Genomic DNA, 57,671 nt, shown 5'->3' on the forward strand with positions numbered 1-57,671 from the left:
GTAAAAAATGGACCATGCCCATTCGAAACTGGCGTACTGCGATGAGCCGATTTATTATTGAGTTCGAAGACAGAATTGTGAAGCATATTAACTAAATTGCAGTTACACAGAATCTGTTACACCCTCCCGCTGTCGCCAATAAGCCTTGGATAACTCATGCCCTCAACATCTAAAGAGCTAATATTTTTAGATTTTATATCAATAATAAAGCCATTACGACTTCCAGACTCTTCTGTGGCAAACACTAAACGCTGGCTATCATTGGTCCAACCTAAACCTCGTACATCTTCAATGCCATGGGTGAGCCGTTGTTCATTACCAGAAGAAAGCTCTCGAATAAAAATATCCTCTGAAATATTGCTATAACGGCGAACGATAGCAATCCAATATCCATCAGGACTATAGGCCAAATCTCTGTCTTCATAACTACAATTTATCTCGCATGATTGGCGAATCAGTTGGGCATTATCAAGTTCAAGGGACTGAACATAAATACCTCCCATTTTATTTTTTTCATGTGAAGATATATAAGCTAATGACTTACCATCTGGTGAAACATCGATGGCGGACATATCACTACTACAAGGAGCTAAAGATATGATTTCATTTGTTGAAAGCGTTAACTGCATGATACGGCACTCTGCAGTCATTACTGTGCGAGAGGTAAAATACAAACGCGTATCATCGATACTCCAAGCGGCACGCAATTCCGTTGAAGATGACGAGGTTAACTGCCGTACAGGAAAATCGTCATTGGTTAAGTCCTTAAGATATAGACTTGGAACAAAGCCTGGTCTATAAGCACCATAAACAAGCCAACGTCCATCATGAGAAACGACAGGATAACGCTCAGAACCCGGATCGCGTGTTAAGGCGGTAACCTGAGTTCCCAGCATTTTCTGTTTATCTTGGTAAAGATGTATCCCAGTAAAAAGTATGCCCAAAAAAATCAATAGGGCCATCGAAATCATAATAACGCGCATACGTTGCGTCATATGAAGTAATTTACCCGAGGTCAATTGGAGTAAGTCTTGCTCATCTGAAATAGCCTCGACATCGAACTCTGGCTCAATGAGTAAGCGATAGCCTGTTTTACGCACGGTTTCAATCACAGCACCCACTTCAGCTAAGAGCGATAATTGCTGTCTCAAATGCCAAATGGCATTCGTTAAAGCCTTAGCTCCCACATAGCTATTCCCGTCCCATACCTGAGCAATTAATTCATCCCGAGTAACGACCTCAGGATAGTTTCGTGCAAGAACATTAAGCACTTCAATAAATTTAGGTTGAAGAGATAGCTTCGTCTGATCGATAGCAGACTCATTCATATCTGTCTTGGATTGAAATACGACTGAGTTATCTGAGGGATCTACTCTACATAGACCTAAACGATAGCTTAACTTACGCTGGTCCTTCATCATTTTCCTAACACCGCAATTCTTAGCCTTATTATGGTTATGAGTACTAAGTAAATCTTTAATACTACCGAATAACCAGATCGAATAGCAACTGACCTTTTTTATTAATTATTTAAAATTCATAATATTACGCCATAATATTTATAAAATAGAGATTTAAACAATATAGAATCGAGCTATGAAAGATTGCAGAGGGCGGCCATATTACTTACAAAGGAGCTCACTATAAATGTAAAAAGCTCTACAGCTTAAAACGGTACTCCTTTGAGGGTTAACCTCAACAGAGAAACCCTGCAAGGAATGAAACATGCAGCGCTTAATATTCAATAATATCTGGATAATTCTATCAATCACTTTTAGCTACCACAGCTTCGCGCAGGAATATAAAACACCCGCACAAGCCCTACAACAAACGGTTGAAAACAACACAACTGTCGTGACGCGACTTTCAAATAATCATGAATGGATGGCTATACTTACCCCAATTTCAGCCCCTGCTATTTCCACTTTTGCAACTGCAGAGCAAAAACTCGCGGGGCTAAGAATATCGCCACAGCAACTTATACCCAGTAGATTGTCCACACGTTATAATCAGCTCAAGCTCATCAATATTAAGAACAATGAACAACGCACCATTGACTTGCCTAACGCTAATGACATTACTGAAGTAACCTTTTCACCCAATAACCGTTACCTAAGCTTTATCAGTCTGAACCAGAGCGGTGGCTATCTTTATGCTTATGACATTGAAAAAGACCTAAATAAACAACTCACGAACCAACGCCTAAATGGCAGTATCAACTTAAATTATCAATGGCTTGGAGAACGTGGCGTAGTGGCACGTTTTGCCAATAAACAGAACGGCGAATGGAGACAGTCACCAGCTTCGTATTCACCTATGGTAAAGGAAACTCTCTCAAGTAAGACTCAGCAACGAACCTATCAAGATTTGCTTAAAAACTCTGCAGATGAACAAAGATTTACCGACTTAACGATAAGTCAACTCGCCCTAGTTAAACTTGATGGCACTATCTCGACAATCGCTAAAGCAAAAATTTTTCTCGACTTTTCTATTTCACCAGATGAAAAATATATCCTCGCAACTCATCTCACCCCTCCATTTTCCTACAAAGTTAAGTTCCATGACTTCCCTAAGTTAACCGCAGTTTATCGCTTAAATGATGCGCACATTACAACCATTCATCAAAGCCTAAGCGGTGAGCAACGTCCCACAGGTAGTGATTCTGTTTTAAGTGGCCCTAGGATGATCCAGTGGGTACAAGGTCAAGCGGCAACATTAGCTTTTACCCAAGCATTAGATTTAAGCGATTCACGTCAAACAGCTGCAAAGCGCGACAGCCTCTGGACTCTTTCGGCGCCATTTACTGATAAAGCAAAGCTAATCAGTAATACACAGTGGCGAATTGTCGATATTGAGTGGGCTGAACATGATCTAGCATTGGTCACAGAGCGCAATACTAAATTGCAACGACTGAGGATGGGTCATGTAGATCTCAACCAAGAGAAAACCTCGTTACACACATTTAGCGAGCGAAACATTCGCGATAAATATCAAGATTTAGGACAGTTTTTTAAAGTAAATATTCCTAATAAAGGTAAACTTATTCACATCAGCCAACATGCTAACTCGCCAGAACTAATGCATTATGGGCAAGGTGCTTCAAATACAGGGAATAGGCCTTTTTTAAAACACACATTATTAGTCAACGGCACCTCAACTTTACTATGGCAGTCGGCCAATGATAAATTGGAATCGGTACGTTATATACTCGATGTGAATCCACTAAGGATGATCATCAACCGCGAAAGCCCAAATCAGGCACCTAGCCTAGTGTTAATCAATGTTAACGATGCATCTGAGACAGTGCTATATCAGCAACCGGAAGGGTTACAAGCCTACAAAGGGCTCCAAAAACAACTCATTACCTACCAAAGAGCCGATGGTGTACCACTCTCAGGGACATTGTACTTACCTGCTGGCTATCGCAAAGAGCAAGGCCCACTACCAGTGTTGATGTGGGCCTACCCAAGGGAATTTAATGATGCTGAAATCGCAGGGCAAGTCAGTTTCAGCCCCAATCAATTTTTAAAAATCAGCCCCAAAGGTCCTGTGCCTTTCGTGGCTGAAGGCTTTGCCGTATTCGATAAAGTTTCTATGCCTATTATTGGCCAGAATGATAAAGCACCTAATGATAACTTTAAACAGCAATTGACGGCCAATGCACAAGCCGCAGTAGATGTATTAGTCAATTTAGGGATTGCCGACCCCAAGCGAATTGCTATTGGTGGCCATTCTTATGGTGCATTTATGGTGGCAAATTTACTTGCGCATACGGATTTATTCTACGCGGGAATAGCCAGAAGTGGCGCTTATAATCGTAGTCTAACGCCATTTGGCTTTCAAAATGAAGAACGTAATTATTGGCAAGCCAATGATATATACCAACAAATGTCACCCTTTAATTATGCCAATCAAATCAAGTCGCCCTTGTTATTAATTCACGGAGAGATGGATCAAAACTCGGGCACTTTTCCAATGCAAGCAGAACGGATGTTTGACGCAATTAAGGGCTTAGGCGGTACTGCAAGACTCGTTATCCTGCCTTTTGAAAGTCATAGTTACAGTGCTAAAGAATCGTTAAATCATATGTTATGGGAACAAAGCCATTTTTTAAAAGCTCACATGTTAGCAACACATTAATACTCTCTATAAAATAAAAAACCGCATGCTAAAAGCATGCGGTTTATATAAAAATAAAAGCTACAATAATGGTTAGAACTTGATCTCTGCACCTAAGTAACCGTAACGTCCAACACCGCCACCATAAGCGCTACTATAATTACCCGTTCCTGACTCAACAAGATCCCCCGTATTGGCGACCCAAGGACCTTGATTGTCGAAAATATTACGCACCCCACCGTATAAGCGTAATTGCGCACTATTATTAATATCCATAGTATAAGACACTGATAAATCATGAGTCACATATGAGCCGTAGTATAAGAATGCCGGTGTCTCAGGATTCAGAATAGCGGTTGCATCACCCGCATCAATTTTTGCCTGATTTGCAGCGTTCAGATCCTGCCACTCATTGACTCTATCATGGCTATCAACCATATCGCTCTTGTATTTGGTGCTCCAGCGAATCCGCCAGTCATCATTGCTCCAGGTTAATGAAGCAGTGCCCCTATCTTCAAAAATACCACTAGCAAGTTCACCAACGTAATCATCTTCTACAAGCCCATCAGCGCCCATGTAGCTTGAGCTATATTCAAGCACATGGGTCCAGTTAGTCTTAAAGCTAAGATCACCGTATTCAGCAAGCTCCCACTGATAAGCAAGGGCAATATCCACACCACGAGTGCTTATATCATTCAAATTGAGCTCTTGCTGAATGATTTGCGTTAACTGACCTTCGGTATCACGACTAATCACACCACAGTATTGGTTGTCTGCACCATAAGCATTACTTGAGTTATAACACTCAGCAAGAATATCTTCATTGCTTAGCGAACCAATAGCATCGGCGACTTTAATATCATAATAATCCACCGCTAAGTTAAAGCCCTCAAGAAAATCAGGAGCCATAGTGAAGCCTAATGTATAGGTATCAGCAGTTTCTTCGGTAAGCTCTTCATTACCAGCATTGGGAGAATATTTAGAACCACCTGCATCTTCAAAAATACCGTCAGTCGCAATTGCAGCAGCAATGCCAGCATCAAGACGACAACTATCGTGACCCGCATTGGTAGAAGTCGCTGTAACACCATCACAAATATCAAGAACACTGTCATAATCTCCACGAGGTGGCGAAATTAACTCAGTAATATTAGGTGCACGTTGCGCACGTGAATAGTTGGCACGTAGCGCGTAATTTTCGATAGGCTCCCACAATAAACCAGTACGATAGCTAGACATTAAATCAATGTTTTTCTGGCTATAATCCGCAATACGCAACGAGACATCGAGATCAAGTTTATGAGCAAAACCAGCATTTCTTAATAGCGGCAAACTCGCCTCACCAAACGCTTCCCATACCGTTACCTCACCTTCAAATGGTGGTACATCGTTAAAGGTAATGGCATCAGCACGCATTACTTTATCTGTTTGCACTTCTTGCGTATCACGGCGATATTCAACTCCAAATGCAGACTGAACGCCCCCTGCTGGTAATTCGAATAACTCGCCAGAAATAAATCCTAAAGCGTTAAGTTGAGTGATATCTGTATTGATGTAGGGATTAGCACGAATATAATCAGCGCCTTCTTTGCTGATAGAACCTTCACCAAAAATATTGACCGGCACGCAGCCTTCAGCTCTAGCATCTTCACTCGCACATTGAATAGTGACACCATCATCAGCGTATTCAGCATCAAGCGCATTCCTTAAACGACGAATACTTACCTCGTTGCTACGACGTTGGCGCTGTTCAAATTTACCGTATCCAACAGAGGCATCCCAAGTCCAAGTATCAAATAAACTTCCTTGCAATCCAGCCCAAGATCGTAATGTTGTACGTTCGTTATTACTTTCAACAGGACCTACTTCTTGGAAGCGGCGATCCCACGTAACACTTTTACCTGCCATTGCGGCAATTTCAGATGGTACATAGGGATTATTAGGCGATATCGTTCCCGCATCAATCATACCTGGCAGCCCAGTGATAGGATCGATATAAAGCTCTGCATCATTATAATCTTGGCCTTCTGCATCGGTGCGACGAAATGCAGTATTACGACTAAATTGAACTTGAACATTGGCTCTTACATCATCAGAAATATCGTAGTTCATTTTTATTGCAGCAGACAAACTGTCTTCAGGAACTTTTAATAATTCCGTTTCATAAGTGTTATAACCATCACGTTCCTCTTTAAAATCTGGCTTTAAATTTGCTCCGTCATACCACCAGGCATTAGTTTCAAAACGACCACCATTGATGTCGTTACTGCGTTCACGCCACTCATCTGGTGTTATATCTCGCATGCATTGATCACCATCTACCGTGTTCATCGCATTACACATCGTTTTAGTATCATATTCAAAACTAGATTCGTATTTAGAACGGCTTCTATCACTAGCAAACAATCCATACTGCTTGTCGTAAGTAGCACTTGCGTAGATATAGCCTTTATCGCTGGCAAAGTCAGCGCCATAACCTACATCAACGGTACGCTCTTGACCGCCGCCATTGGTCGTTTCTCCGCCTCTAGCATTAATTTCAAAGCCAGTTTTATCGCTTTGAGTGATAATATTAACAACACCTGCAATAGCATCAGAGCCATACACCGCTGATGCGCCACCGGTGATAATCTCAACCTTTTCAACCATTGCCGTAGGTATCGTGCTTAAACTGACATAGTTACCACTATAGCTGTTTGATACAACACGACGTCCATCGATTAAAGTTAAGGTTCTATCGGTGCCAAGACTACGTAAATCAATCGTCGAAAGCCCCGTATTCTGGACGCTAGATTGACTGTTGGTACTACTAACGCCTTCTGAAAGTGCAGGCACTTGATCAACAAGAATATCTGCTAGCGAGCCAATACCACTATCAGCAATATCTTTAGCATCAAGACCTACCATTGGCGTGCTCAACGAAAAACTATCACGCTTAATACGTGATCCTGTCACTGCCACTTTCTCAATACTAGCTTCATCGGCATCTGCGACGGGAAAGTTTCTATCGGTATTCATGTCCTTTTGCGCGGTACTCACTTCTATCGGATCTGCAGCAAACACCATCGAGGGCACAACACTAAGCATCGTCGCTTGTATTGCTAAAGTTAATATTTTTATTTTCATCACTTTACCTTTATTAGTTCTGCACTGATGGCAGTTATTATGTTTATAGTTTTAGAGAACTAGGGAGTAACTAGGCAACCTGGCAGTATCATTTTTAACCACTCACCTTTACCAATACTGTTATTTTTCACACAACCAAAATAATTAACACTGATGATTAATTTGATTAACAAAATGCAATCACAAACTTGTACTTGGCTCCAGCAAATGCAGCAATGCTTAAGGGCTCGTTTATTTGCCTCTTTTATATCTATTCATTATCTATTCATTAAAAATCATATGCTTGAACTGGATTTGCAGTGGTGAACTTGAAGTGACAGATTTTAGGCGTTTTATAAAAATTGATATAATAAATTGAGACGAAATAAACGTTAGTTATTGCTTCTCTTCAGGCGAAGTAAAAAATAAGTGAGTTAAATTGAGGTTGTGGTTTATTTATATGCATAGGAGCCTACAGATTGTTCCCTATCAATAGGCTTGATTTAGTGCGATTTCTACTCAGTAAAATAAAGGGTCAATTTCAACACAACGACACACTTAGTGCTGTTGTTCTTTTTCTAATCCCTCGCTAATGTTACCATTTGCACAACTGGTGAATTTTGCTGTGCAACTAAAAAACACATCAAGCTCACCCTATTCAAGCAAAAGAGATATTTTTCATGAGCAAGACTGTTAAAACCCTCGCTGAGACAGCAGCAATGACACCTGAAGCCCGTTACGATTACCTTGTAGAACAAGTTAAAGAACACCAAATTATTTGGACGTTACAGGACCAAGACGGTTGCGTCATGCTGACCACAGAAGAAGAAGATTGTATTCCAATGTGGCCAACTGAAGAAGCGGCGGAATCTTGGGCTGTGGACGAATGGAGCGATTGCCAAACTTTGGCCATACCCTATGATGAATTTCACGATAGATGGGTACCAGGCATGGAAGATGATGACTTATTTGTTGCCGTATTCCCAGTATTAGATGATTTAGGCGTAGTGATCCCACCTTACGAACTCGATCAAAAATTAGCGCCTAAGCAAAGCCATTAATCTGCAGCGCTAAGCGAGAATATCTATGAGCGAGCAAGAACCCACGCTAATAACACCTCAAGCAAGCACAATGATGAGTCAACGTTTACCGAAACGACTCATTGCGCTGTTGATAGTGTATACCGCTGCGTCAATCAGTGGCTTAGTTGCCAAGCAAGGCGTGTTATTTTGTCTACTGACACTCTTTATGGTGATTGCCATTATCGGTCGGCAAAAGGCTGCGCTTATCATGCTGAGGGGTTACACCTTAGTACAGCTTGGATTGATTAGTATGCTGCCAGTGATTATGTACGATCCTGACAACTTAATTGTCGGCCCAACCACAGTGTATTTAGGTGAGTGGCAGAGCAAACTACCTGACTATGTCATTTTTATCGCTTTGATTATTTTGTCATTACTGCAAGTTTGGGTCGCCTTTGATAAAAAGGTGAAGGCGTGGTTTAAGCCTAAGCTTAACTTGAATATCATGAGTTAAGCCGTGATAGGGGACTAAATTACGCCCAACAAAAAGCCGTCATTACGACGGCTTTTTTGATCTAACACTGTGCTTTTAGGCACTGTATTAGTAATGCGTTAAACAGAAAAGCTGGCACCACAACCACAGGTCGAAGATGCATTAGGGTTTTTCACGAAGAAGCGAGAACCTTCAAGGCCAGAAGTATAATCGACTTCTCCACCCACTAAATATTGTAGGCTCATAGGATCAACAACTAAAAGAACGCCTTGTTTTTCTATCGTAAAATCGCCTTCATTGACCTTTTCATCAAAGGTAAAGCCGTACTGAAATCCAGAACAACCACCACCTGTCACATAGACTCGTAGCTTAAGTTCAGGATTTTGCTCTTCTTCCAGCAAACCTTTTACCTTAGCGGCGGCCGCATCGGTAAATTGGATTGGCATTGCTGCATCAGCTTGATCAGTCATTACTACCTCTTACATCAGTTTTCTGGGGCAAATTATCCTTTACCTGACTATTTTGTTCAAGTATTACCCGTGGTTCTTTTTCACCCTGTAATAACTCAGGGGCACTATAGACTTGTTCAGTCTGTGAATTCTTAGTCCAGCGGCTCGAAGGCACCAACACTTTAACTTTCACTTGCTGTAAATTAAAGCCTGCGGGAACAGTCACCTTGGTATCTATGACCTGAAAATAACGAAAATCAAATTCAAGCTTAGAGTCTGTGAGTTTATTCACACTCAAATTAACCGATTTACCATTTTGCACACCGATTAACGTCAATTCGGCTCGACCTTGAATCGACTGTTTACGCTTTTGCAACTGAGTTAACACCAGTTTGAGCTTATATTCATCGGTCAAAGCGCCCGGCGTTATCTCAAGTCCGTGAATTGCGACACCTTCTGCATTATCGTCTGGCGTCATAATACTACGGTAGAACGCTAGCTCGTGCTCTAATTCCTTTTGCTTTTTCAGTTGCTGACCAAACATATCTTGCATCTGTGCATTCGCTTCACGCTCGACGGAAAGTTCTAGATTTCGGGTCGCGAGTAATTGCGTTTGAGCTGCTAATTCAACGTTCAAACCTTGGGCTTTACTACTGTGTTTAACAATCGGATTATCACTGCTTAACAGCAGAAAACTAATCCAAGCCCCCAAAAGAAGAGCCACTAACACTAAGCACGATAAATATATTGAAGATGGACGATACTTGCGATCCATCACTTGTAACCGATTTAGCCAATGAGAATAATTTGGCATTAGGTAACAACCCCTTATATAAAATACAATCAACTCAAGAACGAGTTCGATACAATACAACTCAGGCCAACGCAGTGCAATTACCGATAAACAAAGTCGCGATTCAACGTGCCATCATAGTAGCTAAAAAGTATTTCGCTAATGAGCTACGTGATCATTTATCCCAAGCCCGTATCAGTGCACAACTGTGCGTACTCGCGCTGCTATTTGCCATTTTCGCATCTTGTGTCATTTTACTGTTTCGACTTTTACTGGTTTGGGCTAATCATTACACCCAAATACAGACGCTTGATTTTACGGGGAACGTCGCTGACTGGCGAGCTCTGTTACCGCTTTTAGGGGCTGTATTAATTTGGATTGTGGCAAAACTAGGCTCTAAACGCTACAAGCGGATGGGAATAGCCTATGTTTTACATAGAGTTAAATTGCACTATGGTAAAATTCCGCTTCAATCCGCCGCAGGACAATTTTTTCAAGCACTCTTTGCCCTTGGCACTAATTTCTCGGTCGGTCGTGAAGGTCCAGCTATCCATCTAGGTGCGGTCAGTGCCAGTTTTCTCGCTGAAAAATTTAATCTTCCAGACAATAGCGTGCGTATTATGTGCGTCAGCGGCATTGCTGCAGGCATAGCCGCTACTTTTAATGCCCCACTCGCTGCGGTCATTTTTGTACTCGAAGTGATTGTTCGCGAGTATAAAATCCACTACTTTTTTCCGATTATGCTCTCGGCAATTTGTGGCGCTGTATCAAGCCAACTGGTATTTGGTGATGTACACGAATTGGACCGTATTCAAGTGTTCCATATCCCCTTAGATCACTACCCCATACTTGCTATTGGCGGCGTAGTATTAGGTTTTGCCGCCGCCCTATTTAATTACTCACTATTAAAAGTTACCGCCACGGGGCAAAACTGGCCATTAATTTATCGGTTATTATTGGCCGGTAGCATAACGACATTGATTGGTTTAGTGTTGCCACAAGCCCTTGGAACTGGCGATTTCGCCATTAGTGAGGCGATTAGTCAACACCCGAGCTTATTACTTTTAATTGCGCTGTTGTTTGCCAAAATGATTGCCACTATTGCGGCAATTGGTTTAGGTATTCCCGGTGGCTTGATTGGTCCTCTCTACGGTATAGGTGCTTTACTCGGTGCTATCCTTGCCTTAGTCAGCGCCCTATTGTTCCCATCTATTGCGCCCTACGTTGGGCTTTATACGGTTATAGGTATGACCGCCATGATGGGAGTATGTCTTGCTGCGCCACTGGCAGCCTTAGTCGCCTTGTTAGAAATGACCAATGACGCCAGTATCATTTTACCTTCAATGTTTGTCACTATTCCGGCTTTTTTAATTGCTTATCAAGGGTTTAAAACAAAATCTATTTTCTTTGAACAGTTAGAGATCATGGGACTTAATTATAAAGTCGCGCCGGTTAATTTAGCGCTGCAGAAAAAAGGTGTCAGAACCTTGATGGATAGACGCTTTGTTATCGTTAATGACAACGATGAGTTATTGCTCGAAGTACTTAAGCGGGCTGAAGGTCGAAGCGTACTAGTGCGTAATACTGAGGCAATATTAGAAATGGTCAGTCTTGAGATGCCACCCGATAATCATAGCCCCGCGCTAACACGCCATCCTATAGAAGGCCTGAGTGATACAACAACACTCAATGAGGCTTATATCATCTTGTCACCCAAACGTAGTGGTGAGGTATTTATCTACCAAGATACGCTCGATAACATCGTTGGCGTGATCAGCTGGGCAGCACTCCAAAAAGAAATCAATTCAGGACAAATATAATCTATAGCCACTTATTCTTCCCACCAGCATAAACAATCAGTAACACCTAATGCTGAGTAAGCGCTAATTGAACATCACCAATAACATGGACCCACACAGTTGATATTAAGTTGGCGCAAATACTATTTCCCTTACTAAGTTAAAGGTCTTACTATTTGTCGGTTGAATGTCTGCCCTATTGAAGAAAGACTGAATGCTAGGATTATGTTTAAACGCATCCCCCATGAAGAAGAGGAAAATAATATCAAAGCCGTCATCACTAAGATTAAAAACTAAATCACGACACTAGGCAGCCACAGGGCTAAAACTAGAAATTGTCTGGCGTGAAACAGCAAAGCCCACCCCATTCACAATGGCGCAACTCATTTTACGAAAAATATAATAACAAGCTAAACGTAGGTGACCCATCATGAAATTTATTCCACCGCAGTTATTTTTAACCTATATCGCCGTGTGTGAAACCGGCAGTTTTACCCGCGCAGCAGAAAGAATACATAACTCTCAATCGGCCATTAGCCAACAAATTAACCGCCTTGAATCTATGCTCGGCAGCACGCTATTAATACGTACACCGCAAAAGGTAACATTAACGGAGCAAGGGGAATTTGTATTACGTTATGCCCATAAAATTATCGACTTGAATACCTCTATGGTCGATAACTTTCATGAGAAGTCAGAGCAAAGCATTATCAAGATAGGTGTGCCTGACGATCTGTCGGTCGATGTCACTAAAGCCATTGTGCAGTTTCAATATAACTACAATATCTTAATTGAATTTACCTCAGGCCTAAGCAACAGCCTGTATCAGGCCTATCAAGCTGGCCAGTATGACCTTATTTTGGTTAAGCAGCCCATACTCGGTAATGCTTACGCCTATCGCAGAGAGCCTCTCTTATGGCTCGACAGCGCGGCGCATCCCACCTTTAATAACAAGATGGTCCCATTAGTGCTGTTCCCCACTGGAGCTCTGTATCGGGAGCATATACTTAACTCTATGGATCAATTAGGTTACTGCAGCAAAATTAACTATTGCAGCAGTAACTTGTCGGCCATTATTACCGCTTCATCTATCGGTTTTGGGATCACCTTGTTACCGGAAACCTGTAAAACGGCAGAACATAGCATTATCAACGAGCTACAAACCTATGCCCCACCCAACGACTTTTATTTAGCCTTATATGTTAATAATACTCATGACATGATCGTGACAAAAATAGCCGATGAGATCATCAATACCTTTAACTTAAAGCACCATAAAACCTATTAAGCCTGATGATGACAAAGATAACCCTAGCTCAACCGATTTATGATCAACTCATGCACCACGGCTCAATAAGCACAACCGTGCATTCGGTATTTAACGCCGCCTGCAATCTACAAAGTCCCTTTGGTTTGATCTCGCTACTCACCCAACCAAAAAAGATGAACCCAAGCGCAATTTTATTACCGCAAGGGGTAAGCCTTAAGTCGCTCATTGTCGGTGCAAAGGTTGAGCTGTGCGTGATTAATAACACAGACTCTAACTTGTCACCGGCATCAGCGGCCTGCGCCCATATCGATAATCTGATCCTGCATATCAACTTAGGCACAGGCGCAACCATTGTGAGTGAGCAGATAGCACGTTTTAACCCCAGCTTGCCTGCGGCTTTGCCCATCGCGCTCAGCCAACAATCAAACCTTCAGCTGCATATCGCTTCTTTTTTACAGTGCAATCAAAAGTCGCTGGGGATTTATCCATTACTGTGTCAGCAACCGCGGCTCAATATCGCGACTCATCTGGTGTATCAACCAGAGATGATGATTAAATATATTACGCCGCATCTACAAAGATTTATCGCTGCTATAGCCCAGCAAGACCGTGCAATTGAGCTTAAATCTATTATCGGCTTTGGTGCTGGGCTAACCCCCTCAATGGACGACCTACTGGTCGGCTTGCTCTCCTGGCTAGACTTTAGTCAGCACCCTTATTTTTATCTGCTAGCACAAGCGGTGCAAGCTAGTGCGGCGCAAACTACAGATGTTAGTCAAGCCATGTTATTGCACGCCACACACCATCGTTATAACCAAGAGATTATTGAGCTGTATACCTTTTTAAATCAGCCCTTTAACCCCTGTGCGCTTGATGTAGCCCTTGATACTGTGATTGCCTATGGTCACTCTTCTGGCCACGACACCCTATGTGGCATCTACTTGGGATTAATCTTCTTCGGGGATGCACCAATAAGCTGAAAGCACAAAACAGGGGCTGATGTAGAGTGATGCTCTATCGTGCTTAATAGTGTCTATTTTGGTCAGCTCTAAACCGTAAGGCCCTAATGGGTGACAACTATCCGAATACAATGGGATGAACTGAAGTGGCAGGTTGTAGGCCAAAATAAAAAAGCCTCTATTTGAGGCTTATAAAACATAAACCAGCACTAAGATATCCTGAGCTAGGTATAAGCTCTGCGTCTATACAGGGTTAATTTTGTGAATAAGGTAATAAGATTAATCAGTTACCACAGCCACTATCCCGAGTTCAGGTTAAGATAACAAAGCGTGCAAGTTACTGGCGAGGTCGTTGATAAAATCAATAATACTCGACCGTTTCACCCAGTGTGATACGCGTACCAGAGTGTCCAGCAATAACCGCAGATAACTCATCTAAAGCACCAATAGCAGCATCGCCCAGCCCCTTAGAAACAAATTTACACACGGCATCAATTTTAGGCCCCATAGAACCCGCTGGGAAATGGTATTTGTCTAACTCTTCAGGCGTAATATTTTTAATCGCCTGCTGATTTTCTTTACCGTAATTAAGGTAAACCGCGCCGTCGGTTAGAATAATAAACAAATCCGCCTTAATTCGCTCGGCAAGTAACTCCGCCGTTAAGTCTTTATCGATCACACATTCAACACCAACGAGATTACCATTGTTAGCCTTAAATACCGGAATACCGCCACCACCACAGGCAATCACTGTATTACCATTTTCAAGTAGGTTACTGATCTGCTTAGATTCGACAATATCTTGTGGCATAGGTGAAGACACAACCCGGCGGTAATAGTCGCCATCTTTCTTAAAAATTGCCGAAGGATTAGCAATATTAATCTTATCTATCTCTTCTTCGCTATAAACGGGACCCACAAATTTAGTGGGGTCGTTAAACGCAGGATCGTCGATATCTACGCAGGTCTGGGTCAAAATAGTAGTAATACTTAACTTATTGTCACTGTTAAATAATTCCTGCTGCAACATATAACCAATCATGCCGCAAGTTTCGGCGCCCAATACATCCAATGGGTAGGCGGTGACCGCACTATTAATTTTTTGGTACTCGTAATTTTGCTCCATCAATAATCCCACTTGCGGACCATTACCATGAACAATTACCACATCATGCTCTCTAGCGATAGCCGCAATTGATGCCGCAGCCTTTTTAATATTATTACGAAGATTGGTCGCAGTGAGCGGTTGACCACGCTCTAATAACGCATTGCCTCCAAGGGCTAATACTATTTTCATGGGGAACCTCAATATATATTTATATCCACAATCATGTGGCAGAAAAAATAAACACACAGTTGCAATAAAGGTAATAAATAAAACGGATAAAACTAACAATAAAAGCCGACTCATTTCTTATCATAAATAACAGATTTAAATAGAGCCGACTTCTATGTGCACAAGAGTTAACCGTATTGATTAAAATTTATTAGCAAAGGCAATAATGGCTTTTTCAAAGCATTCCACAGGTGGATTCGTAATACCACAACCTATCATACCAACACCGGGTTCTTTATGAGCAATAGCGGTATTAATAATAGGTAAAATACCTGTTTCAATGACTTTACGAATATCAATACCCGATGAGATACCTTTAAAATTTAATAACGGAATAGTGACATTCGGATTTTTGGCAGTTGTAATTTCATCCATCTGGATAGAGTAATCAATCGCCTCATTTACCGTGCCGCCAACCAGTGCAACGATTGCTGGCGCCGTCGCCATCGCAAATCCACCAATTCCATAGGTTTCGGTAATAGCACTGTCACCTATGTCTAAGCCCGAATCTTCAGGCTTAAAGCCAGCAAATAGTGGGCCGATAACCTTTTGAGCAGGACCTGTAAACCAAGTAAAACCTTTCATACCGCTGACACGAATACCAAATTCAACGCCGTTACGCGCCATTGTGGTCACTACTGTACTGTGCTCGACCCCATGACCAGCATCGAGGGCACACTTACACATTGCCATCCAAGTTGGACCAGAAAAGTAATCGCTTGATGCAATAAAATCAAAAACCTCACGCTTTTCTTTGATGGTGAAATCAGTTTCTAAAATCAAAGGTGTTAATGCCTGTGATAATAAAGCGGTACCTGCGTTATTACGGTTATGACATTCATCTCCCATATGCAGGGCTTGAGCTAGCATTAAGCGTAAATCGATAGGCTCAGCTTTATCCATAGCAGCTTTTAGCATTGGGCCTAATACGTCGCGCATCCAGATTAAGCGCTCAACCACGCTTTCATCGTTGGCGCCCATACGTAAAATTTTCGCCATCTGCTCACTAAGGTTGGTATACGCGACGTTACCATAGGTCATGTTTTTGACCACGTGCATATACATAGAAGCCGACGTGACCCCCGCCATAGAGCCGACGCAATCGTGCTCATGACATGGCGAAAAAGTGATTTCACCCGATGCTGCTAATTTAAATGCCTCATCAAGATTAGCCGCCAAGCCTTCGAAAATCAGCGCGCCAGTCACCGCGCCGCGCATTGGGCCATTCATATCATCCCAGCATATTGGTGGGCCAGCATGTAAAATGGTGGTCTTAGTCATGCCAGGAACGACATCAATCGCTCTTTCGTAACCCACCAACACTGGGTGTGATTTAATAATGCGATTAACCGCTTCTTCGTTGGCCGCCTCAATTTTTTGCGCTATTTCTGGCTGCGCCAGTTTATCAAGCGCCGCAATCACCTTGGTATTACCGCCAGCAATGGGTTGCCAGTTCACATGGGTCACCGGCGCTTGCTGCTTGCTGATATCGTCTTTAAAGAACTCAAGGCCCACATTAATTACATTTAAGTTTGAAAATAGTGCTGTCATCTTGCTCATGATTATTCTCCCTTGCTCACAAAGCCGCTTGCCAATAGCCCGGTATTTTGACTGCTACTGGAAATGGTCACCCCTGCCGAAGCCAGTTTATCTAATTGCTCGCTCAACTTTGGCGTGTCCAGATCAGTACCCAGTACGTAACCTAGAATCTCTAAGTGCTGACCCCGCGCCGCCGCTTTTTGCTTCGCGTTGATAATAGCTGGCAAAGTCACGCCAACAGGATCTTCATGTGAGCCATAACCGATAACAAAATCGAGAATGATCACCCCAACTTCAGGGTCGTCAGCTTCTTTAAGCAGACGTTCAATACGCGATGAAGGGTCGATCATCGGATGTGGGCGCCCATTAGTAAAATCATCGTCACCAAAATCGATAAAGGTGTGCTGCTGGCTAACATTAATGTCCGCTAAACGCTGCTCTGGTTTTTTGGCGATATTGCTATACACCTGACTATGCGTATCACGCACCAGCATCATGGTTTCTTCACATAAGGTGCCACCGCAGAACAAGCCACGAATGTACTTTTGTTCAGGTGATAACTTGACTTTAATCTCTTCAATTAACGCTAAGTTCAAAGCGCGCTTATTAATACTACTTTCATCAACACCCGCTAAAACAACCGCTTGTAACGCGGCTTCTTTAGTAGTTTTAGCAAAGTGAGCCCCTGCTGCAATAACCGGTGCTTCTTCACCACCTAACAGACAAACTACCACAGGCTTGCTAAAGCTCTGAACCAGTGCGAGTACCTTAGCTTCAACGCTTTTCGCCGCAGGTTTAGAGACGATTAAGATCACCTCAGTGGCAGGATCGGCCTCTAATGCACGCAGTCCATCTAGCATCATGATACCACCGACTTCTGCGCTTAAGTCACGTCCACCAGTACCTAATAGTTGCGATATACCACCGCCAAAGTCATGAATACGTGCAGCAACTTCTTGGCTGCCCGTGCCTGATGCGCCGACAATACCAATATTACCTGGACGGACTTTGTTGGCGAAACACAGACCAACATGATTAATAATGGCGGTGCCGCAATCTGGCCCCATCATTAGCAAGCCTTTTTCGTGAGCAAAGGTTTTAAGCTCCACCTCGTCGGCCACCGAAACGTTGTCGCTAAACATCAATACGTGTAAACCGTTAGTCAGCGCGGTTAGCGCTTCACGCTTAGCAAACTCACCAGGCACAGAGATCACCGCCAGATTGGCATCGGGTGCGTCGTTTAAGGCACTCTTTAAGGTGACATATTTTTTCTTACTTGCGCCTAACCCTGTTGCCGCTTTGTCATCGCCTTTTAAGAGCACTTCTACTTTGGCAAGTACAGCATCACACACTTCCTCACTAACGGCTTTTACCACAATAAACAGATCGCCACTGTTGGCAGTTTGCACTTCAGGTAATAATAAACCTATGTTAGCTAACACTCCTTTATTCATCTCGGTTGCCATTGCAACAAAGGCCTGCTCAACATCATTAATTTCATTAACTTTGGTCGTTAATGCCATTAATGAAACCGAATCGAAATAGGTATTCTTTTTTAAAGTTAATTTTACGACCATATTAGCCTCTACTATATTTCAACAAAAAATGTGTAATTACTCATGTAATAGTTAATAAAATAACCACTACACCTATGTGTAAATATGTATTCCATTTAAATAAGAGAAAATAAAAATCATCAACCTTCAAGTAACTACTGACTTAAACCCACCAATTAATTAAAATGTTTAACAAGGATACTCAGTTAAATTTTATTTATTTAGCAAACTATTTTTAATATCAACCAATTCATCAACGTCATCGCAGACTTCAATGGCTTGATTAATGACGGCTATTGCTTGTTCAAGCAGGCCCATTATTTCTAATGACTTAGCTTTATGCTGATAATAAAGCCCATTGCGAGCATCATGCTTAATCGCATTTTCTATAGCGGCAATCGCCTCATCGTGTCGTCCTAATGAACGCAGGCTATTGGCCTGATGAAATGAGTAATCATAACGATGCGGCTGCTGCGCCAATAATAGGACCATTGCATCGACTGCATCCTCATGCATGCCAAGCTCTCGTAAATAATTAGACTTGTGGTAGCGCACAAACGGTGACTCAGGCTGAATTGCAATGCCGTAATCAAATTCAACGAGTGCCTGCTGCGTTTGTTTGGCAAGCCGATAACTATTGGCGATATAAAGATAAAACTGCGCTTTATTGTCACTCAGTGCCAAACCTTCATGGTAAGCGGTTATTGCCTCATCAAAACGCGCTAACTCAGTTAGCACATAACCACAGTAATAGAAGTAATCTACTGGATTGGTAAAGTCATCCCTATTGGTGGTTAACACTGCCAACGCCGCTTGATAGTCAAACTGACGAATATGCTGTTTAACTAAGCGTAATGCAGCACTATAGCCTTGCTTAACTTGCTCACCTTGCGTCATCAAGGCGACAATACTTTGTTGACCCAAAGCGTTGGCATGATCGAGCGCGCTTAATCCATCGCGATCTTGAAGGTGAATGTCAGCACCAGCGTCGAGTAACCCCTCAATAACGTCGGCATATAAATACCCACCATCACCTAAGATCACCGCTTCTAATAATGCCGACCACCCTAATTTATTCGCGTGATTGACTGGGATGCCAGCATCTAAACTGACCAGTACAGTACGTAAAAAGCCTTTTTCGCTTGAGGGCAACAATGGCGTCCCCCCAAAACGGTTAACACTGGTGACGTCGGCGCCATTGGTTAAAGTCAGTGATAAAAGTGCGTGAAATCCGTTAGCGCCAGCGCACAGGTAAGGCGTCAGTTGGTTTACATCACGAGCATTAACATCAGCACCATGCTCTATGAGCACCTTGGCTAGCGTCAGATTATTTTGCTGCACAGCAATCATCAACGCAGTACAGCCATTTTGATCTCGGCTATCGACTTCGACCTGCTCCGCTAAATAAGTCATAACATCGTCTACTCGATTATTGATGACCAACTTATGCAACGACATAGGGGCATTAGCATTCATATTCACTCCTCAAGCGGCTTCAGTGGCTTTGGTTGCTGGGGTAATAGGCAGTGGTGGGCTAACAGGCTCGCTTGCACTCTCTTTAAGGTTGTAAAAATGTTTCACACCAAACAGAGTCGCCATCATCAAATAGGAGTAAACAAACATCATAGATTCAGGTTGAGCAAAGCCAACGCCATTGGCATGGATGAACCCTACCAGTGCTAAACCTGCAGCAACTAAGGCAGCAACCACGGCGCGAAGGGGGGTATTATTAATAGCAAAAACCACCATACAGCCCCACAGCAAACTCGCAAGCGGTGCACCATTGCCTAAGCCCACCATGCCTTGGTAATAAATTCCTTTTGCCGCTAACGCTTCTATCCCCACCTCTTGGGCATTCGTACCGGCTGTTGCCAAAGTGTTTTTGAATAAAGATAGTGCCCAGTAACCAATCCATGGGAATAAACAAACGAAGATTGCAGGTACTTCCAATTTAGGCGTTTCACGTACGACTTGGTTAGCCGTCACAATACCGATGTAGACTAATATTGGTGCAATAGCAGCACCAGGGATAAGGCTCAGTAACAGTGCACCTAAACCAAACAGACACACGAAGAACATAATCACACCATTAAACAGGGTGTAACCTATACTCGCCCCCATCTCTTTATAAGCGGCATGACCCACATACACAGTCACAGGGAAAGGGTTCCCCATAAACGCACCGAGCATTGATGCACAGCCGTTAACCATCATGATTTTACGTGTCGGATAAGAGTCACCCGCGGCATCGGCACTTTCAATATTCTCAAGGTCAAATACATAATTGGCCAAACCTAGTGGCACAGCGGATGCCAAATAAGGTAAGGCGTGTGGCACACCTTGGATAAAGCTGTCGATATGAAATTGTGGAGGGTTGAACCCCGCATCTGATAGTGAGGAAATAATCGCATCGGGTGACTGCAAACCAAATAACCAAGCCAGCGCGGTACCAACAATAATCAGTAACAAGCCAGTGGGAATTTTTGGAAACAGCGGTTTTTTACCAAACCAGTTGATAAAGATAAGACCTAGCACCACAAACGATACAACAGGCGTTGAGAATGCTTGCAACATCGGGTTGAGCGCCAGCAGTGTAAGACCTAAGCCCGCCAAACAAGACAGCAACACTGTGCGAGGTACGATCCGACGGATGGTATCGCCGAAGAATGAGCCGACTAATAGGATCATCGCCTCAACAAAACACCAAACTAATGCGATTTGAATTGCAAACGCCGCATCTTGCGTCGAGTGATAAACAGGCATAATCACGAGGAAGGTAACGGTAAAAATAGAGGGGGCACTGGGACCAGATGGTAAAGCCGTCACATCATCGCGGCCGGTTTCCTTTTTCAATTTATAGGCAAACCAAGCATAAAAAATACTGGCACACATCACGGCTAAGCCAAACGCCGGGACGACCTGCCCCATAACAAATTCTTTTGGTAAACCGACGACAAAAAGTAACAAGCCCATCATCGTCAGTAAATTGGTTAAATTATTGGTAAACAGGCCAAAGAAGGCCGCCCAATCACCTTTACGCCAAACATCACTTATGTCCATATAGCTGTCCTATTGTGATTTAATTATTTAATTGGAGTTAATAGCGAACACCCAAAGGTTAACAAAATTAAGGCGAGTCAATAAATTAGAAAACTAAATAGGCAAGATTAGACTTAATGATACAGGCACAAAAATAAACATAAAAATAACCAAAAAATAACAATATAAAAACAATTAATTAACACTGACTGGGTTCAAGGTCATTTAACGTGATCAACCTCACTCTTAGGCTGACTGCTAACGCTTGCAAGTAACAAAATGAAGTGTGATGAGAGTCACGTCATACTATTAGCAAAGGGATTTTTTTGCTAAATCTCTCGAAGCATTTGCCGTTAGTGTGCTTAGATAGCTTGGATAAACCAGTAAGACCTTAACCGTGAAATCAAAATAAACAGCTGATAATATTAAACAAAAATCACTTACCTTGTGAGCTAAACACGCTAAGACCGCAAAACCGAATATCACACTGAAGCATGACTCTACAGCAGATGTTGCCATTGATTTAACAAGCCTAAAATTCTACGACGAAGATGATGAAAACATCTCAGCAAGATAAAAAAGTGCCAAACCTTGCCTATTCGATAGCGCGTCGTAGCACTTAGCCGATAGCATCTAGTCGATAACGGTATGCATAAATGCCTATCAACAGAAACCGTCATCATTAATCTTACTAATAATGAAAGGTGCGCTGAATGACTCAAGCTATTGATGTAAATCGCTCAGGAAGGTCTCTCTTTTTCAAATATTTGACCTTCAAAATGACGAGATAATGCAAACACTTGCGAACGCAAAAAATGGGCGTATAATCCTTCGGAATTTTTCGGAACAGGGTTTAACAATGAACTGGGCAGCTAAGTACAACTTGATTCATTATCGTCGAGAAGCTGCATTGGTATTATTCTTCTGTTTTTCGATTTCAAAAAAAGCCTCCTTATTTAAGGGGGCTTTTTTTTGTCTACTTTTTACGTCAGATAAAACCGTTTTAAAGCTTAATTTGTAAGATACATTCACAAGGTAACTTGGATGTCAGTGCGACCTAAAAAATTTAAAACCATTAATATCAGTTATCTATATATAGGGAAGAGAAGCCATGGCCAATTCGTTGTTTCAAAAACACATCATATCCATTCCGGAATTAACCCGAAGTGAACTTGAACTGATCGTTGAAACTGCTGGAAAACTAAAAGCAGAACCCAATCCACAATTATTAAAAAATAAAGTCGTGGCATGCTGTTTTTTTGAACCATCAACACGTACCCGCCTCTCTTTCGAAACCGCAATACAGCGCCTTGGTGGTACTGTGATTGGTTTTGATAATGGCAGTAACACCTCGTTAGCTAACAAAGGAGAAACGCTGGCTGACTCAGTCCAAGTTATATCTTCTTACGTCGATGCTTTTGTTATACGTCACCCGCAGGAGGGGTCAGCACGTTTAGCCTCTGAATTCTCCCACGGCGTCCCCGTAGTTAACGGTGGCGATGGAGCAAATCAACACCCAACACAAACCCTATTAGACCTATTTTCAATCTTTGAAACCCAAGGACGTCTAGATAACTTGAACATCGCATTCGTCGGCGATCTAAAGTATGGCCGTACTGTGCATTCTCTGGCCCAAGCATTATCGAAGTTTAACAACATTAATTTCTTCTTCATCGCACCCGAAATTTTGGCTATGCCTGATTACATTTGCGAAGAGTTAAACCAAGCAGGTATCAATTATAGTCTGCATGCCACTATGGAAGAGGTCATCCCTAAGCTAGACATACTGTACATGACTCGCGTTCAGAAAGAGCGTTTGGACGAATCAGAGTACGTGCACATTAAAGCCGCTTACGTCCTAACCGCTTCAATGCTAGCTGACGCGCCAGATAATCTAAAGGTATTGCACCCATTACCGCGTATAGATGAAATTACCGTCGACGTAGATAAAACCAAACACGCTTACTACTTTCAGCAAGCTGAAAACGGGGTTTACGCGCGTGAAGCGCTACTGGCACTTGTACTCAACGAACAACTATAAGCAGGAGATAATCGCTATGCCTAAGGAAACCCAACTAGTTGAAGCAATAAAAAATGGTTCTGTTATCGACCATATTCCCGCAAACGTGGGAATAAAGGTGCTGAAACTATTTAAAATGCATAAAACTAACCAACGTGTAACGATAGGGCTTAACCTTCCATCTTCAGCTTTAGGTGCCAAAGATCTGATTAAAATTGAAAACGTGTTTATCAATACCGATCAGGCTAACCAATTGGCTTTATATGCGCCGAATGCAACGGTAAACCAAATAGAAAATTATGAAGTCGTTAAAAAACTCACCTTGTCACTCCCAGAGAAAATCAATTCGATTTTCAAGTGCCCTAATAGTAACTGCATTACTCATAACGAGCCTGTCGACAGTAGTTTTACTATTATTGCCAAAAAAGAAGATGTATTCCTAAAGTGCAGATACTGTGAAAAAGTATTTTCGCGGGAAATCGTCACTGAACGTGTTTAACCTTAACAGAGGTTAAAAATTAGATTGACCGAGATGAATTAATCATACAAATGGTTAATTCATCTCAAACTTATCACTCGCTATACTCATAACTCATAAGCTGGATTTGTACATCAGCACCCCGCCTTCCCATTAGACGTTCACACCTAAAACAAGCCATTTTTCAATACATCACAAAAAAGTACCCAGTACAAAAATACCGTTAAGCTACCAATGGCAAGATGGCAATTGACACTGACCTCCTTTAAGCGTTGCTAATGCTTGATTATGTGATCGATGATCATTGCAAATGCTGAGTATAAGATCACAATAACGGAACGACTTGACGGAAATTTAGATCAGCCTGATATACTCTACCCTGCACAAATTCAAGAAGAGCCAGTCCCAATGAAAGGGAATGCGAATAAATATCATGGTATAAGAGCGCTTAAACCTAAATATTGATACAAAACATTGCCAATACTGTGGCCTAACATCCGCTATAAAGGCTATAGAACACAGGTCAATGAGTTAGATAGTCATCCTAATTTAGCCACCTTTAGACTGGCAAATAACGGATTTTTAATTCGCATGACACAGCTTGCACTGACATTGGGTGTTGATTCACAATTTGAACAATACAAATGTCCAGTTAATTGGTACTTACAAAACGCCGATTTAAAATCTGGCGATTGACTTTAAGGATATAGAATGACCCGTTCTGAAGCCCTATTTGAACAAGCTAAAAAAACCATCCCCGGCGGCGTTAACTCTCCGGTTCGTGCATTTAATGGTGTAGGCGGTTCGCCCCTGTTTATTGAAAAAGCCAATGGCGCTTATATTTACGATGCCGATGGCAAAGCTTATATCGACTATGTTGGTTCTTGGGGACCGATGATCCTCGGTCATAACCACCCTAAAATCCGTGCTGCGGTATTAGCTGCCGTTGAAAATGGTTTGTCTTTTGGCGCACCTACAGAACTTGAAGTGCAAATGGCCGAGAAAGTCATCTCTATGGTGCCGTCTATCGAGCAAGTGCGCATGGTGAGTTCAGGCACAGAAGCAACCATGAGTGCTATCCGTTTAGCACGCGGTTTTACCAATCGTGACAAGATCTTAAAATTCGAAGGCTGTTACCACGGCCATGCGGATTGCCTGTTAGTGAAAGCCGGTTCTGGCGCGTTAACCTTAGGCCAACCTAGTTCACCCGGTATTCCTGAAGATTTCGCCAAGCACACCTTAACCGCTGTGTATAACGACTTAGATTCAGTCAGAACCTTGTTCGAGCAGTATCCAACTGACATTTCTTGCATCATCATCGAGCCCGTTGCTGGCAACATGAACTGTATTCCACCTATCCCAGGTTTCCTGCAAGGTCTGCGTGATATTTGTGATGAGTTCGGCGCCTTAATGATCATCGACGAAGTGATGACAGGTTTTCGCGTATCACAAAGCGGCGCTCAAGGTTACTACGGTGTCACACCAGACTTGACCACGCTTGGTAAAGTGATTGGTGGCGGTATGCCAGTGGGTGCCTTCGGTGGCCGTAAAGATGTAATGCAGTTTATCGCACCTACGGGTCCGGTTTACCAAGCGGGTACGTTATCGGGTAACCCCATTGCGATGTCAGCGGGTCTGGCACAAATGGAAGCTCTGTGTGAAGAAGGTCTATACGAAGAGTTGAGCGCGAAAACTAAACGTATTGCAGAAGGTTTTAAAGCGGCAGCTGACAAGCACGGTATTCCAATGGCGATCAACTATGTTGGCGGCATGTTCGGTTTCTTCTTCACAGAACAACCGGAAATCACCCGTTTTGACCAAGTGACCCAATGCAATATCGAGCAGTTCCGTATTTTCTACCACGGTATGCTAGATGAAGGTGTTTACTTAGCGCCAAGTGCCTATGAAGCTGGCTTCCTTTCAATGGCCCATGGCGAAGAAGAGATGCGCTTAACCTTAGAAGCGGCAGATCGCGTATTGGCTAGCATGAAAGCGGCAAGCTAAGTCTACATATCTAAAATCATAAAGGGATGCCAGTGCGTAATCCCGAACAGTTAAGACAGATCGCTTGACGATCTCGCTGAAAAGATCAAAATCCGATGACCTCTTGTCATCGGATTTTTTATGCAACTCTCAGAAGCTCTCGCGCGCACTCATATTACCCGCCTAACTGAATTTACCTGCTTAGCTGATGTGTTAGAACCTGAGTTAATTCAATCCTGTTTAGACTCTCAGGGCGTTGCGACATTAAGACGGCGTAAATTACCCATAGATGCGATGATTTGGGCGGTTATCGGAATGGCCTTGTTCCGAGGGGAGTCTGTTCGGTCAATCATCAACAAACTCGACATTGTTTTGCCGCAAGAGATTGATTATGTTGTACACAGCGCCGTGACTCAGGCGCGTAAACAATTGGACAGTGAGGTTATTCGAGAGGTGTTTAGCCGCAGCGCCAATATCTGGCACGCCAGAGCTGAACACCCTCATTGGTGTGGTCTCAACTTGTATGGCGTCGACGGTGTAGTGTGGCGGACACCCGATAGTGTCCAAAATCAAGCTGCCTTTGCGCGCACCGCAAATGCTTCAGGCGAAGCGGCTTATCCGCAAATTCGTATGGTTTGCTTGATGGAGTTAAGCAGCCATTTGTTGGTCAACAGTGTCTTTGATTCGGTGCCGAAAATGAAATGAACTTAGCGTCGGGGCTCATTACTAGCATTCCCAATCACAGTCTAACCCTATTTGACCGAGGGTTTTACTCGCTCGGCCTTCTGCACGCTTGGCAGCAAGCACAACCTGATAGTCACTGGTTGTTGCCGCTGAAAAAAGGCACTCAATATGAGGTGGTGCGAACGCAGGGAAAACATGACCAGTGGGTGAAACTCACCACCACGCCTCAAGCCAGAAAGAAATGGCCGCAGCTCCCTGATACTCTTGAAGTCCGTTTACTCACTAAGACAGTGGAAGGTAAGTTAATCTCCATTTTAATCTCGTTGACTGACCCGATGCGTTACCCCAACGAAGACATCGTCGACTTATATGCCCATCGATGGGAAATCGAACTGGGCTACAGAGAGATGAAACAACATCTGTTGGGAGTCGTTTTACGCTCCGTAGTCAACTACCGGAGCGGGTGACTCAAGAGTTATGGGACGTGCTACTGGCATACAATCTCATCCGATATAAGATGTTACTGATGGCCAAAAGCTTGCCATCAGTCCCCCCCCAATCAACTGAGTTTTCGGGATGCGGCGAGTCATATCATCTTCAAGCTGACACAACTGCCATCACAAACGCCGGGGAATGTCCCGAGAGATGTATTGGATATAGAACGCAATACACGGCAATTTAAGTTGGATGGTAAATGGTAAAGGGCTTATCCAAGAGTGCTTAAAATGAGCAAAAATAAGTATCCGGTTAAAGCAAAGAAAATGCCGTTCACTCTTAAATGAACGGCATTAAGGCAGTTCGTCCCTTTTTTATGCTGAAAAATACATCATTTGCATATCGACATGCTCGCTTGGATTTTTACGACAATAGAGCTCACTTAAATAAATAGTCGCTAAGGTCAAAGGTCAAAGTGTGTAGCCTAAAAACAAACCTACATCGACGTGACTATTCAAGAATCTCTATCTGAACAAAAATTAATTGAAGGATCTGCAAACTGATTGCTTAGACTTTAATCGTAGAACTCACTTTTAACACTGCAATTAAACTTATAGATTTAGATTAAAAGACTAAGAAAGCGCAAAATTTCGAGATATAAAACCATAGAAACACCAATCAGCATGAGATCAATATCACAAAGTAAACATAAATTGGGTTATAGCTAACGGTTGCGTTATGTACCCCATTATGTTCTGATCCGCACGCGCTAACACGGCTAGCTTAATTCAGCCTTGATAAGCTCAATCTTTAGGTTGACTCAAGTCGTCCTACGACATTAAAACAGCAGTTGGAATTGCAGTTATGTTAAATACTTTTCTCATCATACTTGCCGTGCTTGCATTACTCAGTATTGTTTTCGAAGAAGTTACCCATCTTAATAAAGCAAAAACCACCTTATTCTTTGGCTGTATCTCTTGGGTAGCGCTGTTTATGGCTGCTGGAGATCCCGCTAATGAGAAAATAGTTGCCCATCAGCTCAATGAAAATTTGCTCGAGATTGCCACACTTTGGCTCTTTCTGATGTCGACCATGACCTTCGTCGCGTACTTGAACGCGAAGGGCATGATCCAAATTATGGTCCAAAAACTATTCCCGCAGAAAGTGTCGGTACGTATGCTGATGATCCAAGTGGCCTTATTTGCACTGGTGCTTTCGGCATTTTGTGATAACGTCACTGCGACTTTAGTCTCTTTAGGTTTACTAACTACCTTTAAACTTGATAAGCAAATGCGCCGTAGAATGGCGGTATTGATCATCTTTGCGGTGAACTCAGGCGGTGTGGCTTTGATTACGGGCGACGTTACCACGCTGATGATTTTCCTCGGTGGTCATGTGCACATGTCTGAACTGCTGATGCTGTTTATCCCATCGGCGATAAGCGTGATTTTACTCGCAACCCTGTTCTCTCTTAAAGTTGAAGGTGTAGTCAGCACCACGCCAATCAAACACACCTATCAAACCGTTGATGTCATGATTGCCCTCGTGTTCTTCTGTACGATTTTAATGACAATGTTACTGAACATATTGTTTGGTATCCCGCCAGTGCTGACCTTCTTAACCGGTCTGTCAATCATGTTCCTGATTGGCCATACCACGCGTAGCGATAAAGAAGAAATCAAAATTCTTGAGTACATTCGCCAAGTAGAATACGACACCCTGTTGTTCTTCTTAGGTATTTTACTGCTCGTTGGTATGCTTAAAGAAATCGGCACCTTAGATATGTTGACCGAAGCTTACACAATGTTTAATCCAAACATTTCTAACTTCTTCACTGGTATTGGCTCAGCCTTAATCGATAACGTGCCACTCACAGCAGCACTATTAAAAGCCAACCCAGTATTGAGCACACCTGAATGGCTTGGTTTGACTTATAGTGTCGGCGTCGGCGGTTCACTACTGATCATTGGTTCTGCATCAGGTATTGTGGCCATGAGTAAAGTGAAGGAACTGACTTTTGTGAGTTACTTAAAATATGTTCCAGCACTTTTCCTTTGCTATTGTGTCGGTTACGCAATCACACTGTTTTTAGCCTATAGGCTATTTGATTAAGTTAGTCTTGGTATAAGAATAAAAAAAGGCGCCTAAGGCTAATGCCGATCAGTTAAGACAGATCGCTTGACGATCTCGCTGAAAAGATCAAAATCCGATGACCTCTTGTCATCGGATTTTTTATGCAATTCTCAGAAGCTCTCGCGCGCACTCATATTACCCGCCTAACTGAATTTACCTGCTTAGCTGATGTGTTAGAACCTGAGTTAATTCAATCCTATTTGGACTCACAAGGCGTTGCGACATTAAGACGGCGTAAATTGCCGATGGACGCGATGATTTGGGCGGTTATCGGAATGGCCTTGTTTCGAGGAGAGTCTGTTCGGTCACTCATCAACAAACTCGACATTGTTTTGCCGCAAGATATTGATTATGTTGCACGCAACGCCGTGACTCAGGCGCGTAAACAATTGGGCAGTGAGGTTATTCGAGAGGTGTTTAGCCGCAGCGCCAATACCTGGCACGCCAGAGCTGAACACCCTCATTGGTGTGGCGGACACCCGATAGTGTCCAAAATCAAGCTGCCTTTGCGCACACCGCAAACGCTTCAGGCGAAGCGGCTTATCCGCAAATTCGCATGGTTTGCTTGATGGAGTTAAGCAGCCATTTGTTGGTCAACAGTGTCTTTGATTCGGTGCCGAAAATGAAATGAACTTGGCGTCTGGGGTCATTCCTAGCATTCCCAATCACAGTCTAACCTTATTTGACCGAGGATTTTACTCGCTCGGCAGCAAGCACAACCTGATAGTCACTGGTTGTTGCCGCTGAAAAAAGTACTCAATATGAGGTGGTGCGAACGCAGGGAAAACATGACCAGTGGGTGAAACTCACCACCACGCCTCAAGCCAAAAAGAAATGGCCGCAGCTCCCTGATACTCTTGAAGTCCATTTACTCACTAAGACAATGAAAGGTAAGCCAGTCGCAATGTTGACTTCGTTGACTGACCCGATGCGTTACCCCGGCGAAGACATTGTCGACTTGTATGCCCATCGATGGGAAATCGAACTGGGCTACAGAGAGATGAAGCAACATCTGTTGGGAGTCGTTTTACGCTCCGTAGTCAACTGCCGGAGCGGGTGACTCAAGAGCTGTGGGGCGTGTTGCTGGCCTACAATCTTATCCGATACAAGATGTTACTGATGGCCAAAAGCTTGCCATCGGTCCATCCCAATCAACTGAGTTTTAGGGATGCGGCGAGTTATATCATCTTCAAACTGACACAACTGCCATCACAAACGCCGGGGAATGTCCCGAGAGATGTATTGGATATAGAACGCAATGCACGGCAATTTAAGTTGGATGGTAAATGGGAAAGGGCTTATCCAAGAATGCTTAAAATGAGCAAAAATAAGTATCCGGTTAAAGCAAAGAAAAATGCCGTTCACTCTAAAGTGAACGGCATTAGCCTAAGGCGTCTTTCTTATTTCTACGATTTGATGCTGCAAGTTATCGCATTACGATTACTGATGAGCATGATTCATATAGACATTATTATCATTTGGCTAAATCGCAGGCACCTTAAACTGGGTACCTTGGATATCTAACACAATATCCCGTGGACGAATGGCGATAATCTTTAATTTTCCCGCGATCAAATCCCCTTCTTGTAATTCAGCACCATCGACATTTAACCATCGTTGACTTGAATCAGTAGAGTAAACATGGGCAACAATATTAAATTCAGGGACTTGCAGCTGTAATCCTGCAGGTAATTGACCATATTTAGGAATATCATCCACAGCAGTTTTAGGAATAGGATCTAATTTCGCTTCTGTAACAGGAGTTGTTGCAGCATTAGTATATTCCACTTCTTTTAATGCACTTTGAAACGTCGCCACTAAGTTATCTTCATCACGACTTTTATTAGTTTCTAAGCCAACATCTTCCGCTGCTGCGCTCACTTGCTGGCGTAGAGCCTCAAGACTCGCTAAACCTGCTCCATTAGCGTTGGCACCTAACACCATGGTTTGCGATGCATTAACGGGTGAGGTTTGAGTGTCTACAGCCATCGTTTCACTATTTTCAGCATCTACTTGAGCTGACGTCGACATGTAGTCTGTGTAACTGGCATCACTTGCACTAACAGCCTGAGTATTTACATTGGCGGCATCAACCTGAGGCGCATTTGATACTACTACCCCTGGCTGAAATTGCGGTATGGCGGTTAGCTCAGGTAACGTCTGTGCCCGAGGAAGTGCCACTTTCCCAGCAAAGCGAACACCTGAAGCGGCACTAGATTGCGCTTGTAATTGATCGTCAGTTTCCACAGCCTGCTGAGGCTCATTTTTCCTCGCTGTCAGTGGTGTTGATGACAATGGATTCATCACTAAGCGACTTGCAGTCGATTCCGTTGGAGTCTGTCGAGCTTGGTTCCACACGTTTAATCCCCAAGCCGCACCAACTCCGGCGGCAAGTGCGAGTACCAATAAAGAAATTTTGCCTATGGGTAACGTATTTTTACGTGGCTGCGGATAATTCGCCCTTGGCGTCATCACGGCATCGGGAAGCTGCGATTGTTGCTGTTGTTTATTACGGATAACGGCATCAAGTAATATGGACATTAGCGACTTGCCCCATTATCCGTTAAACGCGGCCCTTGCTGACTTAAATACAAATTTAATCTCACTAATGTTTGATTCCCAGCAATACCATCGGCTTTTAATCCATGTTGACTTTGGAAAGCTTTAAGATCATTTTCTAATTGCACATCAAATTGGTTAACTCTGCGTGCATTACGGTTGTTTATCTGGGCTAAGGCATTTTCTAGCCATTGCAATTGTCCAGGACTCGATTTTTGACTGATATCCATCATAGGTAAATTAGGGGCTTGCCATAGTATTTCGAAGGTGCCACTAAAATGCTGATTAAACCAAGCCTTATCAACCCAAAGCTGTTGCTCTCCTAATTGTATAAGTAGTTGATCACCATCTATCGCGATCACTGTGCCATAAAAATCTTGCTGATTATCATCGACTAAATAAACCACAGCAGGGTAATTAAGTCGGGTGAGAGACATCCAATTACCTTGCTGTTGATAGCATGCTAATCCTTGCTCAACTGCTGATTGACAGGCGGTTAAGCCTTTATAGGGCACTTTTCCCCACAGACCAAATAGCCCCGCAAAAGCGGTATCGATATTGCGACTTTGATTAATTGCATCATTGAGCAAACGTTGATTAGGGTTTGCACCTGGCGCCTGAGACAGCTCAGCACTTAAGTGATTACTCGACTCCACCCTATGGGGTACCGCGGTTGTATTAAGTTTTTGAGGGTTCATTTCGATAGGCTCTGGCATAGGTTGAGAGACTAAATTAGTCGCTGCATTTGCGGGCTTATCAGTCAATAGCCAATAAGAAACGCCAAAAGCTATAAGCAGCACAATCACAGTCGCTGCCGGCCACAGATATTTATGTTGAGTAGGCTCAGCTTCACCTAACACTTCTGCCGCAGCTTGTCTCACCATATGATGGTCAATTGGCAAGCGTGACTGCGCATAGCCGGCCATCAAGGCCCGCTCACATAAAAGGTTAATTAGTCGAGGTATACCACCACTGTACTTTTGCAAAACCTTAATAGCTTTTCCAGTAAACAGCGGCTCAAACCGCCCCGCGACTTGCAAGCGATGTAAGACATAAAGCCCTATTTCATCTTCATTTAGCGGTAATAAATGGTAACGCGCAGTAATACGTTGCGCTAATTGACGTAACTCTTGGCGCTTTAATAACAACTGCAACTCTGGCTGACCAATCAAAATAACTTGCAGTAATTTTTTAGTATCGGTTTCAAGATTGGTAAGCAGTCGCAGTTGCTCTAATACCTCGGGGCGTAAATGCTGCGCCTCATCAATAATTAATACCGTGTTGCGGCCTTTACTGTGATTAGCCAATAGAAATCGGCTCAAGTGATCGATCAGTTGCTTGAGTGTGGGATTATCGCCGTAGGTAATCTTCAGTTCATCACAGAGAGTTGCAAGTAACTCGAGCTCTGTTAGCGACGGATTAAGAATAAATGCAGTATCGGTATTGTCGGGTAATTGCCCAAGCAAACAGCGAGATACTGTTGTTTTCCCCGTGCCAACTTCTCCTGTTAGCAACACAAAACCGCCCGTTTCACCTAACCCGTAAGTTAAATGGGCTAATGCCTCTCGATGCCTATCACTCAAAAACAAATAATGGGGATTGGGTGCAATTGAAAAAGGGTTGTCGCTGAGTCCATAAAAAGCCTTGTACATACCACCAATCATCCTAATTTAAAAATAACGCCCCACGTTAAAGCGTCCCAATGTTATTGTCAAAATATCCGTAACATCGATGTGACATACTCAGCATGCAAATATCTCCAGACGACTTTGCCAATCATCAATGTGAGCATGTTAAGCTATGTTTATGACACATTAGCCGAAGCAAACCCGTGAAAATATATCTCGTCGGCGGCGCAGTGCGTGACAAACTGCTCAATCTGCCAATCAAAGATAAAGATTACCTCGTCGTTGGTGCAACACCAGAACAAATGCTACAACTGGGTTACCGCCAAGTAGGTAAAGACTTCCCTGTTTTTCTACACCCTAAAAATCAACAGGAGTACGCACTCGCCCGCACCGAACGCAAAGTAGGCCTAGGGTATGGTGGTTTTAGTTGCCACGCCAGTCCTGATGTGACTTTAGAGCAAGACTTGCTGCGCCGAGATCTTACCATCAATGCCATAGCACAAGACGAAGATGGCACTCTTCATGATCCCTTCAACGGGATAAAAGATCTTACAGAACGTAAATTACGCCACGTATCTGCCGCTTTCGTTGAGGATCCGTTACGCGTATTACGTGTCGCTCGTTTTGCCGCGAGGTTTCATGCCTTAGGATTTCAAATTGCCGCAGAAACTCTGGCACTCATGCGTCAGATTAGCGAAAGTGATGAGCTTAACGCGTTAACAGCAGAACGTGTTTGGCAAGAAGTGGAGAAAAGTTTAGCTGGACCACACCCCGAAGTCTTTTTTGAGGTACTGAACCAATGCGGTGCTCTGGAGGTACTATTTCCCGAAATTTTTGCCTTATTCGGTATTCCTCAACCTGAAAAATGGCATCCAGAAATCGACACAGGTGTGCATACACTGATGGTTATCGCTCAAGCAGCCCTTCTCACTGAGGACAAAAGCGTTCGATTTGCCGCATTGGTCCATGATTTAGGTAAAGCACTCAGCCCCAAAGAGCAGTTACCAAAACATCACGGCCACGGGCAAAAAGGTTTACCGCTGATTAAAGCACTCTGCAGTCGTTTGCGAGTGCCTAACGAAATGCGCGATCTGGCTTTATTAGTTAGCGACCAACATCAAAATGTGCATCAAGCATTCGAACTCAGAGCAGAAACTATCGTCAAAATATTCGATAAAGCAGATTTTTGGCGTAAACCTGAACGCTTAGAGCAACTCATCCTAGCTTGTACTGCCGATATGCGTGGACGCACGGGCTTTGAAAACGATACATACCCGCAAGGTGAGTATTTAACGCAATGTTTTTTCGTCGCCAACAATATTGATATTGCAGCGATCATTGCAGCTGGTTATCAGGGTTCAGAGATAAAAAATGCATTAAATTTACGTCGAATTGAAGTGGTCAGTCAGTTTAAACATCAACTGCAAACCCAATCGTCAACAAACAGCCAGTGATTTGTAACGACTTTGTAATCGCCACATCGCTTTATGGTGAAGAATTGCTCTCTTTACGATTAGAAATATTGATATCACTTCGAAAAAAAGCTTTTAAAAAAAATTTATCTGCCTATAGTGGTTAAACACATTAATATTCGTAGCAAATTAAAATAGCTATGTCATAATTAGGTAGTTTCGCTTACAAAGTAACGAAACATTCTAATCCAACCTATTTTAAGGGATTTTTTACAATGAACACAAAAGTACTGATGATTGCTGGTTTAGCAATGACTGCCCTACTAGGTGGTTGCGCAAACACTACTGCTCTAGAAGAAAGCGTTGCAACTCTGGGCAACAAAGTTGATCAATTGTCAGCTGATGTTGGCTCTCTGAAATCAGAGCAAAGCAAACTGTCTGCAGACGTTAAAGATGCTAAAGCTGCATCTATGGACGCACAAGCAGAAGCTAAACGCGCAAACGACCGTTTAGACAACGTTGCTTCTCGTTACAAGAAGTAATGATAGGTAATTTAGCTTACTATTTAGTAGGTTAAGACAAAAGGCTTAAGAAAGATGAAAGCGATAAGCACATCAATCTAAGCCTTTTTTTATGCCTGTTATTCAAGCTATTAATACTACAGATTGTAAATGCACTAATAATAAAACGTTCAATTGGCTTCAATATCCAAAAGCATCTTTCAAGGAAAATCTACTCATCCCATAAGCGTTAACTTTTATATGTTCCTATATAAACTGTTCCTAACTTATCTTTTAATTAGAATCTTCGTTATTAATCTAAACTTGTAATTTAAACTTTGAAGTATTCATAAAAGTCAGCCGCGCTCATCCTTAACCATTTATTTTTATAAAAAAATAATATTATTTTAAAAAAGAAAACTATTGACAAAAATTGAGGCTATATGGGAAGTAAAAGCAATAAGTAGGTTGTATTTATCACAGAGAAAATAGGCCTAAAGTTAAAAAATCATTACACTTAGCCATTGCAACATAGAAACAACATAAAAACGTCACGTAGAATCATAGACTTGAGTAATCTCGCCTTTTAAAGCATATAAAAACTATCAAACTAAGCCTATGAATTATCTTAAAATTACTCCAATCAACTGTGGTTTTTAGCCTATAGCGATTCACTCACATGCTTATGCGCTAAGACTAATACATAGTCAATTTCTAACGACTCAAAGTGATGGGCTTGAATATCATGCTTCATCTTGTCGGTTGCACGCCACGCATAGGGAGCCATATCCAATAACGTTAATGCCTGCTCGCCTGTAACAGATAAAGTAAAACTCAGTGGCTGAGTGCTTTTCACCGATAATGCAGAGGGTAAGTTTACTTGGAAAGGTTTTTCAGCCAAGTCAGAATAAATATATTCTCTTAGCTGCCATAGGTGTCGTGGCCCAGGCATAACCAATAACATAGTCCCATCGTCTTTCAATATCCTGACAGACTCTTTTCCCTTTAACGGCCGATCAATAACCGTAATAAAATCGACACAATTATCGGCAAACGGTAATTTTTTAGAGGAGGTTAAACACAAGATCCCGGGGGTTTGTGCCTTCGCGGCAGCAAAAATGGCATTTTCTGCGTCCGCTACGCCCATGTACTGGACGTTTAACGGATTTTCAACCTCTGCCAACTTAGACGCTAAAGCACGTAGGTAGAATCCCTCAGCGCATTCATAATCTAATAAACAAGCATCCGTTGTGATAGAGCCAGTGATTATCTCTGCCAATTTATCGACCAAGGGCGAAAAGATACCTGATTCGAGCAGAAAACGCTTAGCTCTCACTTGCTCGCGCGAGTCTCCAGTCGGCTTTTGGCGTTGTGGTTTAGTAAAAACCCAATAACCTTGCTCATTACGATCAAAGTGATGTTTATTCACACAGTAAAAACCTTGGGATGCTTTGTGTTGTTTTAACGCAATTCCGCAGGTTGGACACTGATATTCGAGACCCATATAAAGCTCCAAGAATGAGTTAAAGCTTCAGAAAATGAGGAAGCTTGAAGAACAAAAATCGGGTACTTGACCCGATTCTATTATTTATTATCTAACTATGGTGACCCAATTAGGTGGCTAAAAGAAAATAAATCCACACAACACCGCACCTAGTGCTAATCGGTAGATCACAAACGGGGTCATTCCCATACGGCTAATAATCTTTAAGAAGTAGTGAATACAAGCATAAGCAGCAACAAATGATACTAAAGTGCCTAAAGTTAATGCTTGATAATCAATTGGAAGTTCACTCTCAACTAAATCTTTACCGACTAAAATCGCCGCGCCTAAACTCACAGGTACTGACATTAAAAAAGAAAAACGCGCAGCGGCATCTCGACTTAAACCTAGCATGAGCGCCGCAGTCATAGTCGCACCTGAACGTGAAGTTCCAGGAATCAAGGCTAGTGCCTGTGCAAAACCAATTAATAAGGCTTTACGCCAGCCAGTCTGATACACAGTTAAATCACGGCGCGACATTCTATCAGCCCACCACAATAACAAACCAAACACGACGGTAGTGACGGCGATCACTTCGGTATTTCGCAAATGGGTCGCAATATAATCCTTAGCTAGAAAACCAAAAAATACCGCTGGTAAGGTTGCCAGAATAATCCACCAAGCCAGCTTACTATCTTCCGATTGTTTGCCTTTAAATATACTGGCAATCCACGCATTAAACATTGTCCACAGCTCATGCCTAAAATAAATCACTACAGCAAATAATGATCCGGTATTTACCGCAACGTCAAATGATAAACCTTGATCTTTCCAGCCTAAAAGCTGTGCGGGTAAAATTAGATGAGCAGAACTAGAAATAGGTAAAAACTCGGTTAGCCCTTGAATAAGTGCTAAAATAATAACCTGAAACGTATCCATGACAATCCTATCAATAAATTAAAACGTCAGCCCTTGAGGCCACTCAAACGTCACAGGCCAAAGTCGCTGTGAATCTTTATCATACTCTTGCCACAAAATTGCATAATTTTTTCTTGCCAAGGGATGGAGCAGCGCTGGCGCTAACTCAGCTAATGGCCATAACACAAATGCATTATTGACTATCTCAGCACGGGGTAGCACTATCGGAATTTGACAGACAATATCGTCATAAAGCAATAAGTCTAAATCTAAGGTTCTAGGGCTAAATTTCTTAGCACCGATAAGCCGGCCGTGATTCTGCTCGATTTGCTTAAACTGCGCAACTACCGCAGCAATATTAAGATCAGTTTCAGCACTAGCAACCATGTTCAAAAAATTAGTGCCACTAAAACCAACGGCTTCGCTTTCATACATAGAAGAGAGGCTCAGTGGCCCGAAACACGCTCGCAGAGCTTTCAATCCCGCTTGCAGATGTTGTTTAGGCTCAATATTACTGCCTAAGCTGATATAAATACGTGCCATGCAAATGTCCGATTTATCTGTAGATAAACATTATTTTTTTAAACCATGATGGTGCTTACGTATTGAGTTAACGCGAACGCTCAATTTCAACACCAACAGAGGCAGCAGTTGCAACCGCCCCAGGTTTCATTACAGTGACTTTAACCCAAGTCACCTTAAACTCTTGTAACAAAAAATTTGCGACTCGCTCAGCAACAGTTTCAATTAATTCAATAGGTTGCTCTGTGATAAGTTGAGTTAATCGATTAGAAACCGTCTCATAACAAAGCGCAAATTTATAATCATCGGTCGCTGCGGCATGTTTGATGTCCCATGCCATATCAAGATCTAGTAATAGACTCTGATGGATTTTTTTTTCCCACTCATAAACACCAATCACTGTATCAATACGTAATTGACGTATAAGTACCTTATCCATACATTCTCCAACGACTTATGATATTGAGGTCTGATAAGTTCAAAGCGATTCTCGCTGTATAATCCGCAATCTTCTGATAGAACACTAATTTACTTTCTACTAGAGCCGATCCACAGTAGGATAACGTCCTAAAAGGATTTGCTCATTCAGAAAATATCTGTGTACTAAAGCATGTAGCTGATAACACAGACCGATAGCGGAATTAATAACTGAGTTAGCTTTTTTAAATTGTTGCGCGATAATACCTTAAGACGCGTAAGGAAACCAATGTGAGTCCATTAACACTGACACTTTTGATGATGCTTGCCGCCTATTTGGCAGGCTCGATCTCAAGTGCCGTGCTGGTTTGTAAAATGAGAGGTTTACCGGATCCAAGATTGCAGGGTTCGGGCAACCCTGGGGCTACCAACGTCTTGCGGATTGGCGGTGCAGGTGCAGCTGCTGCAGTGCTGTTTTTCGATATGCTCAAAGGCGCCCTACCTTCTTATTTAGCCTACCTTATGGGTATAGATGCCGTATCTCTTGGGCTAATCGCCATCGCGGCCTGCCTTGGACACATCTATCCCGTGTTTTTTGGTTTTAAAGGCGGTAAAGGGGTTGCAACCGCCTTTGGTGCTATGGCCCCGATTGGTAATGATTTGGCTATTTGCTTAATGGCATCTTGGGTCATTTTGTTACTTATTAGCCGCTACTCCTCCCTTGCCGCTATTCTTACCGCCTTACTTGCACCACTCTATACTTGGCTATTAGATGACAGATTCACCATTCCCGTTGCCATGTTATCGACCCTCATCATTATTAGGCATAAGGACAATATCCAGCGGTTGCTCAAGGGTGAAGAATCAAAGCTATCACGCAAAAAACGCCCTAAGATACCTTAGTGTTAAATATAATGCTTAAAAATAAAAACTGCGCTTAATGCGCAGTTTTTGTTTAATATCAGATAACTAATCGACTGGAGGTAAGGTGTCTAACGGCCATCTTGGCTGACCTTTAACCGTTAAATCCTCATGCTGCCCCGCTTTTAAACGTTGTAATCCCGCAAAGGCAATCATGGCGCCGTTATCGGTACAAAACTCACCACGGGGATAAAATACTTGTCCACCCAGCGAGCTCATCATTTCGGCTAAGGTTTCTCTTAAGCGCGTATTCGCACTCACGCCGCCAGCGATAACGAGGCGGTTGTAACCCGTTTGTTTCAGTGCGCGGCGACACTTAATGGCAAGCGTATCAACCACAGCTTCTTCAAAGGCGCGAGCAATATTGGCACGCGTCTGCTCATCATCTGGTTCTGCAGCAATGGTATTGGCAGTAAAGGTTTTTAAGCCTGAAAAGCTGAAGTTAAGCCCAGGCTTGTCAGTCATTGGACGTGGGAATTTATAACCAGCAGGTAAGCCTTTAGCGGCAAGTTTAGCTAAACGGGGACCACCGGGATAATCTAGTCCCATTAACTTAGCCGTTTTATCAAACGCCTCACCAGCAGCATCATCAACGGACTCTCCTAGCACTTCATAGCGGCCAATACCATCAACTTTAACCAACATAGAGTGGCCGCCAGAAACTAATAAAGCGACAAAAGGAAACTCGGGTGCATTATCCTCGAGCATAGGTGCCAGTAGGTGCCCTTCCATGTGGTGCACACCAATAGCAGGCTTATCCCAAGCAAAAGCGAGAGAGCGTCCAACACAAGCGCCAACAAGCAACGCACCAATAAGGCCAGGCCCTTTGGTGTAGGCAATTCCATCGAGTTCAGCTATTTCAGTATTCGCATCTTTCAGCGCTTGACGGATAAGTGGCACAATTTTACGTACATGGTCACGTGACGCCAGTTCTGGCACCACACCGCCGTAGTCCGCATGCAACTTAACTTGGCTGTATAACGTGTGGGATAACAAGCCTAGCTCATCGTCATAAACGGCAATACCTGTCTCGTCACAAGATGTTTCAATACCTAGAACCCGCATGATGTCTCATCAATTGTTTAATTAAGGGCGCTAATTCTACCTGTAAGTGCTATATTACTCCAGCTACACAAACCATTATTGAACCCACTATAGTGGCGGTTCCCGGTTTTAGGGCTTTACAAGCCTAGGTGTCTCGGTATAAAATTCCGCACCATTTTAAATAGACTTGGTTCGATCAATTGAACCAGAACAACCTACACCTAAGGGGTGATGGCGTATGCCAATTATTAAAGTACGTGAAAACGAACCATTCGACGTAGCTCTACGTCGTTTCAAGCGCTCTTGTGAAAAAGCTGGTATTTTAGCCGACGTGCGTGCTCGTGAGTTTTACGAGAAGCCAACTACTGCACGTAAGCGCGCAAAAGCAGCTGCAGTTAAACGTTTAGCTAAAAAGCTTTCTCGCGAAAACGCACGTCGCGTACGTTTATATTAATCTCATATGAGCCTAATTGATCAGCTAAAAGACCATATGAAGCAGGCCATGTTCGCCAAAGAGAAGGTGCGCTTGAGTGCTATTCGTATGGCATTGGCCGCCATCAAACAGATTGAAGTGGATACCCGCGAATCTCTGACTGATGAACAGGTCATAGCGGTCTTAACTAAAATGGTGAAACAACGTCGTGATTCGATTGCTCAATTTGAAGCAGCGGGTCGCAACGATTTGGCCGACGTGGAAGCAGCAGAGATTCAAGTTATTGAAGCTTTCCTGCCTACCCCTCTTAGCGAGGCGGAAATCACGGCGCTCATCGATGCAACTATTCTAGAAATAGGCGCATCCACTATGGCGGATATGGGCAAAGTAATGGGAGCATTGAAATCTAAAGTGCAAGGACGTGCAGACATGGGCGCTATTGGCGCTATGATCCGTGCTAAATTGCAATAATTAGCGTTTCACTGTATGAACAAGCCGTGCCTATGCGCGGCTTGTTTGTTTAAATTCGCGCAAGGCGGGATTTTAAGCACTCAATGGCAATACCTCGTGATTTTATCAATGAGCTAATCGCTCGCACTGACATCGTAGAACTTATCGATCGTAAAGTGCCCTTGAAAAAGGCGGGTAAGAACTACTCGGCTTGTTGTCCTTTTCATAGCGAAAAATCACCTTCGTTTACCGTCAGCCATGATAAACAGTTCTATCATTGCTTTGGCTGCGGTGCTCACGGTAACGCCATCGATTTTGTGATGGAGTATGACCGACTCGATTTTATTGATGCCATTGAAGATCTGGCGGGCCAGCTTGGATTAGAGGTTCCTAGAGAACAAGGCACAGGCAAGCGACATGACGACGGCTTAAGTCGTGATTTATATCAACTCATGGAAGAAGCTTGTCTTTACTTTCAAAACCAACTTAGACAACACCAAGATAAACAAAAGGTTATCGATTACCTTACTTATCGTGACTTATCCGATGAGGTAATAGAGCATTTTGGTATCGGTTTTGCGCCAGACGGTTGGGATGGCTTACTAAGCCGCTATCGTCAAAATCAAGATGCGCAGGACAAACTACTGACTGCCGGTATGTTAATTAGCAACGACAGTGGTAAACGTTACGACCGTTTTCGTGACCGCCTTATGTTTCCTATCCGCGATAGACGCGGACGAGTGATTGGCTTTGGTGGAAGAGTTTTAGGTGATGGCACACCCAAATACTTGAATTCTCCAGAAACGCCCATATTTCATAAGGGCAATGAGCTTTACGGTCTGTATGAACTAAAGCAACGCCATCGCGATCCTGACAAAGTGTTGATCGTCGAAGGCTATATGGATGTGGTCGCACTGGCGCAATTTGGCGTCGATTATGCTGTAGCCTCTTTAGGTACATCGACTACTGCTGAACAATTTCAGCTATTACTGCGTAGTGCTAAAGAAGTGGTTTGTTGTTACGACGGCGACCGAGCGGGTACAGAAGCGGCTTGGCGCGCCTTAGAAACGGCATTGCCATTATTAAAGCCGGGCGATCAAGTGCGATTTATGTTTCTGCCTCAGGGTGAAGATCCTGATTCTATGGTGCGTAAAATTGGTAAAGAGGCCTTTGAAGTTTTAATGGGTTCTGCCATTGCGCTACCTGAGTTTTTATTTGACACATTAGCCACCAAATACGGTACGGATAAAGGCAACTTAGCGAAACAAGCTTTTATCTTAATTGAAAAAATTCAAGACACTGTGCTGCAAAATTTATTGCTTGAGAATTTAGCTCATAAGCTTGGAATGAACAGCTCAGAAGATATGAAAAAGAAGCTAGGCTTTAGCGTTAAACAAGCTAAGCCAATAGCAAATAGAGGATTAAAAGGACGTGGTACACCATTGCGACTTGCCATCGCATTACTCGTACAACATCCTAAACTGGGATTGGGTTTATCCCCACAGCCCGCACTAGCCCACTTGCAGATGCCAGGCATAGAATTGCTGCCACTGTTATTGGAGATGACTCGAGAGCAAGAGTTAAACAGCGCACAACTACTTGAAAAATTCAGGGAACACTCCCACAGCGGAGCTCTGCATAAATTAGCCCAATGGGACCATCAAGTGGCGGATGAAAACCTGCTCGAAAAGTTTAAACAAACCCTGGTTTGGTTGAACAATCAATATATTGAACAACGATATCAGGAATTGAGTCTTAAACAGACTCATACTAAAGAAGAGAAGATACAGCTCTCGAAGCTGATCTCAGTCATGAAAGGGTTAAACTGAGGCAAAAATGTCCTCATTCACTATCCCCGTGACTAGCACAGATATGTGCACGCGGCTATAATTGACGATTTGCGCGGCATTGAGCTTACGCTCCGTGTCCGTCGTTGTAACAGTTTCCCAACTTGGATGATATCTATGGATCATACTCCGCAGTCGCAACTTAAGCTGTTGCTTGCCAAAGGTAAAGAGCAAGGTTACTTAACCTATGCAGAAGTGAACGATCACTTACCTGCAGACATGGTCGATTCTGACCAGATCGAAGATATTATCCAGATGATCAATGACATGGGTATCCGAGTTTTCGAAGAAGCTCCCGATGCCGATGACATGATGATGTCAGAAGACAATACAGACGAAGATGCTGCTGAAGAAGCCGCCGCCGCACTGGCAACAGTCGAAAGCGAACTTGGCCGCACAACCGATCCCGTCCGCATGTACATGCGTGAAATGGGTACTGTTGAACTTCTAACCCGTGAAGGCGAGATTGTTATCGCCAAACGTATCGAAGAAGGTATCAACACAGTTCAAAGCTCCGTTGCCGAATATCCACAAGCGATCGCGATGATCCTTGAACAATTCGACCAATTTGAAGCTGACGAACTGCGTCTATCCGATATTATTTCTGGATTTGTCAACCCAGACGAAGATGACGTTGCACCGACAGCAACTCACATCGGTTCTGAATTATCTGAAGATCAATTAGATGACGAAGATGACGAAGAAGATGACGATGATGCCGAAGAAGAAGAGGAAGGCAACAAAGGGCCGGATCCTGAAGAGGCACGTGAAAAATTTGGTCAACTCAGAACCGCTTACGAAAGTGCGCTAAAAATTATTGACGCCAAGGGCCGTGAACACCCTGAGTCAGTAAAAGCTTTATTCGAAATCGGCGAAATCTTCAAAGAGTTTCGTTTAGTCCCTAAACAGTTCGATCGTTTAGTGAAAAGCATGCGTACTATGATGGATCGCGTGCGTGTTCAAGAACGTTTAGTATTAAAACTATGCGTTGAACAAGCTAAAATGCCGAAGAAAAACTTCGTCAAATTCTTTACCGGCAACGAAACTGATCTTGATTGGTTCCACACTGAAAAAGCCTCAACTAAACCTTATGCCGAAGGCCTAAGAATGGTTGAAGATGACGTAAACCGTTGTCGCACTAAGCTTGCCGCAGTGGAAGAAGAAACGGGTTTAGCCATTTCAGCCATTAAAGACATCAACCGTCGTATGTCAATCGGTGAAGCCAAAGCGCGCCGTGCGAAGAAAGAAATGGTTGAAGCAAACTTACGTCTGGTAATTTCTATCGCGAAGAAATATACCAACCGTGGTCTGCAATTCTTGGACTTAATCCAAGAAGGTAATATTGGCTTGATGAAGGCGGTGGATAAATTCGAATACCGTCGTGGTTATAAGTTTTCGACTTACGCAACTTGGTGGATCCGTCAGGCAATTACTCGCTCTATCGCCGACCAAGCACGTACGATCCGTATTCCAGTACACATGATCGAAACGATCAACAAGCTGAACCGTATCTCTCGCCAAATGCTACAGGAAATGGGCCGTGAGCCTTCACCTGAAGAACTGGCTGAGCGTATGATGATGCCGGAAGATAAGATCCGTAAGGTATTAAAAATCGCTAAAGAACCTATCTCCATGGAAACCCCAATCGGTGACGATGAAGATTCGCATTTAGGTGATTTTATCGAGGATACAACCCTCGAATTACCACTGGATTCAGCGACTAGCGAAAGCTTGAAAAACGCTACCCACGAAGTATTAGCGGGCCTAACCGCTCGTGAAGCGAAAGTACTGCGTATGCGTTTTGGTATCGATATGAATACCGATCATACGTTAGAAGAAGTGGGTAAACAGTTTGACGTAACGCGCGAGCGTATTCGACAAATTGAGGCTAAAGCACTGCGTAAGCTTCGCCACCCTTCACGCTCAGAAATCTTAAAATCGTTCTTAGACGAATAACCGGACGAAAGTCCACTAAGCTAAAACGATAAAGCCCTGCTCTTGCAGGGCTTTTTTATGTCACGCCTCTGTCCACCCCAAGATCATTAAGCTGTAATAGAGCATAAAATGGCTAAGTGCACGCCTGATAAACCAACAAAGTTGATTAACAGATAACCACTTGAATCAATTAGGTGAATTAGAGGCAAAAACACCAGTGACAAGCGCAAACAAGCTTAGTATAATTCCACCCGCTTTAGACAGTGACGACTGTCTTTAGTCGGCCCCTTAGCTCAGTTGGTTAGAGCACACGACTCATAATCGTTAGGTCCACGGTTCAAGTCCGTGAGGGGCCACCAATTCTGATAAGGCGTAGTCGGTTAATCACCACTACGCCTTTTTCATGTCTAAAATAGTAGTGACCCTTTATTGAGTCACTGCGCACGATTCTCCCCATAAACGATTTTAACTACGTAAGATATTAAAAAAATTCTCTAATAAAAAACTCTTAGATGAATAGCCTTCATTCTAAAAGTTTTTTAAATACATATAAAACCGTCAAACTGACGTTTTAGGTTTTTAACTTACCTAATTCTTCATGTTGTTGTTTCACTAAATCGGCTAATACCACGCTGCTTCGCTGTGCTTCATCGGCTAGACGAGCAAGCTCAGATGCCGATTCTGAAATCCCCGTAATATTGCGGTTAACCTCTTCAGTTACGGCGCTTTGCTCTTCAGCGGCGGTTGCTATATGCGTAATCTGGCCTGATATTTCCTCAATTTGGTTTACCATTAAATTCAACGAAGATAAGGCTTGCTCTGTCTGAGTCACGGCCATTTGCGCCCGTTCAGCCCCTTTATCGATAATACTTGAAGCACTATGTACTTCTTTTTGGAGTGCATCGATAAGCACGCCGATATCATCCGTGGAGCTTTGTGTTTTTGACGCCAATGCTCTTACTTCATCGGCAACGACGGCAAAACCACGACCTTGCTCACCCGCTCTGGCGGCTTCAATTGCCGCATTCAAAGCGAGTAAGTTTGTTTGTGCCGCAATCGAACTAATCACCTCAAGAATTCGACTGATATTAGTGCTACTTTCGGCTACTTTGCTGACAGCAACTTTAGCCTGCAATGACTCTTTCGACATTGTCGCCACGTAATCCATTGCTTTAGTTAAGCTTTGCTCACTTATACGAATATTGCGTGACATAGCCTCTGTTTCTGCCGCAGTTTGTTCCGATGCTTTAGCAACTTCGAGTGCGGTTGCGCTCATTTCATTTACCGCAGTCACAACACTTTCAATCTCTCCATGTTGACGCTGCACGCTATCGCGAGTTAATTGGGCTATTTCGGCTGAAGATTGGCTTTCTTGTTGAGTGCGACTCGCTAAAATTTTAAGTTCTTCAATAAGACCTTTTAGCTTATAGATAAAGGAATTAAAGCCTTTTCCCAGCGCGATGAGTTCGGCATGTGAGTCGACCTCAATCGATTGGGTCAAATCTCCCTCTGCGCTAGCAAGATGCTCTACTCTATTTTGAATCATCTTCAGTGGTGAAATAATGCTGCGAAGCACCAAACTAATAGTAATGACGGCAATCACTGATACGACTAACCCCACGATTAATAGTAGGCTACCAAGTGATGTGGCCATTTCATCCATTTTATTATTAAGTTCAATTGAACTTTTATAGGCTTGAGCGTTAGGGACTTGTATCACCAGTGACCACTCAGTATTAGCGAGTGGGATTTTAATCGGATAAGCGACAATAATTTCATCGCCCTGCGCCATATACTGTGCATTTTTATGTAATGAGCTTATTTGCGCCGCCAATTTAGGATCTATTGATTCCGATAGGGGACGCGCTTTTTTACTGTCATAACTGGACGCAACAATAAAGCCATGATTACTCAATAATGTGACCTTAGCTTGTCCGTCGTAAAGGCTCTTTGCTAATTGTTCAATTAATGATTGGAATACCGGTAAATTAACATCAACACCTATTACACCGATAAATTGCTTATGCTTAATGATTGGCACGGTCAACGAGGTCATTAACTCGCTATTGCCAGGGACAATTTCATACAAATAAGGTTCCATTAAACAAGGCTTTAGCGTTTCTTTCGCACATAAATACCATTCAGCATCACGCACACCAAACTCATTCACACTCGTAAGATATTTTTCTGCTGAATCATCCACTTGTTGATGTTTTACACTGCCATCACTGTTACGGGTGTAATACACTTCTAATGCACCAGAAGAGGCAACGCTATGGCTAACATCTACGTTTAAAAACTCACTATCGAGACCGTCATAACCATTCGGTTCAAATTGAGCATACATAGAAGAAGTTTGCGCATTTTTCTTTAGTACTGCGGCAAGTGCAAGCTCAAGCCTGTCACGCTTTAAGGGTAATTCTTCAGCAGTGCTTTCAACAATCCCCGCAAAAGAAAAAGGAATACGATAAGCCTCATTAATAAACCCCGCGACCATTTCACCATATTCGCCTGCTCGAGCCTCTAGCTTATCGCGGATCTCCAGTTGCAGTGTTTTTTGTACTTGTTCAGATACCTGTACATTTTGGTCAGATAATGCCTGCCAGAGACTGATAGTTAAAATTGCAACAATCGATAGGAACAATGCGGAAGTAATCCACAACAACTTAGTACTGATGGATAAATGCTTCATCTGGTTAACTCCCAAGGGATGACAATGGCACAATAATCTTGAGCTATTTTATTTCTAATATTCATTAAACTAACTTAAAAATGGCAAGCCACTTTTAAGCTCACCCACATTATCATCAAAGATAATTTTTTGTTGCCAACAAGTAAAATATTAGCATTAAAATAAAGGCTAAGATGTAGAAGTATCTCTTTATCTGGCGACATAAACATCTATCGGCCTCTATTACTTAAATTCAGCTTAAAATTTTAAAATTATTTGTAACAAAACCTATTCTGCTGCTTTACACCATTGGTTTGCAGTAAGTATCACCTTATAATCTTCCCCCCTTAAATCTAAAAAAATAATGTTGGAAGCAAGCTATATGACTATTGGGACTGCTCCGGTAAGTAAAACACATTCATTTATGACTGTGTCTCTTATCGAATTATGGGAACGCTTTGGTTATTACGGCATGCAAGCGCTGATTGTGTACTTTATGGTGCAGCGCCTTGGCTTTGATGACTCACGTGCAAACTTAGTATGGAGTGCCTGTGCGGCGCTCATTTATGTATCACCGGCGATTGGTGGTTGGGTTGGGGATAAGATCCTCGGCACTAAACGCACTATGCTGCTCGGCGCGGGGATTTTGTCTCTGGGTTATGCGCTGATGGCCGTACCCACTGAAAATACGTGGTTTATGTTTTCAGCGCTCGGCGTGATAGTGGTCGGTAACGGCCTGTTCAAACCCAATGCGGGTAACTTAGTTCGTAAAATTTACGAAGGTGACGATTCTAAAATCGACAGTGCGTTTACCATCTATTATATGGCGGTCAACGTTGGCTCGACCTTCTCTATGTTGCTGACGCCTTGGATTAAAGATTATGTCAACGCCCAGTATGGCAACGAATTCGGCTGGCATGCCGCCTTTGCCGTGTGCTGTGTGGGTATATTGGTGGGATTAGGTAACTATGCATTAATGTATAAAAGCCTCGCTAACTATGGTTCTGAGCCAGATACACGCCCAGTAAATAAAAAAAGCCTCACAATTGTATTAGTTCTGGCCGCGTTTTCAGTTGTGGCCTCGGCTGTTATTCTTGAATATGAAGCCGTTGCGCGCATCTTCGTTTATGCCGCAGGTATTGCCGTGTTAGCAATCTTCTTCCACTTGATCCGCACCAGCGAAACCAGTGAACGAGCGGGACTGATTGCGGCGCTGATCCTTACCGTGCAAACCGTGTTCTTCTTTATCTTCTATCAACAAATGTCGACCTCGCTTGCACTCTTTGCATTACGTAACGTGGACTGGGATTTCCAAATTTTTGGTACCCATTTGTGGACTTGGTCACCGGCCCAGTTTCAAGCATTGAATCCATTATGGATTATGGTGTTAAGTCCAATCTTGGCGTGGAGTTATTCGTGGGCGGGTCGTAATGATAAAGACTTCTCTATTGCGGCGAAATTTGCCCTCGGTTTTGCCGTTGTAGCGATTGGCTTCTTTATCTATGGCTTTGCCGGACAATTCGCCGTCAACGGTAAAACCTCTTCATGGATCATGATCTGGGGCTATGCCTCTTACTCTTTAGGCGAATTGCTGGTGAGTGGTCTTGGTCTTGCTATGATTGCCCGCTACGTACCTGCGCGTATGGGCGGCTTTATGATGGGAGCCTATTTCGTCGCATCAGGTATTTCACAGTATCTGGGCGGTGTGGTCGCTAACTTCGCCAGTGTACCGAAAGATTTAGTCGATCCACTGCAAACCTTACCCGTATACACCAGTCTATTTAATAAGTTGGGTATCGCGGCTGTGGTCTGTACCTTTATCGCCCTTGCGGTATTACCGCTAATGCGTCGCCTGACTGAGACTCACCATTCACATAATAATACTGAGAATGAAAGTGCTGCAGCATCGCTAAGGGATGTGAAAGCCGAGCAGTAATGCTCGATTGACAATAGCGATTTATCTATTGCATAACATCAACTGCCGATAGCCCTGCTATCGGCAGTTTTTTTATCACTTCACTTAGTGATACCAATCACGTTAAATATCTAATCAGTTCAGAGCCTCACAGGCATTTCAATCCAAGGCGCATTGACGCAGTAATGGTTATTCCCTTTTAAGTCAATGCAACACGGGAGTGGGATGCCTGTGTGGCTCCCGAAGGGCGGCTGATGTTAACGGCATGGCAATGCGCTTTATACTGCGTTTAAGGCTTTCGACAGAGCACTACTATGTCTTCAAGCCTTCGCCTTGTCTAAAGCGCGTTGAACTCCCGCTGAATGAACAGATATTTAATACGATTGGTATTATACCCTTGTGTTGCAACTCATAACCAAATGAGCTGTAGCAAACGTCACCCAATCCCGCAGTGACAGGCCTAGCGCTGAGTTGCTGAGAATAAGATCTTCAGTTCCACATTATCGTCCCTCACGCTGGGATGACTTCACCGTCTCGATTTGTTACAAAGCAAGTATGAACCCAGACGCACTCAGTTTAATAGCGCTGCTCAAGTGCAAACTCAAATTGACATGACTAATGAAATAACGAATGGGAAAGAGTTAGCCGTTCAAGCTTGAGAAGCGCGGTACTTAGCCCCATATCAATATCACTGAATACCTTTTATTCATCAAGACTGAGCCGTTAACGCTTGTTCTTCGCTATGCGCCTAACACAGTTAGCGCCGCTTGTTTTCGCTAGCAAAAAACGGCAGTCACTTGGAGACACTATGTCACAACAGACATCAATATTGGCCGATATTCCCTTCTCGCTATTAGAACTCGCGCCCATGCGCCAAGGTTCGACTGTGGGTGAAACGCTGCACAACAGTTTGCAGTATGCCAAGGAAGCCGATCGCCTCGGCTTTAATCGTTTTTGGTTTGCCGAACACCACAATATGCCCGGTATCGCCAGCGCGGCGACCTCAGTATTAATTGGTTATATTGCTGGCAATACGCAGCGTATTCGCGTCGGCGCGGGTGGCATTATGCTGCCAAACCATGCGCCATTAGTGGTCGCCGAACAGTTCGGTACCCTTGAAAGTCTCTATCCTGGTCGCATCGATTTAGGACTGGGACGCGCACCGGGCAGCGATCAAGTTACCAGCCGAGCACTGAACCGTGATACCAGTCGCGCCGAACAATTCCCTGAAGAAGTCAGTGAATTACAAACCTTACTCGGCCCTTATAATGGTCGCCATGCGGTGCGAGCGATTCCAGGGGAAGGCACCAATGTGCCGATTTGGTTATTGGGTTCGAGTCTCTTTAGCGCACAATTAGCGGCGCAGCGCGGTTTGCCCTATGTGTTTGCGGGCCACTTTGCCCCACGTTTTCTTTACGATGCGATTGAAATCTATCGCCGCGACTTTAAACCTTCTCAAGTGCTTGATAAGCCCTATGTGATGTTAGGTTTGCCGCTCGTTGCTGCCGACACTGATGAAGAGGCGCAATTTCTGGGCACTACCTCGAAACAGCGCGTACTGGCGCTTATCCGTGGTCACGAGTTATGGTTAAAACCTCCGGTTGAAACGATGGATGGCTTATGGAGTGCGCAAGAAGAAACCTATGTCGATAATTTCTTAGGTTTATCTGTCATTGGTGGCCCAGCGACGATTAAGCATCGTTTGGAAATGATCGTCAAAGAACTTGGCGTGAATGAGTTTATCTTTACCAATGACTTGTACGACCTTGATAAACGCAAAAAAGCGCTGCAGATCCTAATGGAGATTAAACAGTAGCCATTCAGTAAACTGACTCGTGCTGAAAGCCATTGGCAGTAAAAATGGCAAACGCCAAAACAATCGCCACTTCCATAAAAAATCCCGCCTAAGCGGGATTTTTATTATGTAAGACTGTCATCTAAAACAGCTTTTATATCAAAGCAATATTAGCTTTTCAGTACGGCATCGAAGCTGGCTTTGAGGATACCAAGGCCTGCATCAATTTGTGCATCCGGCGCGGTTAATGGCACCAAAATACGCAGCACATTACCGTAAGTACCGCAGGATAATAAAATCAATCCTCGGTCACGGGCATCAGCCAACACTTGCGCGCAATAGTGCGGTGCAGGCTTGCCATCTTCCATTAATTCGATAGCGATCATCGCGCCTAAACCACGCACATCGGCGATTTGGGCATGTTCGACCTGCATCACATTCAATGCAGACTTAATGCGCTCACCTATGGTATTGGCACGATCTAACAGTTTTTCTTCTTCAAACACTTCAATAACAGCAAGTGCTGCGGCGCACGCTAACGGGCTGCCACCATACGTACCGCCAAGACCACCCGGACCAATCGCATCCATCACTTGCGCGCGGCCAGTAATGCCAGAAAGTGGGAAACCACCCGCAATAGATTTAGCAAAAGTAGTGATATCTGCACTCACGCCCATTTGCTCCATGGCAAAGAAAGTGCCGGTACGGCCAGCGCCCGTTTGCACTTCATCGGCGATCAGCATAATGCCTTCACGATCACACAATGCGCGCAACCGCTGCATAAAGGCGGGTGATGCAGCATAAAAACCACCCTCGCCCTGTACTGGCTCTAAAATAATGGCGGCAATATCACTTGGCTCGGCATCATTTTTAAAGATGCGTTCAATCGATGCCATCGCATCATCATCGGACACGCCGTGCATCTCGCACGGGAACTCGGCACGGAACACATTCGCCGACATCAGACCCATACCTTTACTGTAAGGCGCGACTTTTCCGGTCAGTGCTAAGGCTGCGATAGTGCGACCATGGTAGCCAGAGGTAAACGCAATCACGCCAGCACGTTTGGTATAGGCACGCGCCACTTTAACTGCGTTTTCAACCGCTTCTGAACCACTAGTGAATAATGCTGTCTTCTTGGCAAAATCCCCAGGCACCAGTTGATTGAGCTTTTCACACACTTGGATATAGCTCTCGTAACCGAGCACCATAAAACAAGTATGAGAGAAATTATCCAGCTGAGCCGCAACCGCCGCCTTCACTTTAGGGTGAAGATGACCGGTATTAAGCACAGCAATGCCGCCCGCAAAATCGATAAACTCGCGCCCTTCAACATCCCACACGGTCGCGTTTTCGGCGCGCGCGGTAAAGATTGGGTGAATTTGCCCGACACCACCCGCAACTGCGGCTTGGCGACGTGCCATCAATGAATCATTGGTTGTTGTCATTTAGTGTTCCTCACACGCCAAATCGGACCGTATTAAACGGACATGCAGATGTACTTCATTTCTAAATATTCTTCGATTCCGTACTTAGAACCTTCACGGCCCAGCCCAGAAGATTTCATCCCGCCAAAGGGCGCGACTTCCGTCGAAATCAAGCCAGTGTTGACCCCAACCATGCCGTATTCCAAGGCTTCGGCAACTTTCCACACCAGCGAAATATCGCGGCCATAGAAATAAGCGGCAAGGCCAAATTCAGTATCGTTAGCTTGTTTAATGACATCGTCGACATCGCTGAATTTAAACAGCGGCGCGAGTGGACCAAAGGTTTCTTCGCGGGCAACGAGCATGCTTTTATCAACGTTAGTGAGCACGGTTGGCTCGAAGAAATTACCGCCAAGGTCGTGGACTTTACCACCAGCGAGCACAGATGCGCCTTTGGCAATGGCGTCGATAAGATGACTTTGCACTTTTTCGACCGCAGCAGCATTGATCAACGGACCCGTAGTAACGCCCTCCTTGATGCCCTCTCCAACCTTAAGCTTGCCCACTGCAGTGCTGAGTTTTAAGGCAAACTCGTCGTATACACCGTCTTGCACATAAATGCGGTTTGCGCAGACACAGGTTTGGCCGGCATTACGATATTTAGCAATCATGGCGCCTTCGACAGCGGCATCGATATTGGCATCGTTAAACACGATAAATGGCGCATTGCCGCCAAGCTCTAGCGACAGTTTTTTTAAGGTAGGCGCACATTGCGCCATTAATTTAATACCGATATTGGTTGAGCCAGTGAAAGACAGCTTACGCACTATCGGGTTGCTGCACATTTCATTACCAATCTGCACCGCATCACCCGTTAACACACTAAATACGCCCGCAGGAATACCGGCACGCTTAGCGAGTTCAGCCATCGCTAATGCGGTAAATGGTGTTTGGTGCGCCGGTTTTACCACCATAGTGCAACCCGCAGCCAACGCTGGAGCGGCTTTACGGGTGATCATAGCCGCAGGAAAGTTCCACGGCGTTATCGCGGCGGTTACACCGACAGGCTGCTTGATCACCATCAAGCGCTTATCCCCTTGATGCCCGGGAATGGTATCGCCATAAATACGTTTCGCTTCTTCGGCAAACCACTCGATAAACGAAGCCGCGTAGGTTACTTCACCTTTGGCTTCTGCCAGCGGTTTACCCTGCTCGGTCGTCATGAGCAATGCTAAGTCATCACTGTTTTCATTAAGTAATTCAAACCAACGCCTTAACTTAGCGCCGCGCTCTTTGGCTGTGAGCGCTCGCCATGCAGGTAAAGCCGCTTCTGCCGCCTTAATCGCCATCTCAGTTTCAACTTGTCCCATATTAGGAACATGACCAATCAGGGCATTGGTTGCGGGATTAACCACCTTTAACGTGTCACCAGAAACGGCATCACACCATTGACCATTAATAAAAGACTGTTGATGTAGCAAACTCGGATCATTTAATTGCACAAGGATTTCCTCGTATTGTGAAGCTACCTAGCTTCTTAAAAGTGATAATATTAGAGACCCAGTTTGTCTCTTAACGTGTAATACCAAGCTCCGATAGCACTAAAAGGGACGCGAAGTGCGTGGCCACCGGGGAATGGATAATGTGGCAATGCAGCAAAGGCGTCGAAACGCGTGGCTTGGCCGTTGAGCATTTCGGCCAGTAACTTGCCTGCCAGATGGGTATAAGTGACACCGTGGCCACTGCAACCCTGTGAATAATAGATATTCTTACCGATACGACCGACCTGTGGCAGGCGCGATAGCGTCAGTAGGAAGTTACCTGTCCACGCATAATCGATCTTCACATCTTTTAATTGCGGAAAGGTTTTGAGCATATTCGGAATAATGATCGACTTGATATCCGCCGGATCGCGGGCGCCATACACTACGCCGCCGCCGTAAATCATCCGCTTGTCGCCAGACAGGCGGAAATAATCGAGTAGATAGTTACAGTCTTCGACGCAGTAATCCTGCGGTAATAAGCTCGCCGCCAGATCGTCGCTCAAAGGCTCAGTGGTAATCACTTGCGTGCCGCAGGGCATAGACTTCGCCTGCAACTCTGGCATTAACTTACCTAAATAAGCATTACCCGCCACGACCACAAACTTGGCTTTGACACTGCCCTGCGCCGTATGCACAACTGGGCTATCGCCTTCATCGACACTCAGCACTGCTGAGTCTTCAAAAATCTTGCCGCCGAGGGATTCGACCGCACGCGCTTCGCCAAGAGCTAAGTTAAGCGGGTGAATATGGCCGCCACTTTTATCGAGCAGACCACCGACATAGCGCTCAGTATTTACCATACCGCGAATGCCTTTGGCATCGAGGAGTTCGAGCTGATTAACATGACCGTGGCTTTCCCACAGTTGCTTTTGATGGCGCAGATGACCCATTTGTTTTTCGTTCATCGCAGCAAACACGCCGCCATCTTTTAGATCGCATTGAATGTTGTACTTAGCAATCCGATCGCGGATGATTTTTCCGCCCTCAAAGGCCATTTGGCCAAAGAGTTTACCTTGTTCTTTGCCGACTGTTTTTTCAATAGTATCAATGTCACGGCTAAAGCTATTGACGATTTGCCCGCCATTACGGCCCGAGGCGCCCCAGCCAATGCGAGCGGCTTCTAACACCACCACACTAAAGCCAGATTCTAGTAAATGCAGCGCAGCAGAAAGGCCCGTATAACCCGCGCCAATCACACAAACATCGGCTTCAATTGATTCCTCTAGGCGCGGACGTTCAACCTTATCGTTGGCCGATGCCGCATAATATGATCCCGCGTGAGCTATGGCAGACATGTTGTTCCCTTGAATTCTAATGTTCATTATTTTAAACAGCCATCACATCCTACACGCTCACAAAACGAAACACTAGCCAAAAAACCACAATAATTTACACTTCGTTTGATATTTCAAACGGCATATATTATCAAAATCAGTGATTAATTTAAGCTTGAAGCGTTTGTAGGATAAAGTTGCGAATAGCGGCTGATAAGTTAAAAAAATGGCTTTGTCGAGCACAAAGCCATTCTATGATTAAACTCACTCGTTAATTGGCATGCGGTCGCGTTTCTCTGCCCGCCTTGCCATATACCAAGAGAGAAAGGCAATTAAGGACACACTCAAAATAATCAATGTCGCTAGCGCGTTGATTTTAGGTGAAACCCCCATGCGTACTGATGAGAACACCACCATAGGTAAGGTCGTTGCACCCGGGCCCGATGCAAAGCTTGCAATCACTAAATCATCTAAAGATAAACTGAAAGACAGCAACCAACCCGCCATTAACGCAGGCGATATCATAGGCACAGTAATTAAAAAGAAGGTTTTAAGTGGCGTTGCACCTAAGTCCATAGCAGCCTCTTCAATTGATCTATCCAGCTCGCGCAATCTTGACGACACGACCACAGCCACATAGGCGGCGCAGAAGGTCGAATGCGCAATCCACACAGTCAACATGCCGCGCTCTTTAGGCCAACCAAACAAGTCGGCCATGTGCACAAACAGCAGTAGCAATGACAAACCGGTAATCACCTCTGGCATAACCAGTGGTGCTGTGATCATGTTTGATAATGTCAGTTTTGCCCATGAACGCTTAAAACGCGTCATCACAAAGGCCGCCATTGTCCCAATAACAACCGCCATGGTTGAGCTATAAAAAGCAATCCGCAGACTGGTCCATACTGCATCTAAAATCTGTTGGTCCTCAAATAATTCGCCATACCATTTAGGTGAAAAACCGCCCCATACCGTCACGAGCTTAGAATCGTTAAAGGAGTAAATCACCAGCACCAACATAGGGGCATATAGGAACAGCAGTCCAAACCACAGCATGACAGAAGAAAAACTTAATTTGTTCATAGGTCTTTCTCCAAACTACGCGCCTGATAGCGATGAAATAGCGTTATCGGAATAATCAATAAACCGAGCATTACAATCGCCAGTGACGAAGCCACAGGCCAGTCACGGTTATTAAAGAATTCTTGCCATAGGACTCGGCCAATCATTAGTGAATCAGGGCCGCCTAGCAGCTCTGGGATCACAAACTCCCCAACCGCCGGAATAAACACCAGCATAGAACCCGCAATAACACCGCTTTTTGACAGTGGTAACGTAATTTTCCAGAAGGTATTGATACGGCTTGAGCCTAAATCTGACGCTGCTTCAATCAAACTCATATCGAGTTTCACTAAGGTGGCGTACAGCGGCAAAATCATAAAGGGTAAATATGCGTAGATAATGCCGATATACACGGCCACATTGGTATTTAAAATCTGTAGCGGCTCAGAGATAACGCCTAACCACATGAGTGTATTGTTGATAATACCCGTATTACTTAAGATCCCCATCCAAGCGTAAACACGAATTAAGAACGAGGTCCAAGAAGGCAACATGACTAATAGCAATAACACGGTTTGCAAACGCGCTGGCGCACGGGCTATGGCGTAAGCCATGGGATAGCCAATAATCAAACAACCAATCGTCGAAATGAATGCCATTTTAAGCGAGCTGAGATAGGCCATGTAATACAGCGAATCATCA

41 protein-coding genes, 1 tRNA gene and 2 pseudogenes (1 of these 44 running past the window's edge) are annotated in these 57,671 nt (G+C 43.8%); 22 read left to right on the forward strand and 22 right to left on the reverse strand.

Annotated features, from left to right (window positions below; translation table 11 throughout):
• Nucleotides 1–116: 116 nt before the first annotated feature.
• Nucleotides 117–1,421: a winged helix-turn-helix domain-containing protein gene (locus ACRN9H_RS08965; RefSeq protein WP_432313373.1), complete on the reverse strand. Its 1,305-nt coding sequence runs from the start codon at nt 1,419–1,421 to the stop codon at nt 117–119.
• Nucleotides 1,422–1,725: 304 nt separating this feature from the next.
• Between ACRN9H_RS08965 and ACRN9H_RS08970 the strand changes: the two genes are divergently transcribed.
• On the forward strand, nt 1,726–4,140 hold the full coding sequence (locus ACRN9H_RS08970; protein WP_432313374.1) for a prolyl oligopeptidase family serine peptidase: 2,415 nt from the start codon (nt 1,726–1,728) through the stop codon (nt 4,138–4,140).
• 72 nt (nt 4,141–4,212) lie between these two features.
• On the opposite strand, the gene ACRN9H_RS08975 is transcribed toward ACRN9H_RS08970, so the two are convergent.
• Nucleotides 4,213–7,245, reverse strand: coding sequence for a TonB-dependent receptor plug domain-containing protein (locus ACRN9H_RS08975; protein WP_432313375.1), 3,033 nt, complete (start codon nt 7,243–7,245; stop codon nt 4,213–4,215).
• A 659-nt stretch (nt 7,246–7,904) separates the two neighbouring features.
• Between ACRN9H_RS08975 and ACRN9H_RS08980 the strand changes: the two genes are divergently transcribed.
• Both ACRN9H_RS08980 and ACRN9H_RS08985 read left to right on the forward strand, forming a co-directional pair.
• Nucleotides 7,905–8,285, forward strand: a complete 381-nt coding sequence (locus ACRN9H_RS08980; RefSeq protein ID WP_076497075.1) for a DUF2750 domain-containing protein — start codon at nt 7,905–7,907, stop codon at nt 8,283–8,285.
• Nucleotides 8,286–8,310: 25 nt separating this feature from the next.
• Entirely contained in the window at nt 8,311–8,760 is a 450-nt protein-coding gene (locus tag ACRN9H_RS08985; RefSeq protein ID WP_432313376.1) for a hypothetical protein, read from the forward strand.
• Between the two features lie 98 nt (nt 8,761–8,858).
• Here ACRN9H_RS08985 and erpA read toward each other — a convergent pair whose 3' ends face one another.
• Both erpA and ACRN9H_RS08995 read right to left on the reverse strand, forming a co-directional pair.
• Nucleotides 8,859–9,209 (reverse strand): iron-sulfur cluster insertion protein ErpA, encoded by a 351-nt coding sequence (gene erpA, locus ACRN9H_RS08990; RefSeq protein WP_220774600.1) that lies wholly within the window; start codon nt 9,207–9,209, stop codon nt 8,859–8,861.
• A complete protein-coding gene (locus tag ACRN9H_RS08995; RefSeq protein ID WP_432313377.1) occupies nt 9,202–10,002 on the reverse strand; it encodes a DUF6776 family protein in 801 nt (266 codons plus the stop codon). Before ACRN9H_RS08995 ends, erpA begins: the two co-directional genes overlap by 8 nt.
• A 74-nt stretch (nt 10,003–10,076) precedes the next feature.
• On the opposite strand from ACRN9H_RS08995, the gene ACRN9H_RS09000 reads away from it, so the two are divergent.
• The 3 genes from ACRN9H_RS09000 to ACRN9H_RS09010 all read left to right on the forward strand — a co-directional run bounded on the left by ACRN9H_RS09000 (nt 10,077) and on the right by ACRN9H_RS09010 (nt 14,030).
• Nucleotides 10,077–11,801, forward strand: coding sequence for a chloride channel protein (locus ACRN9H_RS09000; protein ID WP_432313455.1), 1,725 nt, complete (start codon nt 10,077–10,079; stop codon nt 11,799–11,801).
• Nucleotides 11,802–12,210: 409 nt separating this feature from the next.
• Nucleotides 12,211–13,068, forward strand: a complete 858-nt coding sequence (locus tag ACRN9H_RS09005; RefSeq protein WP_432313378.1) for a LysR family transcriptional regulator — start codon at nt 12,211–12,213, stop codon at nt 13,066–13,068.
• 8 nt (nt 13,069–13,076) lie between these two features.
• The gene (locus tag ACRN9H_RS09010) at nt 13,077–14,030 is read left to right on the forward strand and encodes a DUF2877 domain-containing protein (protein WP_432313379.1); all 954 of its coding nucleotides are present in this window, start codon (nt 13,077–13,079) and stop codon (nt 14,028–14,030) included.
• 340 nt (nt 14,031–14,370) lie between these two features.
• Here ACRN9H_RS09010 and ACRN9H_RS09015 read toward each other — a convergent pair whose 3' ends face one another.
• The 5 genes from ACRN9H_RS09015 to ACRN9H_RS09035 form a co-directional block, all read right to left on the reverse strand.
• Nucleotides 14,371–15,306 (reverse strand): carbamate kinase, encoded by a 936-nt coding sequence (locus ACRN9H_RS09015; protein WP_432313380.1) that lies wholly within the window; start codon nt 15,304–15,306, stop codon nt 14,371–14,373.
• A 180-nt stretch (nt 15,307–15,486) separates the two neighbouring features.
• Nucleotides 15,487–16,905 carry a DUF1116 domain-containing protein gene (locus ACRN9H_RS09020; RefSeq protein WP_432313381.1) on the reverse strand — a complete coding sequence of 473 codons (1,419 nt, stop codon included), beginning with the start codon at nt 16,903–16,905 and terminating at the stop codon, nt 15,487–15,489.
• Nucleotides 16,906–16,907: 2 nt separating this feature from the next.
• Nucleotides 16,908–18,461, reverse strand: coding sequence for an acyl-CoA synthetase FdrA (fdrA, locus tag ACRN9H_RS09025; protein ID WP_432313382.1), 1,554 nt, complete (start codon nt 18,459–18,461; stop codon nt 16,908–16,910).
• 192 nt (nt 18,462–18,653) lie between these two features.
• On the reverse strand, nt 18,654–19,916 hold the full coding sequence (locus ACRN9H_RS09030; RefSeq protein ID WP_432313383.1) for an ankyrin repeat domain-containing protein: 1,263 nt from the start codon (nt 19,914–19,916) through the stop codon (nt 18,654–18,656).
• A gap of 9 nt (nt 19,917–19,925) precedes the next feature.
• On the reverse strand, nt 19,926–21,500 hold the full coding sequence (locus ACRN9H_RS09035; RefSeq protein ID WP_432313384.1) for a hypothetical protein: 1,575 nt from the start codon (nt 21,498–21,500) through the stop codon (nt 19,926–19,928).
• A 1,090-nt stretch (nt 21,501–22,590) separates the two neighbouring features.
• Here ACRN9H_RS09035 and pyrB point away from each other — a divergent pair.
• The 6 genes and pseudogenes from pyrB to ACRN9H_RS09065 all read left to right on the forward strand — a co-directional run.
• Nucleotides 22,591–23,520 (forward strand): aspartate carbamoyltransferase, encoded by a 930-nt coding sequence (gene pyrB / locus ACRN9H_RS09040; protein WP_432313385.1) that lies wholly within the window; start codon nt 22,591–22,593, stop codon nt 23,518–23,520.
• Nucleotides 23,521–23,536: 16 nt separating this feature from the next.
• Nucleotides 23,537–23,998, forward strand: coding sequence for an aspartate carbamoyltransferase regulatory subunit (gene pyrI, locus ACRN9H_RS09045; protein WP_432313386.1), 462 nt, complete (start codon nt 23,537–23,539; stop codon nt 23,996–23,998).
• Nucleotides 23,999–24,688: 690 nt separating this feature from the next.
• Nucleotides 24,689–25,981 (forward strand): glutamate-1-semialdehyde 2,1-aminomutase, encoded by a 1,293-nt coding sequence (hemL, locus tag ACRN9H_RS09050; RefSeq protein WP_012088581.1) that lies wholly within the window; start codon nt 24,689–24,691, stop codon nt 25,979–25,981.
• A 120-nt stretch (nt 25,982–26,101) separates the two neighbouring features.
• A pseudogene (locus tag ACRN9H_RS09055) lies at nt 26,102–27,422 on the forward strand (IS4 family transposase).
• Between the two features lie 521 nt (nt 27,423–27,943).
• Nucleotides 27,944–29,191 (forward strand): sodium:proton antiporter NhaD, encoded by a 1,248-nt coding sequence (gene nhaD / locus ACRN9H_RS09060; protein WP_432313387.1) that lies wholly within the window; start codon nt 27,944–27,946, stop codon nt 29,189–29,191.
• Between the two features lie 122 nt (nt 29,192–29,313).
• Nucleotides 29,314–30,580, forward strand: a pseudogene (locus ACRN9H_RS09065) (IS4 family transposase); the annotation flags it as partial.
• A gap of 114 nt (nt 30,581–30,694) precedes the next feature.
• Here ACRN9H_RS09065 and ACRN9H_RS09070 read toward each other — a convergent pair.
• Nucleotides 30,695–31,753, reverse strand: coding sequence for a general secretion pathway protein GspB (locus tag ACRN9H_RS09070; protein WP_432313388.1), 1,059 nt, complete (start codon nt 31,751–31,753; stop codon nt 30,695–30,697).
• On the reverse strand, nt 31,753–33,423 hold the full coding sequence (locus ACRN9H_RS09075; RefSeq protein ID WP_432313389.1) for an ExeA family protein: 1,671 nt from the start codon (nt 33,421–33,423) through the stop codon (nt 31,753–31,755). The genes ACRN9H_RS09070 and ACRN9H_RS09075 overlap by 1 nt, the downstream gene beginning before the upstream one ends.
• Before the next feature lie 179 nt (nt 33,424–33,602).
• On the opposite strand from ACRN9H_RS09075, the gene ACRN9H_RS09080 reads away from it, so the two are divergent.
• Nucleotides 33,603–34,853 (forward strand): multifunctional CCA addition/repair protein, encoded by a 1,251-nt coding sequence (locus ACRN9H_RS09080; protein ID WP_432313390.1) that lies wholly within the window; start codon nt 33,603–33,605, stop codon nt 34,851–34,853.
• Nucleotides 34,854–35,086: 233 nt separating this feature from the next.
• Nucleotides 35,087–35,353: an Lpp/OprI family alanine-zipper lipoprotein gene (locus ACRN9H_RS09085; protein ID WP_220772934.1), complete on the forward strand. Its 267-nt coding sequence runs from the start codon at nt 35,087–35,089 to the stop codon at nt 35,351–35,353.
• Between the two features lie 619 nt (nt 35,354–35,972).
• Here the strand turns inward: ACRN9H_RS09085 and ACRN9H_RS09090 are convergent.
• From ACRN9H_RS09090 to folB, 4 genes are all read right to left on the reverse strand, one after another.
• Nucleotides 35,973–36,815: a putative RNA methyltransferase gene (locus ACRN9H_RS09090; RefSeq protein WP_432313391.1), complete on the reverse strand. Its 843-nt coding sequence runs from the start codon at nt 36,813–36,815 to the stop codon at nt 35,973–35,975.
• A 117-nt stretch (nt 36,816–36,932) separates the two neighbouring features.
• Nucleotides 36,933–37,733, reverse strand: a complete 801-nt coding sequence (locus ACRN9H_RS09095; RefSeq protein ID WP_432313392.1) for an undecaprenyl-diphosphate phosphatase — start codon at nt 37,731–37,733, stop codon at nt 36,933–36,935.
• A gap of 18 nt (nt 37,734–37,751) precedes the next feature.
• Nucleotides 37,752–38,255 (reverse strand): 2-amino-4-hydroxy-6-hydroxymethyldihydropteridine diphosphokinase, encoded by a 504-nt coding sequence (gene folK / locus ACRN9H_RS09100; RefSeq protein WP_432313393.1) that lies wholly within the window; start codon nt 38,253–38,255, stop codon nt 37,752–37,754.
• Between the two features lie 67 nt (nt 38,256–38,322).
• On the reverse strand, nt 38,323–38,673 hold the full coding sequence (gene folB, locus ACRN9H_RS09105) for a dihydroneopterin aldolase (protein WP_432313394.1): 351 nt from the start codon (nt 38,671–38,673) through the stop codon (nt 38,323–38,325).
• Between the two features lie 269 nt (nt 38,674–38,942).
• On the opposite strand from folB, the gene plsY reads away from it, so the two are divergent.
• Nucleotides 38,943–39,554 (forward strand): glycerol-3-phosphate 1-O-acyltransferase PlsY, encoded by a 612-nt coding sequence (gene plsY / locus ACRN9H_RS09110; protein WP_432313395.1) that lies wholly within the window; start codon nt 38,943–38,945, stop codon nt 39,552–39,554.
• A 66-nt stretch (nt 39,555–39,620) separates the two neighbouring features.
• Here the strand turns inward: plsY and tsaD are convergent, their stop codons facing one another.
• Complete coding sequence (gene tsaD / locus ACRN9H_RS09115; protein ID WP_432313396.1) at nt 39,621–40,637, reverse strand: tRNA (adenosine(37)-N6)-threonylcarbamoyltransferase complex transferase subunit TsaD; 1,017 nt, start codon at nt 40,635–40,637, stop codon at nt 39,621–39,623.
• A gap of 217 nt (nt 40,638–40,854) precedes the next feature.
• Between tsaD and rpsU the strand changes: the two genes are divergently transcribed.
• The 5 genes from rpsU to ACRN9H_RS09140 all read left to right on the forward strand — a co-directional run bounded on the left by rpsU (nt 40,855) and on the right by ACRN9H_RS09140 (nt 45,640).
• A complete protein-coding gene (gene rpsU, locus ACRN9H_RS09120) occupies nt 40,855–41,070 on the forward strand; it encodes a 30S ribosomal protein S21 (protein WP_006080725.1) in 216 nt (71 codons plus the stop codon).
• 6 nt (nt 41,071–41,076) lie between these two features.
• Nucleotides 41,077–41,520 carry a GatB/YqeY domain-containing protein gene (locus ACRN9H_RS09125; RefSeq protein ID WP_076496994.1) on the forward strand — a complete coding sequence of 148 codons (444 nt, stop codon included), beginning with the start codon at nt 41,077–41,079 and terminating at the stop codon, nt 41,518–41,520.
• 83 nt (nt 41,521–41,603) lie between these two features.
• Nucleotides 41,604–43,328, forward strand: a complete 1,725-nt coding sequence (gene dnaG, locus ACRN9H_RS09130) for a DNA primase (RefSeq protein ID WP_220772939.1) — start codon at nt 41,604–41,606, stop codon at nt 43,326–43,328.
• A 135-nt stretch (nt 43,329–43,463) separates the two neighbouring features.
• Complete coding sequence (gene rpoD / locus ACRN9H_RS09135; RefSeq protein ID WP_432313397.1) at nt 43,464–45,302, forward strand: RNA polymerase sigma factor RpoD; 1,839 nt, start codon at nt 43,464–43,466, stop codon at nt 45,300–45,302.
• 261 nt (nt 45,303–45,563) lie between these two features.
• Nucleotides 45,564–45,640 (forward strand) — tRNA-Ile (locus ACRN9H_RS09140).
• Between the two features lie 212 nt (nt 45,641–45,852).
• Here the strand turns inward: ACRN9H_RS09140 and ACRN9H_RS09145 are convergent.
• Nucleotides 45,853–47,973, reverse strand: a complete 2,121-nt coding sequence (locus tag ACRN9H_RS09145; protein WP_432313398.1) for a methyl-accepting chemotaxis protein — start codon at nt 47,971–47,973, stop codon at nt 45,853–45,855.
• A gap of 361 nt (nt 47,974–48,334) precedes the next feature.
• Here ACRN9H_RS09145 and ACRN9H_RS09150 point away from each other — a divergent pair, with 361 nt between their 5' ends.
• Complete coding sequence (locus ACRN9H_RS09150; RefSeq protein WP_432313399.1) at nt 48,335–49,888, forward strand: peptide MFS transporter; 1,554 nt, start codon at nt 48,335–48,337, stop codon at nt 49,886–49,888.
• Between the two features lie 787 nt (nt 49,889–50,675).
• Nucleotides 50,676–51,683 (forward strand): LLM class flavin-dependent oxidoreductase, encoded by a 1,008-nt coding sequence (locus tag ACRN9H_RS09155; protein WP_011846119.1) that lies wholly within the window; start codon nt 50,676–50,678, stop codon nt 51,681–51,683.
• 149 nt (nt 51,684–51,832) lie between these two features.
• Here ACRN9H_RS09155 and gabT read toward each other — a convergent pair whose 3' ends face one another.
• From gabT to ACRN9H_RS09180, 5 genes are all read right to left on the reverse strand, one after another.
• Nucleotides 51,833–53,110, reverse strand: coding sequence for a 4-aminobutyrate--2-oxoglutarate transaminase (gabT, locus tag ACRN9H_RS09160; protein ID WP_011846118.1), 1,278 nt, complete (start codon nt 53,108–53,110; stop codon nt 51,833–51,835).
• A 32-nt stretch (nt 53,111–53,142) separates the two neighbouring features.
• Nucleotides 53,143–54,591, reverse strand: coding sequence for an NADP-dependent succinate-semialdehyde dehydrogenase (gene gabD / locus ACRN9H_RS09165; protein WP_259215147.1), 1,449 nt, complete (start codon nt 54,589–54,591; stop codon nt 53,143–53,145).
• A gap of 50 nt (nt 54,592–54,641) precedes the next feature.
• Nucleotides 54,642–55,928 carry an NAD(P)/FAD-dependent oxidoreductase gene (locus ACRN9H_RS09170; RefSeq protein ID WP_432313400.1) on the reverse strand — a complete coding sequence of 429 codons (1,287 nt, stop codon included), beginning with the start codon at nt 55,926–55,928 and terminating at the stop codon, nt 54,642–54,644.
• Nucleotides 55,929–56,171: 243 nt separating this feature from the next.
• Entirely contained in the window at nt 56,172–56,990 is an 819-nt protein-coding gene (locus ACRN9H_RS09175; RefSeq protein ID WP_432313401.1) for an ABC transporter permease subunit, read from the reverse strand.
• On the reverse strand, nt 56,987–57,671 hold the 3' portion of the coding sequence (locus ACRN9H_RS09180) for an ABC transporter permease subunit (RefSeq protein WP_220772948.1). The gene runs 221 nt beyond the window's last position; only the last 685 of its 906 coding nucleotides appear in the window; its start codon lies beyond the right edge, outside the window; the stop codon is at nt 56,987–56,989. The genes ACRN9H_RS09175 and ACRN9H_RS09180 overlap by 4 nt, the downstream gene beginning before the upstream one ends.

It is taken from the genome of Shewanella sp. MF08487 (assembly GCF_050848685.1).
GTDB lineage: Bacteria > Pseudomonadota > Gammaproteobacteria > Enterobacterales > Shewanellaceae > Shewanella > Shewanella glacialipiscicola.

Bases quoted from the DNA above. Each gene is read 5' to 3' on its own strand.
- ACRN9H_RS08965 (WP_432313373.1), bottom strand. From the start codon at position 1,421: ATGATGAAGGACCAGCGTAAGTTAAGCTATCGTTTAGGTCTATGTAGA.
- ACRN9H_RS08970 (WP_432313374.1), top strand. From the start codon at position 1,726: ATGCAGCGCTTAATATTCAATAATATCTGGATAATTCTATCAATCACT.
- ACRN9H_RS08975 (WP_432313375.1), bottom strand. From the start codon at position 7,245: ATGAAAATAAAAATATTAACTTTAGCAATACAAGCGACGATGCTTAGT.
- ACRN9H_RS08980 (WP_076497075.1), top strand. From the start codon at position 7,905: ATGAGCAAGACTGTTAAAACCCTCGCTGAGACAGCAGCAATGACACCT.
- ACRN9H_RS08985 (WP_432313376.1), top strand. From the start codon at position 8,311: ATGAGCGAGCAAGAACCCACGCTAATAACACCTCAAGCAAGCACAATG.
- erpA (WP_220774600.1), bottom strand. From the start codon at position 9,209: ATGACTGATCAAGCTGATGCAGCAATGCCAATCCAATTTACCGATGCG.
- ACRN9H_RS08995 (WP_432313377.1), bottom strand. From the start codon at position 10,002: ATGCCAAATTATTCTCATTGGCTAAATCGGTTACAAGTGATGGATCGC.
- ACRN9H_RS09005 (WP_432313378.1), top strand. From the start codon at position 12,211: ATGAAATTTATTCCACCGCAGTTATTTTTAACCTATATCGCCGTGTGT.
- ACRN9H_RS09010 (WP_432313379.1), top strand. From the start codon at position 13,077: ATGACAAAGATAACCCTAGCTCAACCGATTTATGATCAACTCATGCAC.
- ACRN9H_RS09015 (WP_432313380.1), bottom strand. From the start codon at position 15,306: ATGAAAATAGTATTAGCCCTTGGAGGCAATGCGTTATTAGAGCGTGGT.
- ACRN9H_RS09020 (WP_432313381.1), bottom strand. From the start codon at position 16,905: ATGAGCAAGATGACAGCACTATTTTCAAACTTAAATGTAATTAATGTG.
- fdrA (WP_432313382.1), bottom strand. From the start codon at position 18,461: ATGGTCGTAAAATTAACTTTAAAAAAGAATACCTATTTCGATTCGGTT.
- ACRN9H_RS09030 (WP_432313383.1), bottom strand. From the start codon at position 19,916: ATGAATGCTAATGCCCCTATGTCGTTGCATAAGTTGGTCATCAATAAT.
- ACRN9H_RS09035 (WP_432313384.1), bottom strand. From the start codon at position 21,500: ATGGACATAAGTGATGTTTGGCGTAAAGGTGATTGGGCGGCCTTCTTT.
- pyrB (WP_432313385.1), top strand. From the start codon at position 22,591: ATGGCCAATTCGTTGTTTCAAAAACACATCATATCCATTCCGGAATTA.
- pyrI (WP_432313386.1), top strand. From the start codon at position 23,537: ATGCCTAAGGAAACCCAACTAGTTGAAGCAATAAAAAATGGTTCTGTT.
- hemL (WP_012088581.1), top strand. From the start codon at position 24,689: ATGACCCGTTCTGAAGCCCTATTTGAACAAGCTAAAAAAACCATCCCC.
- nhaD (WP_432313387.1), top strand. From the start codon at position 27,944: ATGTTAAATACTTTTCTCATCATACTTGCCGTGCTTGCATTACTCAGT.
- ACRN9H_RS09070 (WP_432313388.1), bottom strand. From the start codon at position 31,753: ATGTCCATATTACTTGATGCCGTTATCCGTAATAAACAACAGCAACAA.
- ACRN9H_RS09075 (WP_432313389.1), bottom strand. From the start codon at position 33,423: ATGTACAAGGCTTTTTATGGACTCAGCGACAACCCTTTTTCAATTGCA.
- ACRN9H_RS09085 (WP_220772934.1), top strand. From the start codon at position 35,087: ATGAACACAAAAGTACTGATGATTGCTGGTTTAGCAATGACTGCCCTA.
- ACRN9H_RS09090 (WP_432313391.1), bottom strand. From the start codon at position 36,815: ATGGGTCTCGAATATCAGTGTCCAACCTGCGGAATTGCGTTAAAACAA.
- ACRN9H_RS09095 (WP_432313392.1), bottom strand. From the start codon at position 37,733: ATGGATACGTTTCAGGTTATTATTTTAGCACTTATTCAAGGGCTAACC.
- folK (WP_432313393.1), bottom strand. From the start codon at position 38,255: ATGGCACGTATTTATATCAGCTTAGGCAGTAATATTGAGCCTAAACAA.
- folB (WP_432313394.1), bottom strand. From the start codon at position 38,673: ATGGATAAGGTACTTATACGTCAATTACGTATTGATACAGTGATTGGT.
- tsaD (WP_432313396.1), bottom strand. From the start codon at position 40,637: ATGCGGGTTCTAGGTATTGAAACATCTTGTGACGAGACAGGTATTGCC.
- rpsU (WP_006080725.1), top strand. From the start codon at position 40,855: ATGCCAATTATTAAAGTACGTGAAAACGAACCATTCGACGTAGCTCTA.
- ACRN9H_RS09125 (WP_076496994.1), top strand. From the start codon at position 41,077: ATGAGCCTAATTGATCAGCTAAAAGACCATATGAAGCAGGCCATGTTC.
- dnaG (WP_220772939.1), top strand. From the start codon at position 41,604: ATGGCAATACCTCGTGATTTTATCAATGAGCTAATCGCTCGCACTGAC.
- rpoD (WP_432313397.1), top strand. From the start codon at position 43,464: ATGGATCATACTCCGCAGTCGCAACTTAAGCTGTTGCTTGCCAAAGGT.
- ACRN9H_RS09145 (WP_432313398.1), bottom strand. From the start codon at position 47,973: ATGAAGCATTTATCCATCAGTACTAAGTTGTTGTGGATTACTTCCGCA.
- ACRN9H_RS09150 (WP_432313399.1), top strand. From the start codon at position 48,335: ATGACTATTGGGACTGCTCCGGTAAGTAAAACACATTCATTTATGACT.
- ACRN9H_RS09155 (WP_011846119.1), top strand. From the start codon at position 50,676: ATGTCACAACAGACATCAATATTGGCCGATATTCCCTTCTCGCTATTA.
- gabT (WP_011846118.1), bottom strand. From the start codon at position 53,110: ATGACAACAACCAATGATTCATTGATGGCACGTCGCCAAGCCGCAGTT.
- ACRN9H_RS09170 (WP_432313400.1), bottom strand. From the start codon at position 55,928: ATGTCTGCCATAGCTCACGCGGGATCATATTATGCGGCATCGGCCAAC.
- ACRN9H_RS09175 (WP_432313401.1), bottom strand. From the start codon at position 56,990: ATGAACAAATTAAGTTTTTCTTCTGTCATGCTGTGGTTTGGACTGCTG.